We start from the raw sequence: 56,825 nt of genomic DNA, 5'->3' as shown, positions 1-56,825 counted from the left end.
ATTGGTCTGTTCCACCAAAGCCGCATTGTGCTGGGTCATCTCGTCCATGGTGCGCACGGCCGTGTTGACCTCTTCGATGGCCGAAGCCTGCTCCCGGCTGTCCCGCGCGATGGATTCGAGCAATGCATTATTGCCGCGCACGCCTTCCAGCATGGCCTTGAGCTTGCTGGAGGCGTCACTGACCAGCTTGCTGCCGCCGCGCACTTCGCCGGCGCTCTGCTCGATCAGTTTCTTGACGTCCGAGGAGGCCGAAGCCGCCGATTGTGCCAGGCGCCGCACTTCCACGGCGACCACGGCAAAACCCTTGCCGGCATCGCCAGCCCGTGCGGCTTCGACGGAAGCATTCAGCGCCAGAAGATTGGTCTGGAAGGCGATATCGTCGATCAATCCAATGATATTGGAAATCTTGGCCGAAGATTCGGTGATCCGCTCCATCGCCACATTGGCCGCATCCATCACCTGGCCGCCCTCCTCGGCGGTGCGGGTGACTTCGGATGCATTGGCGCTGGCATCCTTGGCCCGCTGCGCATTGGCCAATACAGTCGAGGCCAGCTGCTCCATCGCCGCCGAGGTTTCTTCGATCGTCGCTGCCTGCTTGGTGGTGCGCTCGGACAGATCATTGGCGCCGGAGAGGATTTCTCCCGTCGCCGTCTTGAGCGCGCCGGAAGTATGCCGCAACTGGCCGACCACTTCGGTCAGTTTATCCGCCACGGCATTGATGTCGGTCTTGATGGTCGCGAACGCGCCTTCATAATCGCCCTGCATCCGCTGGGTCAGGTCGGTATCGGCCATGGCGCCGAGCACTTCGCCCAGTTCCGACACGCCGCGATTGAAGGTCGAGACCAGGTTGTTGACGCCGCTGGCCAGGCTATTGAGTTCGGGATCGGGGAATTCGGCCGTCACCTGCCGGGTAAAGTCACCTGCCACGGCCGCATCGACCACTTCGCCGAAGGCCGATTGCAGTTCGGCCATCATCTGCTGGCGGTTTTCCTGGTCGGCAATGATCCGCGCGGCTTCCGCTTCGGTCATCTGGCTGACCCGTAGCCCACTCTCGCGGAACACTTCCACGGCGCGCGCCATGGCGCCCACTTCATTACCCCGGTCGGTAAACGGCACGATCGTATCGAACTTGCCCTCGGCAATCTCGTCCATCGCGCCGGCCAGGCGCGGGATGGATCTGGTGAGCCAGCGCGACACCAATAGCGCCACGCTGCCCAGCACTGCCAGCAGCACCGCGCCGATGATCACCATATTGAGTGCCGAGGCGCGGGCCGTTACTTCGGCCGCGCCGGCATCGCCGCCGACAAAGAAGGCGCCGAGCAATTCCCCGCTGAGATTGGTAATGGGCTGGAAGGCGCCGTTGAAGCGGGCGCCCTGCATGCTGACTTCGCCGGCATAGGGCTGGTTGGACGCCAACGCCACAGCCTCGGGCGAAGCCGCGTCGAGCGCAAAATCCTTGGCCCTTGTCCCATCCGGCAGGACGAAGCTGGCGGTCTTGGCGGTAAATATCCCGGTGGCCGGGTCAAAGGCGAAAATCGCCGAGGCATCGCCGGTCACCCGGGTCAGCGCATCGACGGCGGCGGTGTCGTAAAAGAACGGGATCGCATAGGTCTGGAAAGTGGCAATGCCGCCCGCATCGGCCCAGGTCACCACCGAGCCCGGCAGGCGTTTTTCATAGACCGTGGCCGCGACCTGCAGGTCCGACGCCTGCTTGGCGATGCTGGCCCGTGTCGCCTGCCCGCGCAGATCGACATAGACCGTAGCCGTATAGGCAATCACCGTCACCGCAATCGAGGTCAGGGCCAAAGCGGCAATCGCCGTCGTCAGCCGAATATTCTTCAGTCCTGCAAATAGTTTCACTGCCGCCAAAGCGCCCTTCTGGACGCCCCCTCCCAAACTGGCGTCATCCTAGGGCCGGGACCTTAAATTAAAGTTGCACTGGTATGGTAGTTTGGCAGCCGCAAAACAAAGGGCGCTCATTGGGCGCCCTTTGTTCATTGCAATAATGCTGGAAAACTATCAGCTCAGCGCGCCGATAACTGCTTCGATGCGCTTTTTCATCGTCGTCGCGTCGAACGGCTTGATGATGTAATTGTTGACGCCAAAGGAAATGGCCTCCTTGACCTGTTCCTTGTCGGAACGGCCGGTCGCCATGATGAAGGGCATGGCCTGGGTGCGCGGATGCTTGCGGATCACCTTGAGCAGGGTCAGCCCGTCAATATCTTCCATGTTCCAATCCGAAATGATCAGATCGACATTGCCTTTTTCGAGCTTGCCCAGGGCATCGCGGCCGCTCTTGGCCTCGATAATGTCCTTGAAGCCCAATTGGGTGAGAATATATTTGGCAATACCGCGCATGGACTGCTGGTCATCGACCACGAGAACGCTGACAGCGCTGGCTTTCGGCATGGTTTTGGTCACCTTCTGGTTTTCGGGGCCACTCCCGAACTGACTGAAAACACTTAGAGAAGAAGCGTTACAAATCCCTCAATCGCTTCCTGCGCTTTGTCCCTATGCGGCGGTCTTGAGCCTGACCAATGCATGGGCGAGACGCCCCGCCATCGTTTCGATCGGGGCCTGTTCGACCACCGCGCCTTCCTCGAACGCCACGCGCGGCATGCCATAGACCAGTGCCGAAGCCTGGTTCTGCCCCAATGTATAGGCGCCCGCGTCGCGCATCAGCTTGAGCCCGCGCGCCCCGTCGCGCCCCATGCCGGTCAGGATTGCGCCCACCGCCATGGGCCCGACGGCCTTGGCGACGGATTCGAACAGCACATCGACACTGGGCCGATGCCCGCTTTCCAGCCCATCCTCGCCCAACCGGCATTTGAGCTGGCCGGAGGACCGCTCGACCCGCAAATGCAATCCGCCCCGCGCCACATAGGCATGACCGGGCAGCAGCGGCATGCGATCCTGCGCTTCCACCACCTTGATGGCACAGAGTTCGTCGAGCCGCGCGGCAAAGCGGGTGGTAAAACCCGCCGGCATATGCTGGGCGATGACGATGGGCGGGCAATCGAGCGGCATATCCACCAGCACGGCCCGGATCGCCTCGACCCCGCCGGTCGATGCGCCGATGGCGATGAGTGCGCCGGCCGGCGCCGCCGCCGTCTTGATCGCCACTTTGGGCGCTTCGATCCGGCCGGCCCGGCCGCGCACATCCGAACGCGCAGCGGCGCGGATCTTGTCGCGCAGCCCGGCGCCAAAGGCTTCGATACCGCCCTCATATTCAGCGCTCGGCTTGGCGACAAAATCCACCGCGCCCAGTTCGAGCGCCAGTAGAGTTTCGCTGGCGCCCTTCTTGGTCAGCGTCGAAACCATCACCACCGGGGTGGGCCGCAGCCGCATCAGCCGGTCGAGAAAATCCAGCCCATTCATATTGGGCATTTCGATATCGAGCGTCACCACATCGGGATTGAGCGCCTTGATCTTTTCGCGCGCGTCGATCGGATCGGTGGCGGTGCCCACCACGTCGATATCGCCGTCACGCGACAGCATGCGGGTCAACACTTCGCGGATCAGCGCGGAATCGTCGACGACCAGAACCTTGATACTCATGCCGCCTCCCTTTTGCCCAATGCGAGCCGCGATTGATAAATCGTCTTGCCGACCAGCCGGAAATCGCCGCCGCCCGCGCCCAGATTTTCCGAATGCCCGATATAAAGGAACGCCTCGGGCGCCAGCATCTTGCCCAGCCGGCCGAACATTTCGCCCTGGGTCGGCTTGTCGAAATAGATCGCCACATTCCGGCAGAAAATCGCGTCGAACGGCCCCTTCATCGGCCAGGGACCGATCAGGTTCAGCGGCTTGAACGACACCAGTTCGCGCGCCGAAGCCGGAATTTGCAGGCCGCCACCCTCGCCCCGCTCGAACAGGCGCTGCCGCTCAGGCGTCAGCCCGCTCAATTCACTATCGGGATAAAGACCGCGCGCCGCCTTGGCGATCACCGCTGTATCGATATCGGTGGCCAGGATCTTGAAATCCCAGCGCTTGAGTTCGGGAAACGCCGCCAGCAGGTCCAGCCCGATCGTATAGGGCTCCTGCCCCGTCGAGCAGCCCGCCGACCAGATGCGCAGGCGTGTGCCGCGCGGCCTGTGGGCGATCAGCCCGCCGACATGGCTGCGCAAATGCTCGAAATGGTGGTCCTCGCGATAGAAGCGGGTGAGATTGGTGGTCAGCGCATTGACGAAATTCTGGCTGTCCTGTGCCGTGCCGCCCCGCTCAAGCAGGTCGACATAGGCGTCAAAACTGGCCAGGCCCAATCCGCGCACGATCTTGGAGAGGCGGGAAATGACCAATGTCCGCTTGGCATCGCTGAGGGAAATGCCGGCCACCGCATAGACGCGGCTTTTGATCCGCGAAAACTCCCGTTCGCTGAGGGATATTTCCCCGTGATCCATGAAGACGTTCCCCCAATAAGCCAGCCATTCTGGCCTGCCTGTTATGCGATCAGCCGCTGGCTGGGGATGGCATCCTGCTCCCGCACCGCGTCAAACGCCTCCATCCGCCCGGCCAGCCGCTTGATCGCGGTCTCCCCGTCATCCAGAGTTGCGGTGATCGTATCGGTTTCATTGCTTAGATTGCGTAAATGCCCGCCCAGCGCCGCAATGACTTTTTGCAGCGACTGGGCATGGGCCAGACCGGTCTCGGCCTGGCCCCGGCCGCGGCTGACCACGCTGCGGATTTCCATGGCCGACTTGTTGGTCAATTGCGCCAGCATGCGCACTTCATCGGCCACCACGGCAAAGCCCGCGCCCTTCTCCCCCGCCCGCGCCGCTTCGACCGCCGCATTGAGCGCCAGAAGATTGATGCGGAACGAAACATCCTCGATGGCACCGATCATTTTGGCGATTTCGGCAGTCATCTGGTCGATATCGCCGACCGCGGCATGGGTGCGCCCGGCCGCCAGCTCCGCCTCGCCCGCCAGCGCCCGCGCATCGCGCTCGGTCGCGCGAGCCCGCCGCACCAATTCTCCTCCGCGCTGCAGCGCCTGCCCGCCCGTGTCCAGATCATCGGCCGCGCCGCTGGCAAAGCCGGCAAAGCGGGCGGCGCGATTTTCGAAGGCGCCGATCAACCGGGCCACGGCGCCCAGCTTGCCCTCCAGCATCGCGCGCGCTTCCACCGCATCGGCCAGTTGGGCTTCCATCGCCGCAAGGAAATCGGCCAATTCGCGCGCCTGCCGGCCCAGCGCGCCCACGCCCATTGGACCGCTATCGCCCGCCAGCACGCGATCGATCTGCTCCAGGCCTTCATCCACCGCCTCAATGCCCCGATTGAGGCTGGCCAGCGCCCGATTGCGCGCTGCGGCATCGGCCTCGAAACGGAAACCGGTCTGCCCGGCCGCCATGGCGGCGGCATAGGCATCCAGATCATCGTCTTCGATATAGCAACCGGCCGGGATCAGCTCGAGCAGGAACCGCCCGGCCGCAACCGGCCGGCGCATCACCTCGAACCGTTTGGTGCCCAGCGCCACCATCCCCTGTTCGGGGGCCCCGCCGCCCGATTTGAGATAGCCGCTGCCGAATAGTCCATCCAGCGTGCCGCCCGGCACAGCCTCTGGCGCCAAAGCCCGCAGCCCCGCGCTGGCCACGACAATGCCTCCGGCATCGTCGGCCACCAGAGCGCATTGCTGCAGCGCCGCGATCCCGCTCTTGAAATGATGTGCCGCCTCCAGCCGCCGGTTCATCTTTTCCACAATGTCGGTAATGGCCAATGGCCCCCGTGGGCGCTCGGTGAGCCCTGCCGCCAGCGCGATGGCGCCCAGCATGGCCTGTTCGCGCTGCGCCGCCATGGCCACCGCCAGCACCGTGCCGGCAAAGGCCAGCCCGGCCGCCACCACGCTGGCACCGAACCAGGCAAGGCTCCACCCCAGAAATGGCAACAGGCCAAGCGCGGCAGCAAAGGCCGCCAGCCACAGCCCGCCAGCAATCAGCGCCAGGCGCAATGTGTGCATGAGGCGCGTGTTCCGCAAATCAGCCGAAGGGGTTTCAACATGAAAAACCCTAACGCCGAAATGGTTAATCAAATCTCTATGGCCGCCTACGTGTATAACACTTCGCTAAGCCAAGTTGAGCGGAGGTAAACTCCTAGAACAATTCGATATCGTCCGCCGGCGGCCGCACCACCACGCGCCGCTTGGCAATGGCGATTTCCTCGCGCGCCACATTGGCGCCCATGTCACTATCGAGCCGTTTGACGAAGGCCCGCCCCGAATGCGGCTTGAACAGCACGCGCCGCGCATAATTGCCGCCCACATCCTGGCCGGCCAGCACATAGCCTTCATCGTGGAGGAACTGGCGCACGAACTCGATATTCTTGGCGCCCACATCGTCCAGCGCCGAATTGATCTTGCCGCCACCGAACACCTTGATTTCGAGATTGGCCTTTTTGCCGCTGCCCAGGCCCAGCACCTTGTTGATCAACTGTTCCATGGCAAAGGCGCCATAGCGGGCCGAGGCGCCATAGCGGTCGCGCGCGGCGCCCGATTGCTCGGCCAGCAGGAAATGGTTCATGCCCCCCACCTGGGCGACACGGTCGCGCACACAGGCCGAGATGCAGGAGCCCAATACGGTGGAATAGGTCAGGTCGGCCGCGGCGGACACATGGCAATCGCCCTGATGCACGGTGGTGACCACGCCGCGGTCAAATTCAGGCGGCAGGGAACTGGTCATGGACATAATAGGTGGTCAAAATCCGCTGGGCGCCTCTTGCCGCCATACTGGCGCAGAACTCGTTAGCCAATCGCTAACCACGTGCCCCTGAGCCCCCGCTCTTCGCAATTTCAGCAAGAAGAGCTTTAGAAAGATTGGGCTAGGGTGCCGGCATCAGGGTAGGGTTCATTCGATAATGTCACTTCAAAAACTCGCGCGTGAGTTGGACGAGACTGCGCGCCAAACCGCATCCATGCTGGAGGGCATTACCGAAGCACTCGACCTGCTGGCCGCCAATGACCTCAAGAACCATCCCGCGATCAAGCAGGCGATGCAGATGATCGTCACGGCCTTGCAGGGCCAGGACCGCATCGAGCAACGCTGCCACAATATGGCGCTCGCCGTCCGCCAGTTCGCGCTGCTGCCGCCCACCGCGCCCGATAGTGTCTATGACGAAATCTGGGAAAGCCTGACGCTGGACGAACTGCGCGTCCCCGCCCTTTCCGGCATCGCTGCCCACCAGAGCCATGGCGACGCCGAACTGTTCTGAACCCATCAGAAAGACTGACAATCAGGCGCCGCAAGGCGCCTTTTCCGTTTGTGGCTGTCGCGACAGAACCGATCGATATTCGGCTCAGGCCTGCTGAATGGCGATTGGTTCTTAGCTGCGCAAGCCCGGCGCTTCCTGCCCGGCGCTCTGCACATATTCGGTATAGCCCCCGCCATAGACATGCACGCCCTCCGGCGTCAGCTCCAGCACGCGGTTGGATAGAGCCGCGAGGAAATGCCGGTCATGGCTGACGAACAGCATCGTGCCCTCATAGGCGCTGAGCGCGGTGATCAGCATTTCCTTGGTTGCGATATCGAGATGGTTTGTCGGCTCGTCCAGCACCAGGAAGTTCGGTGGATCGAACAGCATCATCGCCATCACCAGCCGCGCCTTCTCGCCGCCCGAGAGCACCCGGCACTTCTTCTCGATCTCGTCGCCCGAAAAGCCGAAGCATCCGGCCAGCGCCCGTAGCGGCGCCTGGCCCGCCTGCGGGAATGAGCTTTCCAGCTGCTGGAACACCGTCAGCTCGCCATCGAGCACATCCATGGCATGCTGGGCGAAATAGGCCATCTTGACCGATGGCCCGCGCGACACACTGCCCTGGTCGGGCTCGGCCGTGCCGGTCACCAGCTTGAGCAGCGTCGATTTGCCGGCACCATTGACACCCATAATGCACCAGCGCTCACGCCGCCGGACATGGAAATCGAGCCCGTCATAGATGGTGCGGCTGCCATAGCTTTTCGACACGCCCTTGAGCAGGGCCACGTCCTCGCCCGAGCGCGGCGCAGGGCGGAATTCGAAATCCACCACCTGGCGACGCTTGGGCGGCTCGACGCGGTCGATCTTGTCGAGCTTCTTGACCCGGCTCTGCACCTGCGCGGCATGGCTGGCCCGCGCCTTGAAGCGGGCGATGAAGTCGAGTTCCTTGGCCAGCATGGCCTGCTGGCGTTCGAACTGCGCCTGCTGGTTCTTTTCGGCAATCGCGCGCTGCTGCTGGTAGAATTCGTAATTGCCCGAATAGCTTGTCAGCGCGCCGGCATCGATCTCGATGATCTTGGTGCAGATGCGGTTCATGAATTCGCGGTCATGGCTGGTCATGAACAAGGCGCCGGGATAATTCTGCAGGAATTTTTCGAGCCAGATCAGGCTTTCCAGATCCAGATGGTTGCTCGGCTCGTCCAGCAGCAAGGCGTCGGGCCGCAGCAGCAGGATGCGGGCCAGGGCCACGCGCATCTTCCAGCCGCCGCTGAGCGCGCCCACGTCGCCATCCATCATCTCCTGGCTAAACCCCAGGCCATCGAGCACTTCGCGCGCCCGCCCATCAAGCGAATAGCCGTCCAGTTCCTCGAACTGGTGCTGCACCTCGCCATAGCGCTCGATAATGGCATCCATCGCATCGGCCTTGTCCGGATCGCCCATATCGGCTTCGAGCGCCCGCATTTCGCTGATAAGCGCACTGACCGGCCCGGCCCCATCCATCACCTCGGCCACCACCGGGCGGCCACTCATCTCCCCGACATCCTGGCTGAAATAGCCGATAGTGATGCCCCGATCGGCCGAGACCTGGCCTTCATCGGGCTGTTCCTCGCCGGTGATCATGCGGAACAGCGTCGTCTTGCCCGCGCCATTGGGCCCGACCAGCCCGACCTTTTCACCCCGCAGCAGCGTGGCGGAGGCGTCAATGAAGACGATCTGCTTGCCATTCTGCTTGCCGATGCTGTCGAGACGGATCATGGAAAAGTAACCTGCGCGCTGCGGCCCGCCCGAACGCGCGACCTGAAATCAAGGCCGACCGTTAAGCACCGACAGCGCGCTCGCGCAAGCCGGCGCGGCGCATTGGCGCAATGCGAAAGAGCGCCCGCGGGCGCTCTTTTTGTTTCAGGCGCCGAAACGCTCGATCACCTCGGCCAATGGCACCTGCCCCAGATTGGCGCCGGAGCCGGCCGGATGCTCGCCATTTTCAATGGCGGTCGCGTAGATCACGGCCGGCTCGGCTTCGATGCGCCGGCGCAGGGCGGCGAGCTTTGGCCAGCGTTCCGGCTCGGCAACACCGTGATAGTCCAGCCAGCGCACGACGCCAATCAACACGCCATCGGCCAGGCTCGGGCGATCTCCGACGAGGAAGGAGCTATCCCCGATCATCGCCTCGAGCCTGTCATGCCGGTTGATCACCAGCTCCCGGCCAAAGCGGCGCAGATTTTCCTGCAGCTCCGGATCGGGATTTTCCATTTCCAGCGCCGCCCAGAGCGGGGTGAAGGCGCCGGTAAAGCCGGTATTGATGAAGGCCATCAACTGATGCATGCGATCGGCCTCAGGCGAACGCGGCTCAAAGCTGATGCGCCGCGCGCTGTCGCGGGCTTCGAGCCAGGCGGCAATCGCCATGGTCTCGGTCAGGGGCCGCCCCGCATCGGTGATGAGAGCGGGGGTTTCATGCCGTGCATTGATACGGGCATAGGAGGGCTCGCGCATTTCGCCCAGCATGTCGACGCGGCTGAGGCGATAGGGTTGCCCCAGCCATTCCAGCGCCGCGACAAGCCCCATCGAGCTTCCCGCCGGGAAGCCATAAACAAGGATCGGTTCCAATTTTTTCTCCGTGATTTGGGGTCACGCTGGCCAGCGGAACTGGAACTTAGGCATTGCCGCGCTTAAGTAAATTACGCATGTTTTTGTAACCACGCCGGAGCCCGCCCGATGAAAGACCTCGTTTCCGCCTGCCCCATCGAGGATGTCATGCGCGTGCTCAGCGGGCGCTGGCCCACGCTGCTGCTCTATTATCTCAAGGACGGCACCAAGCGCTTCAGCGATCTGCAGCGCGACAATCCGAGCATTTCCCACCGCATGCTGACGCTGGAATTGCGCAAGCTGGAAAAGGCCGGCATTGCACGCCGCACAATGTTTGAAGGCTATCCGCTGCGCGTCGAATACGACCTCACCGAAACCGGCCTCAAGCTGATCCCCCTGATCGACGCCCTGGGCGATTGGTGGCAGACCGCTGCGCCAGCCAGCAAGAAAGTCGCCGCCAGGTCCCTCGAAGCCGTGTGAGTTGTTGGCGCCCTGGTGCTCAGCGCGCAGCAACAAAAAGGGCGCCATATGGCGCCCTTTTGCATATCGAGTTCGGTCCCCAGACCGATTGCTATTCTCTCAGGCCGGCATGAGGGCGATGGCTCCCTCAAGCGTCCATCTTGGCGCCACTGACCACCGCATGCAGGTCGATCAGCCCAACCATGCGGCTGTCATGGGTCACGATGCCGTTGAGCAATTCGGTGTCGATCGAATTGCCCTCGGGCACATTGTGGATGTCGTCGCGCGAGACGGTGAGGATGTCGCTGACCGCATCGACCAGGATGCCGACCCATTTGTCACCCACGCTCATCACCACCACGACATGGTTCTTGGTGGGCGAGGTCTGGCCATCGCCGAAGCGGGCGCGCAGGTCGAAGATCGGCACGATCGTGCCGCGCAGGTTGATCACGCCGCGCACGAATTCGCGGGTATTGGGCAGGGGCGTCGCCCCGTTCCAGGCGCGGATTTCGCGCACCGTGGTGATTTCCACCCCATAGGTCTGCTCACCGATCGAGAAGGCGATCAATTGCAGGCTATTGTGAGCGGCCAGGGTCTTGTCGCCGATATCGTCCCGAAGCCCGAGCGCTTCCATTCTTCTTTGCCTTTCTGCCGTCCTTCTGGGCGGCCACGCAGTACTGACAGTTTCCAGGCAGCCTAGGCCGCGGTCTTATGCATCAAAGTGGTCTTGAGCCCCTGCACGTCCACGATCAGAGCGACATTGCCGTCGCCCAGGATCGTGCCGCCGGCAATGCCGTCGACCCGTTCAAAATTTTCTTCCAGCGATTTGATCACCACCTGCTGCTGGCCGATAATGTCATCGACGATCAGCGCCACCTTGTGGCTGCCCTCGGCCTCGCACAGCACGACGAAGCGGTTCTCCGCCTCGGTCTCGGTATTGAGCGCAAAGCGTTCGGCCAGATCAATGACCTGCACATATTCGCCCCGCACCTGCAGCACCTTGCCCCCGCTCGGCACCCGCTCGAAGGCGGCACGCGAACACTGGATGGTTTCTACGATTGAGGAGAGCGGCACCACATAGGGCGAGTCCCCCACCTTGACCAGCATCACATCGAGCACGGCCAGCGTCAGCGGCAGGCGCAGCGTCATCCGTGTGCCCTTGCCCGTCCAGCTGCGGACATGCACCGAGCCGCCAATCTTCTTGATATTGCTCAGCACCACATCCATGCCCACGCCACGGCCGGAAATGTCGCTGACTTCGCTGGCTGTCGAAAAGCCGGGCGCAAAGATCAATTGATCGATCTGCTCGTCGCTCGGATTAACGTCGGGCGCGACAATCCCCTTGTCGCGCGCCACAGCCAGTACGCGCTCGCGATTGATGCCGCCGCCATCGTCCTCGACGATGATCAGGATATTGCCGCCGGCCTGTTCGGCGCTGAGCCGGATCGTACCGATTTCCCCCTTGCCGCGCGCCGCGCGCTTGTCGGGCGTCTCGATGCCATGATCGGCCGAATTGCGCACCATATGGGTCAGCGGATCGCTGAGCTGCTCGATCACCGTCTTGTCGATTTCGGTGTTCTCGCCAATGGTCTCGAGCTTGATCTTCTTGCCGGTCTTCTGCGCCAGCTCGCGCACCAGGCGCGGCATGCGGGAAAACACCGATTTGACCGGCTGAGCGCGGATCGCCATCACCGAATCCTGCAATCCCCGCGTGGTCTGGGCCAATACTTCGAGCCCGCGCACCAATTCGGTGTAGCGGGCGCGCAAGGTCTCATCCATCTGCTGGGTCAGCATGGATTGGGTGATAACCAGCTCGCCCACCATGTTGACCACGCGATCGACCTTGTCGAGATCGACGCGGATCGACTGCACGCCGACGCTGCGGGCGCCCGTATCGTCAGGGTCGGCGGCAGGGGCCACTGGCTTGAGCACTTCAGGCGCCCGCCGCGCAACGGCCGGCGCGCTCGGCTTGATCGTTTCGGCCAGCGCGGCAAAACTGAGCGCCGGCGCTTCCCCGGCTGGGTCCTCAGCCGCGACCGGCGGGGCGGCGGCCGGAGCCTCCAGCGCGAAATCGAGCAAAGCCTCGACCTCGTCATCGGCCAGTGCCAACAGGTCGGAAAGGCCCGGCTCGGCTACAGGTGCCGCTGCCGGTGCCGCTTCGGGAATGTCGAACGCCAGATCGGCGCCCAGCTGCAACACCGAAATATCGCAATCGCCATCGACGAATTCGAACACTTCGCGGATCATCGCCTCGGTCAGCGCGGGCGCGATCAAGGTAATCTCCCACGAGCAATAGACCGCGAACGGCTCGAAATCCGACAGCGGGGGAATGTCGCCGACAATGGCGCGCACGCTCATCTCACCCAAAGCCGCCAGTTCGCGGAACAGCAGCAGCGGGTCATTGGCCCGCGCGTAAAGCGCCTGATGCGGCCTGAAATTGATTTCCCAATGCCCGGGCTCGGCCGTCATCGGCGGCGCATCGAACGCGTCGTTCGCTGGGTCCTCGTCCACATCAGCAACAGCGTCGAAATTGACCATGACCGGGACGAACTCGATGTCGAATTCGTCGAGCGGTTCGCCGCCCTCGTCGTCCTCGGCTGCGTCGCCCCGTGCCAGCGTGTCGAAACGCACCTTTTCGTCCATGCCATAATCGGCCGGCAGCGCGTCCCCGGTCTGCACCGCCTTGACGTGATCGGCCACGATATCATTGGCGCGGATGCACAGCGTTACGACATCGTCGCTCATCTCGATGCGGCCGTCGCGCACATAATCGAGCAGCGTTTCATAGGCATGGGCAAAGCCCACCAGCGCCGAAAAGCCGAAGGCCCCGGCCCCGCCCTTGATCGAATGGATGGCGCGGAACACGGCATTGAGCCGGTCGGCATCGCGCTCGCCCGCTTCGATGGCGGCGAATTGCTCCTCGAGCTCGGTCAGAAGCTCGGAACATTCGTCAAAATAGGTGGCCTTGAAGTCGTCGAGATCGCTCATCTGCGCTTATTCAACCCTTCTGGGTTCTCGGCTTATAAAACTAGTGGACGACGCGATGGATGACGCTGATCAGCTTTTCGGGGTCGAATGGCTTGACGATCCAGCCCGTGCCGCCCGCGGCCTTGCCCTGGTCGCGCTTGTCCTGGCTGGTTTCGGTGGTCAGGATCAGGATGGGCAGGCTCTGGTGCTGGCCGGTGGCGCGCACATGGCGGATGAATTCGATGCCATCCATCACCGGCATATTGATATCGGTGATGATGACGTCGAAATCCTGGGTCTTGAGCAGGTCGAGCCCCTGCTTGCCATCCTCGGCCTGCAGCACCTCAAACCCCGCATTGCTGAGGGTGTGGTGCAGCATGGCCAGAATCGTGCGCGAATCGTCGACCGTCAGAACCCGCAAAGCCGTCATTATCTCATCATCCCCTTGAACTGGGCGCCAAGGCCCAGGCGCTCGATCGCTGCGGTCATGGCCGCGCTCGGCTGCAAAATGGTAAAATCGAAATTGTTGCGCTGGGCGGTCCCGGCGGCGCTGATCAGCATGAAGAGAGCATTGGTCGACACCCGCTGTACGCCGTCGGCGGCAACGGCCACGGAGCCATCCTCCACGGCATCAAGCAGCCCGTCCCGGATCGCATCGAGCGAATCCAGGTCCACGACCGCTGGCAAAGCGACGGTTTTCTTGGCCTTGCTGACCATGATGATTGACTGCCCCCGGAGCAATTCTCCGATGCGCAGTCTCCCTTGGAACGGTTTAAGAAGTGCTAAGCGGATCCGCGGTTCCCGCCCGTTTCTGGCGTAATGCGGCATTGGAGCCCTTGCGGGATGGGCAAGGAGGGGGATAACCCATCGGGTAAACCTGTTCTGGAACTGCCATGACCACCAATATCGCCCTCACCGGGCTGGCCCGAGACCTCGCCGCCCGCGCCCAAACCGGCAAGCCGATCCGCGTCGGCGTCATCGGCTCGGGCGAAATGGGCACCGATCTGGTGACCCAGATGAGCCTGATGACTGGCATCGAGATGGCGGCCATCGCCACTCGCCGCCCCCATACCGCGCTGCACGCCATGACCATCGCCTATGGCGAAGACAGCAAGGGCAAGCTCGCCGACAGCCCCGCCCAGGCCACCGCCGCCATCGAAGCGGGCAAGATCGCCATCACCTCGGCCGAAACCCTGGTCACCACCCCCAATATCGATGTGGTCATCGATGCCACCGGCAAGCCCGGCGTCGCCGCCGATTACGACCTGCTCGCCATGGAACATGGCAAGCATCTGGTGATGATGAATGTCGAGGCCGACGTCACCATCGGCCCCTATCTCAAGGCCCAGGCCGACCGGCTCGGCGTCGTCTATTCCGTCGGCGCCGGGGATGAGCCCAGCTCCTGCATGGAACTGATCGAATTCGTCTCCGCCCTCGGCCTGCCCATTGTCGCCGCCGGCAAGGGCAAGAATAATCCGCTCAAGCATGACGCCGTACCCGACGATTATCGGGAAGAAGCCGAGCGCCGCAACATGAACCCGCGCATGCTGGTCGAATTCGTCGATGGGTCCAAGACCATGGTCGAAATGTGCGCCATCGCCAATGCGACGGGCCTCGTCCCCGACGTTCCGGGCATGCATGGCCCCGCCGCCGACCGCGACGATATGGCCAAGGTACTCATCCCCAAGGCGGATGGCGGCATTCTCAACAGAAGCGGCGTGGTGGATTTCACCGTCGGCAAAGGCGTAGCCCCCGGCGTCTTCGTCATCGTCAAACCCGAGCATCCCCGCATCATCGAGCGCATGGATGACCTCCATATCGGCCATGGGCCCTATTACGCCTTCTTCCGCCCCTATCACCTGACCAGCCTTGAAGTCCCGCTCACCGCCGCACGCATCATGCTGCACGGTAAGCCCGACATGGTGCCCCTGCCCAATCCCGTCGCCGAAGTCTGCGCCGTCGCCAAGCGCGATCTGGCCGTGGGCGAGACCTATGACGCTATCGGTGAAACCTGCTACCGCTCCTTCACCATGACGGTGGGCGATGCCCGCGCCAAAAAGGCCGTCCCCGTCGGCCTGCTCGAAGGCGGCAAGGTCACGGCGCCTGTCAAAAAAGGCGAGTTGCTCACCACCGCCAACAGCCAGCCCGACACATCCACCCGCCTCTTCGCCCTGCGCCAATTGCAGGACAAGATGCTGGGCCTGATCTGATCCCGCCCGACTGGAGTTTTCCGATGCGTTTTGCCGCCCCGCTTCTGCTGCTGCCCTTGCTCGCCGCCCCCGCCTTTGCCCAGGATCTGCCGGGCGACAGCGAGCCCGTTCCCACCGATTGCACCAGCCTTTTCGACAATCTGGGCATCCTGAACCGCGACAAGCAAAGCCACATCGAAGACACGCCTACCGGCTGCGCCATCACCAATGTCTATTTCGGCAGCTCCTATTCGCGCTTCGCGATTGGCCGCATCACGCTCGAAGCCGACGATCTGTTCGGCGCCGTTGCCGGGCACAATCGTCCGGCCCAGCTCAAGCTGAATGTCAGTGGCGTCCGCACCTCGCCCGATATCGATAGCCCCCTCAATACCTATCTCATAGAGATGCAGCAGATCCCCTTCGAGCTGAACCTGGCCTATCGCTGGGACGCCACGAGCGGCGATTTCCACCTCGACGATCTCAGCATGCACATGCCCACAATTGGCAGCGCCGTGTTCAAGGCCGAGCTGAGCGATGTGCGCGACATGCCGGCGTCCATAGAGGAGCCCACCGATTACGCTCGCGGCAATGTCGAAAAGCTCACCGTGACGCTCGACAATCACGGCCTCTTTACCCACGTCATCGCGCCCATCTTCCTAGGCACCCTGCCCTATGACGAAGACCCCCGCCCCTTCATCGCCGACACCCAGAAGACCGTCATCGGCCTTATCGAGGCGCGGCCCGACAGCCAGATCGACCCCGAATCCAAGGCGGTCCTGGCGCGTTTCGTCAATGCTTTCCCCAAGCCTGACGGTATCTACCATTTCGAGATCGCTCCCGTTGACGCCCCGGTCTCGCTCGAAAGCCTGGTGGCGCCCAATGACAACATGGTGGGGCTGCTGGAACTGCTCGCCAGATTCAACCTCAGCGCCGAATACCAGCCGGTGGCGGCTGAGTAGGAGCAGGGCCAATTACGAAGCGGTTCTCCCTTTCAAACTCCCCACCCCACAATGTCATTCCCGCGAAAGCGGGAACCTCCGTTTTCTTCTGCTATAGCGAAACAGAGGTTCCCGCTTTCGCGGGAATGACCCGGTGGGGGAGACGCATAGAGCGTCTAGCCATTACCCCCGCAGCACCACCTTGCCCTTGCGCCCCGGCTCATCGCTGGCCTTCACCGCCTCGGCAACCTGCTCAAGATCGAACACGCCATCGACTGGTAGATCCAGCTCCCCCTTGGCCGCGAGTGTGACCAGCTCGCCCAGCATGCGCCCGATATCGGCCGCCGGCAGATTGGGCTTCATGCCCCAGAACCCGCGCACCTTCATCTGCCGGAACAGCAGCGAGCCCGGCGTGATCCGCAACGGCCGTCCCGTCATGGCACCGAAATTGACCAATTCGCTGCCATCTTCCATCACCTCGAATAGCTGCTCGGGCCCATCGCCACCCAGCGAGTCCAGCCCGCGCACAATATCAGCCCCGCCGGTCAAAGCCTTGACCTGCTCCTGCCAACCTTCGTTCGCGGTCGACACCACATTGTTCACGCCCAGAGCCGCCAGTTCCGCCACTGTCTCGTCGCGCCGCACCAGGCTCACCACATGAATGCCCTGCTCGGCGGCAAACCGCGCCACCAGCTTCCCCACCGCGCCATTGCCGGCATTTTGCACCATCCATTGCCCAGGCTCGATGCCCAGATAGGCGATGATCATCTTGGAGCTGAGCGGCATCGACACCAGCTGGCACGCCGTTTCGTCGCTCACCCCATCGGGCACCGGCACGACCCGCGCCGCCTCGACCAGATAATACTCCGCCCAGGTCTGGCTCGCCCCGCCGGCCACGCGCTGTCCGACCACCAGATTGCTGACGCCCTCACCCAGCGCCTCGACCACGCCGACGGCCTCCGTACCGCCCACCCAGGGCAGTGGCGGCTTGACGCCATAAAGCCCGGCCACGGTCATCAGATCGTGGTTATGGATCGGGGACAGCAACATCCGCACCAGCGCCTGTCCTTCGCCCGGCACGGGCTTGTCCCGTTCGCCCACCTTGAGCACCTGCTCGGGCACGCCATATTTCTCGAATACCACGCTACGCATCTGATCAACCTTGCCTTTGTGAAAGCCGCCAACATAGTCAGCCAAACTGGCGCGACAATGGCACAGGCCAACATGCCGCACCATTGCGGTCTCCAGCACGTGACTTGATCGCCGCCCGCACATGGAATAAATCCTGACTAGTTTATTCAGGAATATACGAGACCACCATGTCCAGCCTCACCGATGCTCGCGCCCCGCAACGCGTCCGGCACGAAACCCGCATGCGCCTGCTCGAGGTGATTGATGTCACCGACATCACCCCGCTGATGCGCCGCATCACGCTCAAGGGCGATATGGAAGGCTTTGCCTCACACGGTCACGCCGATCACATCAAGGCTTTCTTCTTTCCCGACGGCGTGGCCCCTATGCTGGCCCCGATCGGCCAGCGCGGCGCCGAATTCCCCGAGGGCATGCGGCCTGAAATGCGCGACTATACCCCGCGCTATTTCGACGTGGCTGCCGGCACGCTGGTGCTCGATTTCGTGCTGCATGGCGATGGCCCCGCCTCCAGCTGGGCCGCTAAAGTCGCCCTGGGCGACAAACTGGTCATCGGCGGCCCGCGCGGCTCCCTCGTTATTCCCGCTGCCTTTGACTGGTACCTCCTGGCGGGCGACGAAACCGCCCTTCCCGCCCTCGGCCGCCGCATCGAGGAACTCCCCGCCGGCGCCAAGATCGTCGCTGTCATCGAGGTGGATAGCCTGGCCGAAGAACAGCATTTCAAGACCGAGGCCGATCTCGTCCTGCATTATCTGCATCGAAATGGCCAGCCCGCCGGCACCACGAGCCTGATCCTCGACACCGTGAGCGAGATCGAATTTCCGCCCGGCGACGCCTATGCCTATATCGCGGGCGAGAGCTCGATGAGCAAAGCCGTGCGCGCTCACCTGACCGACGAACGCGGCTTCAACCCAGAATGGGTCAAAGCCGCAGGCTATTGGCTGCTCGGCGTGGCCGACGCTCACGAGGCGCATTGAGGGGCATTCCCCCTACCCCAAGATCACCCGCTCACACAGCACCATGATCGCCGCCCGCATGCTCGCCTCGTCGCGATAGCTCCGCCCAATCCCCGACGCCGCCGCGATCACCAGCCGCGCCAGATCCCGCGGCTGCTCGAGTCCCGCTTCGTCCAGCACAGCGGTAAACTTGTCTTCCACCGCCTGGTCCAGCGCCTGGTATTGCGCCGGTTGCCGGGCCTGTTCGGTATAAATTTCATCGGCATGGGGCGAACCATCGAGTAGCTCCAGCATCAGGCCATATTTGTCCGCCAGCGCCCGCCCGATCCGCGCCGATGCCGGGCCCCCGCTCGCCAGCCCGCGGTCGATGGCCCGATGGATATCCCCCGCCAAGGTCTCGACAATGGCATTGAACACCGCGTCCTTGTCGGCAAACTGGGCATAAAGCGTCGGCTTGGCCACATGCGCCGCCCGCGCAATGGCTTCCATCGTGGTGCCGCGCAAGCCATTGCGCAGGAACAAGTCCCGCGCCGCCACCAGCATGCGCTGGCGCTTTTCGGCCATCCGATCGGGCATAGGCAGATTCATTTCGCGGTCCACACTTGAACGAATTGAACGATTAACATATCTTTCGTTCAATTCTATTGGAGAAGATCAATGTCCGACCGCGTCCTTCTGACTGGCATATCCGGATTTCTGGGCGGGCATATCGCCCTGCAATTGCTCGCCGCCGGCTACATTGTACGCGGCAGCGTGCGCAGTCTAGACAAGGCCGGCAAGGTGCGCCAGACGCTGCTTAAGGCCGGCGCCGATATCACCAGGCTCGAATTCGTCGCGCTCGACCTGCTGAAGGACGACGGCTGGGACGCCGCCATGGCCGATTGCCGCTATCTGCAACACACCGCCTCCCCCTTCGTGCTGCGCACTCCCAAGGACCCCGATGATCTGATCCGCCCGGCCGTCGAAGGCACGCGCCGCGCCATTTCGGCGGCATTGGCCGCCAATGTCGAGCGCATCGTGCTCACCTCCTCCATCGCCGCCATGCAATATGGCCACGCCAATTACGAACGCCTCTTGACCGAAGCGGATTGGACCAATCTCGATAGCCCGCAGACCCCCGCCTATCCGCGTTCCAAGACCCTGGCCGAGCGCGAGGCCTGGTCGCTGGTCGACGCCGCCGGCCAGCACGATGACCTCGCCGTCATCAATCCCGCCGCCATCCTGGGCCCCTTGCTCGACGAGGATCCCGGCACTTCCGCCATGATGGTTCAGCTCCTGCTCGAGGGCAAATTACCCGCCGTGCCGGCCATTTCCCTCGCCATTGTCGATGTCCGCGACGTCGCCGCCCTCCATCTGGGCGCCATGACCGACCCGGCCGCCGGCGGCCAGCGCTGCGTCGCGGCGGCACAAACCGTTTCCATGGCCCAACTCGGCCAATTCCTCAAACCCGCCTTCCCAACCCGCCGCATTCCAACCCGCACCCTGCCCGATTGGCTGGTGCGCATCGTCGGCCTGTTCAACCGCGATATCGGCGACAATGTCGCCGAACTGGGCAGTCCCAAGCGCTTCAACGCCCACCGCGCGCCCACGCGCCTGGGCCGCCCCCTGATCGGCGTACAGCAAGCCGCCATCGCCACCGGCAAAAGCCTGGTGGAACATGGACTGGTTTAGGCGGAGGCGTTGCCACCAAGGACAAACCACCCCCTTGCCCAAACCCCGATTATTGTCCATATCAACGGGGTCGGAACGGGGCTGTAGCTCAGTTGGGAGAGCGCGTCGTTCGCAATGACGAGGTCAGCGGTTCGATCCCGCTCAGCTCCACCATTCCGGCTCCCCTACTTCCCCGCCGCAAATCCCGCCAGCACCCGCACCCAGGCGCGGATGCCGCGGTGGAAGCTCTCAAGGTCATATTTCTCGTTGGGCGAGTGGATCGCGTCGTCGACATGGGCGAAGCCGATCAGCAGGGTATCGAGGCCCAGGATCTTCTTGAAATCGCCGGCCACCGGGATCGAGCCGCCTGAGCCGGTGATGACGGCCGGCTTGTCCCATTCACCCGACAGGGCTGCCAGCGCCTGCTGCAAATATTTGCCATCAGCCGGCACGGTGATGGCGGGCGAAGCGCCATGGGGGGTGAATTTGACCGAGCAATCGGCGGGCACGCGCTCCTCGACATGCTTGCGGAAGGCGGCGCGGATCTTGGCCGGGTCCATGCCCGAAACCAGGCGGAACGAAATCTTGGCGCTGGCCTTGGCGGGGATCACGGTCTTGAAGCCGTCCCCGGTATAGCCCCCGATCATGCCGTTGATTTCGCAGGTCGGGCGCGACCACAGCATTTCGAGCACGCTGCGGCTTTGCTCGCCCGCCTTGAGCGACAGGCCGGCCTCGCCCAGAAACGCCTTTTCGTCAAAGCCCAGCCCGTCCCACTGCGCCCGCAATTCCGGGGAAATCTCGGCCACGTCGTCGTAAAAGCCCGGCAGGGTCACGCTGCCATCGGGGGCGCGCAGGCTGGCGATAATTTCGGCCAGCACCTGATTGGGATTGCGCGCCGCATTGCCGAACATGCCCGAATGCAGGTCCTTGTTGGCGCAGGTGATTTCCACCTCGTCGGCCACCAGCCCCCGCAGCATGGTGGTGACCGAAGGCGTCTGGCGGTCCCACATATCGGTGTCGCAGACCAGCGCGATATCGGCCGCCGCCAGCTCGGCTTTATTGGCTTCCATGAAGGGTGGCAGGTTCTTGCCGCCGCTTTCTTCCTCGCCCTCAAGCATGAGCGAAACCTGTACGGGCAGGCTGCCGGTAACCGCCTTCCACGCGCGGCAGGCTTCGATAAAGGTCATCATCTGGCCCTTGTCGTCCGAAGCGCCGCGCGCCACGATGATCTTGCGCCCCTGTGCATCGTCCTTGAGCACCGGCTCGAACGGATCAGTATGCCACAGGTTCAGCGGATCGACCGGCTGCACGTCATAATGGGCATAAAACAACACATGCGGGCCCTCGGTTGCCGGCCCATGCGCCACCACCACCGGATGCCCCGGCGTCGGCCGCGCGGCCGCGTCAAATCCCAGCCCGCTCAATTCCCCCACGATCCAGTCGGCCGCCCGCTGGCACTCGGCCGCAAAGGCCGGATCGGTGGAAATCGACTTGATACGCAGCAGCGCCTTGAGCCGTTCCAGGCTCTCATCGAGCCCGGCATCCACCTGGGAGAGAACGGCGTCGAGGCTGGCTTGGCTGGTCATGGCAATATTCCGATCGAAAAGATTCGGGCGCGACCATGGCGCAGCAGCCCCGCTTCTGTCCACCTTCATCGCCGCGCCTGCTATTGTACTACTAATGCGCCCCGACTAGTTTGACCTCTGGCCCGGAACGGGTCGCGGAGACCTTTGCGGTGAAAGACAGCAATGCAAGCGTGGCGCGGCATTCGGGCGAATTGATCGCGGCCCTGTCCGGCCGCCGGCCCTCGCGCAATCTGCATTCCGATGTGATGTGGCGGCTGGGCCTGGCCATTGTTTCGGGCCGCTATGCCGAAGGCTCCATCCTGCCCGCCGACAGCGAATTGCTGGCCGAATTCGGCGTCTCCCGCACCGTGCTGCGCGAAGCGCTCAAGAGTCTCGCCGCCAAGGGCATGATCGAGGCCCGGGCCCGCATCGGCACCCGTGTGCTGCCGCGCGGCCGCTGGAACCTGTTCGATAGCGACGTGCTGGCCTGGCATTTCGAACTGGGGCCTGATGTCACCTTCCTGCGCAGCCTCTCCGAAGTGCGTATCGGCATCGAAATCGAGGCGGCGGCCTTGGCGGCGGAACGGCGCAGCCCGGAACAGGCGCAGGACCTGCTCGAGCTGGCCGACCAGATGGGCACGGCCGAAACGCCCGAGGAATTTGCCCGCTACGATCTGCAATTCCACCGCGCTGTGGCTTTGGTTTCGGCCAATCCCTTCATGGCCTCGATCTCGGCTTTGGTGGAACTGGCGCTCACCGCCTCCTTCACCATCAGCTCGCCCATCATGGTGCCCGGCGCGCTCGAAGCCGCCGTCCGCTCGCATCGCCGCATTGCCCAAGCCATCGCCGCCGGCGCGCCGCAAGAGGCTCGCGACGCCATGAAAGCGGTGATCACCGAAGGCTTTACGCGGGCAGCCGAGCGGCTGCAGACGCGCTAGGCCTAGACCAGGTTGAACGCCACCCGGCCCAGTCCCGGCGCTTCGGCGCTGATCAGCTTGGCGGAAACATCGGCCGGCCCGATCCGCGCCCCGGTGATCACTACTGTCCCCGCCGTCAGCTTCAGTCCGCGCGCTGTCGCATGATCGGCCAGCCAGACCAGCGCGGCCAGCACATTGTCCGTATCGGCATTGCCCGCCGTGGTCTTGATTTCGGTCCCGTCATAGAAGAGCGCCATGGCCTGCTGGCCGAATTCGGGCAGGCTTGAAGCCGGAACCGGCGGGCCGACGATCACCGCCCCACTGCTCTGCAGATCGGCAATGCCCGCCAATTGCGGCGCCGCCTTGCGATCCTTGTAGCGGGTCGCCAGCACTTCGATGGCAATGTGAATGCTGGCCAGCGCTGCCTTGATGTCGTCTGGCCCATAGCCGCCCGGCTTGCCCGGCAGGTCCTGGCCGATGGTCACGGCCACCTCAACCTCGATGCCGATCCCCGGCAGATCGGCCGTCTTGAGCACCGCCCCCGATTGATAGACACCCGATTTGAGGATCGGCGCGGCAAAGCATGGCCCATCGGCCGGCTTGGGTGTCACTTTCCAGGCCCCGACCGGGCCAAGCGCCGCGACGATCTCGTTCTGCACCGCATAGGCCGCCTCGGCACTGGCCGGCACCAAGGCCGGGTCCAGCGGATCGACCGCCACACCGGAACGGCGGGCAGCCAGCAGCAGTTCAGTCAATTCGGAGGCCATCAGAAATCCAGTTCAACAATGTTTAGATCACGTGGAGCATTCAGGGCGTGACCCCACAATCACAGATTTCCCAGCCCCGGCCTCACAAAAAGACCAACGCCAGGATCGCCAGCACCGCCGGCACGGTCTGCACCAGTAGAATTTTCGGCCCCACGCTCGCCGCACCATACAGCCCCGCCACCGCCACGCAGGCCAAAAAGAACAGCTGGATCTGCCAGCCGAAGCCCGGCTCGGGCTGCAGCAGACCCCAGATCAGTCCCGCGGCCAGAAAACCGTTATACAGCCCCTGATTGGCCGCGAGCACTTTGGTCTGCCCCGCAAATTCCGCCGTGGTGCCAAAGGCCTTGCGACCCTGCGGCTTGGTCCACAAGAACATTTCGAGCACGAGAATGTAGATATGGACCAGCGCCACCAGCACGACGAGAAGGGGGGCGATGAAGCTCATTTGGTCTTGGACTTGCTGATGGGAGCGGCAGCTGGCGGCATGCCGGTCCCGCCCGCATCCCAATAATCCTGCAACGCGCGCCATTCGATATAGGCGGCGTCCTGATCCGGCAGCGCCTCGCGCGAGCCACCCAGTTCGACCAGCCGTTCCAGAATCGGCTCCACATTGGGTCCTTCTGTCTCGCAGGTACCCGCTTCATCCAGCGCATTGAAGGCCGGGGTTTCGTAGGTCTGCACATATTGGTCGGTGGTCAGCCCCATCTGATGGCTCAGAATATCGGCGGAATCGGTCAGCAGCGACCAATCCTCTTCGCTCACCTCATAGCCCACGCAATTGGACGACACGATATTGGCCAGCACCACCTGATGCAGAAATTCCTCTGCCTGCGTGCCGGTAATTCCCGATAGATCGGGCAGCTGCACATAGATCTTGCCATCGGCCAGCGCCGGCGTCGCCGCCAGCATTCCCGCAAGGCTCGCCCCGATCAGAAACCGCTTCATCAAATTCAAGCTCCTCAATTCCCTCAAGCCGCCGCTCCCGGCGCGCTCATGCACAGTTTTGCCATGCCGATTGCGACTCAAACAAGGCGGCTTCTCAGCTGGGCTGGCCCCCAATCGACTGCCCCGCTTTTGCCCCCGCCGCGATAGCCTTGCCCATCGCTTCGGCCATGTCATCTCCGGCCATTAGCGCCGCGACGAACCCGGCCGCAAAGGCATCCCCCGCCCCCGTCGAATCCACCATCTCGACCACCTGCGCCGGCAGCGTCAGCTCCACCCCATTGCGCCCGCCCAAAGCCGCCCCGTGCCGCCCGCGTTTGAGCACCACCCGCTGGTAATGCGCGCCCAGCGCTACTACACAGGCTTCGAACCCTCTCGACCCGCACAGCGCCGCGGCCTCATCCTCATTGGCAAATAGCCAATCAGCGCCAGAGGTCCATTCGATAAACCGCTCGACGCCCACCTCGGCCAGAAACCCCTCCGACGCCGGATCGATCGCCACTGCAATCCCCCGCGCCTTGGCCTCTGCCAACAGACCCTGCACCGCCAGCCGCGGCCGCTCGGCAAAAAAGCTGTAGCCCGACACCATGACCATGCCGACGCCATCGAGCAGCGTGGCCGGCAGATCGTCGGAGGAGAGATTGAGATTGGCCCCCCGGTCGGTAAGGAAACTGCGCTCCCCATCCGGATCGACCATGGTCACCAATACGCCCGAGGGCAGATCGGCATCCGCCGCCAGCATGGGCACAACGCCCCGACCGCGGAAATAATCCTCAAGCCGGGCAAGATCGTCGGCACCCACCCGCGCGGCGAACGCCACATCGGCACCCATGGCGCCCAGCCACACCGCCTGATTGGCGCCCGACCCGCCAGGTCGGTGACGCACCTGCGCCCGCCGGTCCGATCCTTTGACGATCGGGCCCTCGGGCACCACGATGATATCGGTCATCACATCCCCGACGACGAGGACTTTTGCACTCATGCGCGGCGTAGGCCCGGCTGCGGCACTTCACGCGCCGCCAGCGCCACCGCGATCTGCGCGGCGACCTTGGCATTGTTCTCGACCAGCGCGATATTGGCCACCAGCGACTTGCCCTCGGTCAATTCGAAAATCCGCTTGAGCAGGAATGGCGTCAATTCCTTGCGGCTCACGCCTTCGGCCTCCGCTGCCCGGATTGCCTCGGCGATCCGCGCCTCAATGGAGGCTGCATCCAGCTCGTCCGCTTCGGGGATCGGATTGGCGATCAATACGCCGCCCATGCCCAGATCGGCCTGCATACCCACCACCTTGGCAATATCCCCGGCATTGTCGAAACGGTGATCGACCTTGTGCCCGCTCTTGCGCGCCCAGAAGGCGGGGAATTCATCGGTGCCATAGCCGATCACCGGCACGCCATTGGTCTCGAGCACTTCGAGCGTCTTGGCGATATCCAGGATCGACTTGGCCCCAGCGCAGATCACCGCCACCGGCGTGCGGCTGAGTTCCTCAAGGTCGGCCGAAATATCGAACGTGTCCTCGGCCCCGCGATGCACCCCGCCAATGCCGCCCGTGGCAAACACATGTACCCCCGCCAGCGCCGCAATCTGCATCGTGGTGGCAACGGTCGTGCCGGCGATAGCGCCCTTGACCAATAGCGAAGACACATCGCGCCGGCTTGCTTTGGCAGCCTTGCCGCCTTCCAGCGCCAGCCGCTCCAGGTCTTCTCCCGAAACACCCACGCAGAACCGTCCATCCATGATGGCGATCGTGGCCGGCACCGCGCCATGCGCCCGCACCACCGCCTCCACATTCCGCGCCATTTCCAGGTTCTGCGGATAGGGCATGCCATGGGTGATAATGGTGGATTCCAGCGCCACCACGGCCTTGCCGGCCTTGAGCGCGGCCTTCACTTCGGGACTGATGGAAAGATAAGCCTTGGCGCTCATGAGCGGCCTCCGTAATGCATCGATCTGCGCCGCCTGCGGGCGCCTGTTGACCGGGGTTGTGCGCTGCCAGGCGCCAGGGCGTCAACCCCCGGCAAAACAACGCGGAAAGAGGGGGCAAAACCGCTTGTCGCCCTTTTAATTTGGCTCTAGGTTGCCCTCATAAATCCAGCGGGAAAGGGCACTTCGCTGCAGACGATCATTGTTGATTGCGCCGCCGGCGCCGATCGATACGCGCCCCGCTCCGGGCCCAGCAGAGCGAAGTCCGCCAGCGCTTCCGAGCGCTCTTTCCGCATACATCCGGTTCCACTTTCCGTTTGCGCATCGGGGTCTCCCAGATGAGCCCGCGCAGCTGATACCCCGCGGGACCATTCGCGGTCACGCGCAACGCCAAGAACAGATTGCCGCGCCTCGGCCAGGCAAGATCAAAACAGACCAAAAAACCAAAAACAGGAGCTCGCCGCAGATGAACAAGACGCTTGCACTTGCCTTGGGGGCACTCATGGTGGCGTCCCCCGCCCTGGCCCAGGAAGAAGCCGTTCTCAACGTCTACAACTGGTCCGACTATATCGCCGAAGACACGATCGCCAATTTCGAGGCCGAAGCCGGCATCAAGGTGAATTACGACGTCTACGACAATAACGAGATCGTCGATGCAAAGCTCCTGGCCGGCAATTCCGGCTATGACATCGTGGTGCCCTCGGGCAATTTCCTCGAGCGCCAGATCCAGGCCGGCCTGATCCTGCCGCTCGACAGGTCCAAGCTCACCAATCTTGGCAATCTCGACCCCGCGGTGATGGCGACCGCCGCCAGCCAGGACCCCGATAACGCCCATGGCGTGCCCTATATGATCAACACGATCGGCTATGGCTACAATGTCGCCAAGGTGAGCGAAATTCTCGGCGCCGACGCGCCGACCGATAGCTGGGACCTGATCTTCAAGCCCGAATATGCCGAAAAGCTCGCCGCCTGCGGCATCAGCCTGCTCGACAGCCCGTCGGAAGTCACCGGCATCGCGCTCAACTATCTGGGTCTCGACGCGAACTCGGAAAGCGAAGAGGACCTTGCCAAGGCCGAAGCGCTGCTGACCTCGATCAAGCCCTTTATCCGCTACTTCCACTCTTCCCAGTATATCGACGATCTGGGCAATGGCGAAACCTGTGTGGCCCTGGGCTATTCGGGCGATATCTTCATCGCCGCCGATGCCGGCGCCGCCGCCGCGACCCCGGTGGAAATCCAGTATGTCATCCCCAAGGAAGGCGCCGCGACGCTGTTCGATTTCCTGGCCATCCCGGTGGATGCGCCGCACCCGGAAAACGCCCACAAGTTCATCAACTATATCCTCGAACCCGAGGTCGTGGCGGCCATCACCAATTACGTCTTCTATGCCAACCCCAACCTGCCGGCGACCGAGTTCGTTGACGAAGAGGTCAAGTCCAATCCGGGCATCTACCCGCCCGCCGAAACCATCGCCAAGGCCTTCGTAATGAAGGCCCATAGCCCCGAATTCGAAGAGGTCTTGACCCGCACCTGGACCCGCATCAAAACCGGCCAGTAACACAACAGGGGCGGCACCAGCCGCCCCTTCCATCTTTGACCCACCAGCAGCCCTCATGGTGAGCCTGTCGAACCACGAGGGCGGGCAGTATCCAGTCACGACCTCGTCCTTCGACGGGCTCAGGATGAGGTCTGCTGACAGGATTGCTAGGGACCGACATGGCTAAAAAGCCCCAATTGGCTATCGATACGCGTCCGTGGCGCGACCCCGGCGCAAAACCCTTCGTGCGCATCAAGAACGTCACCAAGAAATTCGGTGACGTCGCCGCCGTCAACGACGTCTCGCTCGACATCTACAAATCCGAACTGTTCTGCCTGCTGGGCGGCTCGGGCTCAGGCAAATCCACCCTGCTGCGCATGCTGGCCGGCTTCGAGGAACCCACTTCGGGCAGCATCGAAATCGACGGCCAGGACATGACGGGCGTTGCCCCCTATAACCGCCCCATCAATATGATGTTCCAGTCCTATGCCTTGTTCCCGCATATGAATGTCGAGCAGAACATTGCCTATGGCCTCAAGCGCGATCACCTGCCGCCCACCGAAATCGCCGGCCGCGTCGCAGAACTGCTGAGCCTGGTCAAACTGCAGGATTACGGCAAGCGCAAGCCGCACCAGCTTTCGGGCGGCCAGCGCCAGCGCGTCGCCCTGGCCCGCGCCCTCGCCAAAAGACCAAAACTGCTGCTGCTCGACGAACCCCTCGGCGCGCTCGACAAGAAGCTGCGCGAGGAAACCCAGTTCGAACTGGTCAAGATCCAGGAAACGCTCGGCGTCACCTTCATCGTGGTCACCCACGATCAGGAAGAGGCGATGAGTCTGGCCACCCGCATCGGGGTGATGAACTCCGGGGAAATCGCCATGATTGGCGAACCCACCGACATCTATGAATTCCCCAATTCCAAATTCGTCGCCGGCTTTATCGGCTCGGTCAATATGGTCGAAGGCGTCGTCACCGAGGACGAGCCCGGCCATGTCCGCATCCGTTCGGCCGAACTGGGCTGCGACATCTATGTCGGGCACGGTGTCGATTGTGCCCCCGACCAGATCCTGTGGTGGGCCATCCGCCCCGAAAAGGTCCACCTGAGCCGCGACAGACCCGACGCGCCATTCGACGCCAATGTCACCAAGGGCATGGTCGAGGAAATCGGCTATCTGGGCGATATGAGCGTCTATCAAATCCTGCTCGAAAGCGGCAAACGCCTGCGCGTCACCCAGACCAATACCGTCCGCGGCAATCCCGATTCCATCACCTGGGACGAAAACGTCTACCTCACCTGGGGCGACAGCTCCGGCTCGGTGCTGACGGTATGAGCAGCGCAGCAAAGGCGGCTTCCTTCACCTCTTCCTTCGGGGGAGAGGTCGGCGTGCAGCGCCGGGTGAGGGGGCCTTCCCCCCGCACCGGGTCAGGAAAAGGCCCCCTCACCCGACCAAAGGCGGTCGACCTCTCCCTCTGGGGGAGAGGTGAAGAGGAGCACACCCATGTCTAGCTTCGACACCGATTCCCCCCCGCCACCGCACCGCCGGCCCTGGACGCTGTTTGAACGCGGCCTCAAAGCCATTGGCCTGTCCGGCCGGGCGCTGGTCATTGCCGCGCCCGCCATCTGGCTCACCGTGTTCTTCCTCGTGCCGCTGCTGGTCGTGTTCGGCATTTCCCTGTCGGTCAAGCAATTCGGCCGGCCGCCCTATACGCCCCTGCTCACCACCGACGAAGGCACGGTGCAGCTCACCCTGCACCTCTCCAATTACCTGCGCCTCTTCACCGACAATCTCTATGTCGCGGCCTATCTCAGCTCGATCAAGATCGCCTTCATCTCGACCGTGATCGCCCTCCTGATCGGCTACCCCATGGCCTATGCCATTGCCCGCGCGCCCGACCGGTGGCGCAATATCCTGCTCATGCTGGTCATCCTGCCGTTCTGGACCTCGTTCCTGCTGCGGGTCTATGCGCTGACCGGCTTCATGCGCGGCAATGGCGTGATCAACAATTTCCTGGGCCTGTTCGGCATTCCGCCTGTGGTGATGATGCAGACCGATTTCGCCGTCTATGTCGGCATCGTCTACACTTACCTGCCCTTCATGATCCTGCCACTCTATACCAATCTGGTGAAGCTCGACGGCGCCTTGCTTGAGGCTTCGGCCGATCTGGGCGCGCGGCCTGTCCGCACCTTCCTGTCCATCACCCTGCCCCTATCCATGCCCGGCATCATTGCCGGCTCCATGCTGGTCTTCATCCCCGCCATCGGCGAATTCGTCATCCCCTCGCTATTGGGCGGACCCAGCACGTTGATGATCGGCCGGGTGCTGTGGGACGAGTTCTTCGCCAATACCAATTGGCCCCGCGCGGCAGCCGTCGCCATCGCCATGCTGGTCGTGGTCGTTATCCCCATCATGCTGCTGCAAAAGGCGCAGGATGCGGTGCAAGACAATGAGAGGAACACGTAGATGCGCCGCGGCTGGTTCCTGCCCATCACGGCAACGCTCGGCTTTGCCTTCCTCTATGCGCCCATCATTTCGCTGGTCGTCTTCTCGTTCAACGAAAGCAAGCTCGTAACCGTCTGGGGCGGCTTCTCCACCAAATGGTATGGTGAGCTGCTTGCCGATCCGCAAATGCTCGGCGCCGCGTGGCTCAGCCTGCAGATCGCCTTTTTCAGCGCCTCGATCGCCCTGGTGCTGGGCACGCTGGCCGCTGTGGCCCTGGTCCGGTTCCGCCGCTTCAAGGGCCGCACCGTGCTGGCCGGCACCGTCTCGGCGCCCCTGGTCATGCCCGACGTGATCACGGGCCTGGCGCTCCTGCTGCTCTTCGTCGCCATGGAAGGCACTCTGGGCTGGCCGGCAGGACGCGGCCTCGTCACCATCATCATCGCCCATTCCACCTTCTGCATGGCCTATGTCTGCGTCGTGGTGCAGTCGCGTCTCGCCGATTTTGATCTCAGCCTTGAAGAAGCCGCCATGGATCTGGGCGCCACCCCGGTCCGGGTCTTCTTCGACATCACCCTGCCCATCATCGCCCCGGCTCTGGTTTCGGGCTGGCTGCTCGCCTTCACCCTCTCGCTGGACGATCTGGTCATTGCCAGCTTCGTCTCCGGTCCCGGCTCCTCCACCCTGCCCATGGTGATCTTCTCCAAGGTCCGCCTCGGCGTCTCGCCCGACGTCAATGCCTTGGCCACCATCATTATCGGCATCGTCGCCCTGGGCGTCTTCGCCGCCACCCTGCTGCAATTGCGCGCCCACCCCAAAAAGGCGCGGGCCTGAGACTTCCACTTGTTAAGGAGGAGGACATGTCCCAATCGCCGCAAGACTATGTAAGGCAACACAATCTCATTCGAAAATACGGATTTGGGCTATTTCTGGTTGTGCTGGCAGGCATTGGCAGTACGCTTCTCGGCGATCATCCATCGCTGGTTGTGCTCAAGGTTCTGGTCGTCATTCCCATCGTCATGGCCTTCATCTTTCTGCCGGCCATCTTTGATCCGACACGCTCGCGCACCCCATTCACGCCCAGCTTTATAGAGCGCACGGCTCTTGAAGGCGTGCTGCTGGCGATCGCCATCGCGGTGTTCTCATGGTCGCCCGACAGCAATGTCGTCCGCCTGCTCACCGTTACCATTTTTGTCGTCATGATCTATTTCGGCGCCAGCATGGCCCTTGCCCGCTTCCGCCGGTCTTAAACCAGCATCACGAAAATCGTGATCTTTGCTGGGTTGCGCCCCGGAAAAAATCTGTCATGCTGGCGTCATGTTCAACCAACGTGAAGGAGGTGATCCAGTGTCGATTGAGATTAAGGTTCTCGAAGCAGGTCTTGGATTTTCGGTGCAGGCCACGGAGGTAAGCCTCGGCTAGCACAATCCTTCAAGGCACTTGAGGCCTATAAACTCAGGAAGGGCCGTCCGTTTCGGGCGGCCCTTTTTATTGGCGGCTTGACGGAGCGGCCCAAGCCATTGATACCGCTGGCAAGATAATTTCGAGGCTCCCATGACCACGGCCAATTTCGTCCTGACCCTTTCCTGCGCCGATCGCCCCGGCATCGTCGCCGCCGTCACCACCGAGCTGGCCGCGCTCAGTGCCAATATCGCCGAATCCAACCAGTTCTGGGATCGCGAAACCGACCGCTTCTTCATGCGCCTGGCCTTCACCGCGCCCGAGGGCGTCAGCAGCCAGATCATCGAGCGCGCGCTCAAATCCCCCATCGAACGCTTCTCGATGAAGACCGCCCTGGTCGACGAAGCCCGCAAGAAGCGCATCGTCATCATGGTTTCCAAGTTCGATCATACCCTGCGTCACCTGCTCTACCAGATCCAGGTCGGCTGGCTCGACGCCGAAGTCGCGGCCATCGTTTCCAATCACGACACGACGCAGAAGCTGGCCGAGGCGGAAAATATCCCCTTCCACCTGCTGCCCGTCACCGCCGCGACCAAGGCGGAACAGGAAGAGCAAGTGCTCGGCGTGATCAAGCAATCGGGCGCCGATCTCGTGGTCCTCGCCCGCTATATGCAGGTGCTGTCGGACAATCTATCCACGCGCCTGTTCGGTCAGGTGATCAATATCCATCACTCGTTCCTGCCCAGCTTCAAGGGTGCCAAGCCCTATCACCAGGCCCATGAGCGCGGCGTCAAGATCATCGGCGCCACCGCCCATTACGTCACCCCCGACCTCGACGAAGGCCCGATCATCGAGCAGGAAACCGCCCGCGTCACCCACGCCATGAGCCCCGACGACCTGGTCGCCGCCGGCCGCGACATCGAAAGCCGCGTCCTCGCCCGCGCCGTCAAACTGCACCTGGAAAACCGCGTCATGCTGAATGGCAAGAAGACCGTGGTATTTGGTTAGAAACCCATCCTGCCTGACGCCCAAAAACCTCAGCCGGCACCCAAGACAGGTCCGTTGCATACCCGCCGATCCAGCGACTCCAGCGTCCCCTCGCCCCTCAGGGGAGAGGGCCAGGGTGAGGGGTGCGATGCTCGACCATCACGTATGCGGAAGCATCGCACCCCTCACCCGCCGGCTTCGCCGTCGACCTCTCCCCTGAGGGGCGAGGTGAGACTGTGCATAGGCAAAGAGAGGGGCCTCAAACCGGCAAATCTTCCAGCCGCAAGGAATCCGCCAGCGTCGTCTCATCCAGCACGGCCCGCGTCGCCAGCGTCACCCGCTCGAACACATGGCGGATTTCGCACGATGCCTCGTCCCGGCAATCCTCGCATTTGCGATAGGCGATCTTGGACAGGCACGGCAGCGGCGCAATCGGCCCGTCGATCAGTCGCAAAACCTCACCAAACCTGATCTCTTCCGGCGCCCGCAGCAGCTCATAGCCGCCCGTCCGCCCCCGCCGGCTGGCCACATAGCCAGCCCGCTTGAGTTCCAAAAGAATCTGCTCGAGAAACTTCTTGGGGATCGCCTGCGCCTTGGAGATTTCGCCGATCATCATGGTTTCGCCCCGCCCGGCCCGCGCCAGCGATACCAAAGCCCGCAGGGCATATTTGGCTTTCTGCGAAATCATCGTCTCAACCGCTCCCGGCCCATTTCTGCCGCACCCTGACCTATGCGCGCAATCAGACCCAAGGCAAGCATCTTAGCCCTTGGGTTCCGGCGTTACCGGCGGCACGATTCCCGTCTTGTCCGGCGCGTCCGGGTCTTCGGCTTCACTGGCCTCATCGGCTCCCGCGTCAATCGGCTCAGCCGCTTCCGCCGCTATCCCGGCGACGTCGGCTTCCTCTTCTTCTGGACCACTCCGCTCCGCGTCAGCGTCAGCGTCAGCGGCAGCAGCCTCGTCTGGCGCATCAAGATCGGCGACAGCCTCTTCCACTTCGGCCTGCTCGTGGGCTGCTTCGGCGTCTGGTTCGTCCTCAGCAAGAATATCCGCATCCGCCGGCACATCGGCGCCGGCGATTTCCGCCTCAGGCGCCACCACACTCACCCGCGGCACAATCTCGTCAATTGCCGCCGGCGCCTCGCCCACTGCGGGCGTGGCCGCCACGCTTTCCAGATTGGCGGCCGGAAGTTCGGCCTCTTCGCTGGCGTCCCGCGGCTCCGGCGGCGGCAGGATAATGACATCGGCGGGAGGCACCGTTTGCGCGCCGTCAACCGCCTCCGGCTCCAGCTCCTCCGCCACGACAGGCGCGTCGATCACCTCTACTGGCGCCGCTTCGGTCGCCACAATAACAGCGGCAGGCGTCGCAACGGCCTTGGCCAGAAGGTTTTCGACCGGCGGCAATTTGGGCTCCACCGGCTCCGGCACCACGCTTATGGGCACATCCTCGGACCGCTCGCCGCGCAGCCAGGCCAGCATGCCAAGACCGATCTCGCGCTCGCCGCGAATAACGATGTCGGCGCCCAGCCCGCGCAGATGCACATCTTCTTCTTCCGAATAGGCCCGCGTGATGATCCGAATACCCGGATTGAGCTTGCGTCCGGATTCGCAGACGGTCCCCGCCTCGAACCCGTTGGAAATGGCGATCAACAGCGTCTTGGCGGCTTCGAGATTGGCCAGCTTCAGCACGGTGGAACTGGCCGCATTGCCGAATACCACTTCCAGCCCCGCCGCCCGCGCCGCGGCCACGTCATGATCGGAATCCTCGATCACCACCAATGGCGATCCGGCCGCCTTGAGCCCCTCGGCCACCACGCGCCCGACCTGCCCATAGCCCACCAGCACGGTGTGATCGATCTGGTTGGAGGCATCGGGCACATCGTCATCGGCGCCCGGCGCGCCGCGGTCGACAGCCGCTTCGCCCGGTGCATCGCTGGTAATCGGTCCTTCAGCCGCATCCACCCGATCGGTCGGTTCGACCCGCACGCCATCGCGCTCGAACTGCTCGGCCCTGCGCTGCGCCATCCGGGCTTCCAGCCGCGGCCGCGCCAGATCGATCGCCCAGAACACCAGCGGATTGAGCACGATGGAAATCAGCGCCCCGGCCAGGATCAGGTCCTGTCCCTCCGGCGGCAGGATGGCCAGCGACACGCCCATGCTGGCCAGGATAAACGAGAATTCACCGATCTGCGCCAGTGACGCCGAAATGGTCAGCGCCGTGGCTATAGGCCGTCGGAACAGCAGCACGATGCCGAACGCCGCCAGCGACTTGCCGATAACGATGATGAACACCGTCACCAGCACCGGCAGCGGATTGGTGAGAATGATCGATGGGTCGAACAGCATGCCGACCGACACGAAGAACAGCACGGCAAAAGCGTCGCGCAGCGGCAGGGTTTCCTGCGCCGCCCGATGGCTGAGCTCGCTTTCACTCAGGATCATGCCGGCAAAGAACGCACCCAGCGCCAGCGACACGCCGAACAACACGGCCGAGCCCAAAGCCACGCCCAGGGCAATGGCCAGCACGGCCAGCCGGAACAGTTCGCGGCTGCCGGTATGGGCCGTGGCATGCAGCGCCCAGGGGATCAGCCGGCGCCCCACGATCAGCATGAAGCCCACGAAAGCGGCAACCTTGATCACGGTCAGCCCCAGCACCCCCCAGATGCCGACCGAGCCACCGACAATGCGCTCGACAAAGGACACGAAGGGGTCGTGCACCCCGCTGTCGGCGCCGCTCAGGCTCGCAATGGCCGGAATCAGCACCAGCGCCAGCACCATGGCCAGGTCTTCCACGATCAACCAGCCGACCGCGATCCGGCCGCGTTCGGTCTCGATCAGCCGCCGGTCCTGCAAGGCCTTGAGCAACACCACGGTGGAGGCGACTGACAGCGCCAGCCCAAACAGCAGGCCCGCCCCAATTCCCCAGCCCATCAGCGTCGCCAGCCCCAGCCCCAATAGGGTCGCCAGCGCGATTTGCGCCAGTGCCCCGGGGATGGCCAGCGCCCGCACGCTCATCAGATCCTTGAGCGAAAAATGCAGCCCCACCCCGAACATCAGCAGGACCACGCCCAGTTCGGCGAGTTCGGCGGCCAGCGCCTGATCGGCGACGAATCCGGGCGTGTTGGGGCCAACCAGAATGCCGGCAAACAAGTAGCCCACCAACGGCGGCAACCGGAACCTGTTGGCAATCATGCCGAAGATGAATGCAAGCACGAGACCCGCAACGATCGTGGTGATCAGGGGGGTGTCGTGATGCATTCAGCGCCTCCGCAGGTGTTGTGAGCTATCGCGAAATCTCTACGGCAAAGATGGGGTATCCCGTGGCCAAGCGCAAGCACGGCTCCAGCCAAAATTGCCCAACGATTGGGCCGGCTTGGACGAAAGACTTCACACCGGCCAATGCAGTGGGCTAAGTTTGGCTTTGTTATGGCGCAATGGCGCCACGCGAGGGACCATGCCCGACACTGCGCTACCGCCTGTGCTGCAAGCCTTCCGCACCGCCATCAATGCGGGCGATACCGAGGCCTTCATTGCGCTATTCCCCACCGATGGCGCGGTGGAAGATTGGGGACGGCGTTTTTCCGGCCATCAGGCAATCCTCAATTGGAGCGCCAAGGAGCTGATCGGCGCCAAGGGCATATTGAGTTATGGCGAGGTAATCGAGCGCGGCCCCAACCGCATCTCGCTCGACACCCATTGGGCCAGCGCCTTCTTCACCGGCGACAGCGTCTTCACCTTCGTGCTAGGGGACGACCAGATCCGCGAACTCAAGATCAGCGCCGGTTGACGGAACCAGCCTGCTATCACCGGGTTGTCGCAACAAGGCGGTAGATCGCCCGCAACGGGGTGAGTCATGAAATTTTCTGTCGGCTGCGACATCGGCTACGAGATCATCGAGCCAGCCACCTTGATTTTCAACATCGAGGCTATTGCCGGCGGACGCCAGCGCATCCTCGGCGAAACCCTGACCATCACGCCCAATCTTGCGGCCGACGAAAAAACCGCCACCGAAACCGGCAATCGCTATCTGCGCCTCACTGCCCAACCGGGCCAGCTGCGCCTGCGCTATACCGCCGACATCGAACTGGACGCCCTGCACAACCCGCCCGGCATGGTCGAGGAAGTGCCGGTCGCCCGCCTGCCGCTCGATACCCTGCCCTATCTCAATCCGTCCCGCTATTGCCCCTCCGACCAATTGGCCCGCTTTGCCAATCGCGAATTCGGCGGCATTGCGCCCGGCTTTGGTCGCGTCACCGAGATTTGCAACTGGATCAATGCCGAGGTCGACTACCTCAGCGGCACCAGCGACACCACAACCACTGCCGCCGATACCTTTGCCTTGCGCGCCGGCGTCTGCCGCGACTTCGCCCATCTGGGCATCACCTTCTGCCGCGCCCTGGGTATCCCGGCACGTTTCGTCTCCTGCTATGCCTGGCAATTGCAGCCGCAGGATTTCCACGCCGTGTTCGAAGCCTATCTGGGCGACCGCTGGTATCTGTTCGACGCCACCCGCATGGCGGCGCTCGATGGCATGGTCCGCATCGGCTGCGGGCGCGACGCTGCCGACACCGCCTTCGCCACCATTTACGGCGCCGTCAATCCGCTCCCCATCGAAGTGTGGAGCAACGCCGACGGCGACACTGCCGAGGAATGGACCACTGACGCAGTCAGCGTAGCCCGCAGCTAGGCACCAGGCCTAACCCATCGAGTCCTGTGGGGACGTCACCCGCTCGACCGTGACCTCGACATCCATGCCCAGATAATCATCCTTGCGGCCAATGAATGTGCCGGCAATTGGAATAGCCTGCTGCGGCTCGCGCGCCACCCCGACCCGGATCAGGTCGCGCGTGCCGATAATGCCATTGGTGGGGTCGAACTCCACCCATCCCGCGCCCGGCAGATAAATCTGGCACCAGGCATGCGTCGCCCCACCGCCACGATGATCGCCATCGCGCGCCGGGGAATAGAGATATCCCGTGACAAACCGCGCCGCAAAGCCCAGCGAGCGCGCCGCTTCGATCATCAGCAGCGCAAAATCCCGGCACGTGCCCTGGCGTTTCGACAGTGTCACAGCCGGGTGCTGTGTGCCCGGATCGGGCCGGCGGAGATATTTGAAACTCTCCTTGATCGCATAGGTCATGGTCATCAATAGATGCCCGGTATCGGTCTTGCCCAGCACGCTGACAAAGCGCCGCGCCCAGGCATCGACCTCTCCCTCATCGGGAAATTGCCGCCGCATATTGGGCGCCAGATCGATGCCATCCACAGCGCCATAATCGAACGGATAGGTCTTGGCCCGCACCTCGATCTCGAAATTGGGCGTCAGCTCCGGCGTGTGATCGAGCACCATGCCGGCCACGATCCGCAATTGCTCGGCGGGTTCGGCGAACTCGGCAATCGCAATGCCATTGCCGAACACGTCGTGGATCCAGCGGATCGCCGATGGCTCCGGGAATATCTTGAGGCTGAACGAATCCAGTCTCTGTTCCATGCTGTCGCGCGGCCGCACCAGCATGCGATGCTCGCCGAACCGCACCGGCCGGACATAGCGATAGACCGTCTCGTGCCGCACCGTGAGCAGCGTCACGAGACGACCGTGATCTTTTCGGCGGCGCGGGTAATCCCGGTATAGAGCCAGCGCGCCCGCTCTTCGCGGAACACGAAGCTCTCGTCGAACAGATAGACATTGTCCCATTGGCTGCCCTGCGCCTTGTGCACGGTCAGGCAATAGCCAAAGGTGAACTCGTCATATTGCCGCCGCTCGGGCCAGCTCATGGCGTCTTCCTCGCCCGAGAAAAACGCCTTGTGGGTCAAAACCTTGGCCTCGCCCTTGCCCTCATCGGCCCCCAGCAGCAGCGAATATTTGCCATTGGCCTTGCGGCTGACATCGGTGACGATCCAGATTTGCCCATTGAGCAGGCGCTTGCGCGCATTATTGCGCAGGCACACCATGCGGTCGCCCACTACCGGCTCGTGAAACGGCAGGCCGCGCAATTCGCGCAACCGGTCATTATATTGCAGGCGCGTCTTGTTGCGCCCCACCAGCACCTGGTCGGCCTCCAGCACCGCATCGCGATCGACATCCTCGCGTGCAACCACCAGAGATTCCCCATAGCGCCCGCGCTCGATATAGCCGCCCTCGCGCACCTGCATGGAGAGCGCGATGATCGGGTTGTCCGCCGCCTGGCGATGGATTTCGGTCAGCATGATATCGGGCTCGTCGGCAATGAAAAACCCCGCGCCCTGCACCGGCGGCAATTGGAACGGATCGCCCAGCACCAGCACCTTGGTGCCGAACGAGAGCAGATCGCGCCCCAATTGTTCGTCCACCATGGAGACTTCGTCGATGACGATCAGATCGGCATCGGCCGCGGGGGATTCGTCGTCCAGCACGAAACGCGGCTCGCCTTCCTTTTCGCTGACCAGCGTATAGATCAGGCTATGGATGGTCTGGGCGCCCTTGCAGCCGCGCTTGCGCATGACCAAAGCGGCCTTGCCGGTAAAGGCGGCATATTTGACGGACTTGACGTCCTGCGCCAGATGCACGGCCAGCGTCGATTTGCCCGTGCCGGCCCAGCCGAACAGGCGGAACACCTGCGGGCCGTCCCGGTCCTTGAGCCAATTGGACACCGCGACCAGCGCCGCGTCCTGCTGGGGCGACCAGACCGGCATCAGACGATACTGGTCCGCACATGACCCACGCCTTCGATAGTGCCTTCCAGCACATCGCCCTTGACCACGGCGCCAACACCCGAAGGCGTGCCGGTCATGATGATATCGCCCGGCTTGAGCGTCACGAAGCCGCTGAGATAGGCGATAGCCTCACTGACGCTCCAGATCTGCTCGGCAAGGTCGCCCTTCTGGCGCACCACCCCATTGACCGACAGCGTGATGGCGCCCTTGTCGGGATGGCCGATTTCGCTGGCCGGCTCGATCGTGCCGATGGGCGCGGAATGATCGAAGGCCTTGGCCATTTCCCACGGCCGCCCGCTCTTTTTCGCCAAAGCCTGGATATCGCGCCGCGTCATGTCGAGCCCGGCGGCATAGCCATAGACATGGGCCAGCGCCTGCTCCGCCGGAATATCGGCGCCTTCCTTGCCGATAGCCACGACCAGCTCGATCTCATGATGGAAATCACCGGTCTGCGGCGGATAGGGGATGGCCGCGCCACCCACTACGACCGCGTCGGCGGGCTTGGCGAAAAAGAACGGCGGCTCGCGCTCGTCATTGCCCATCTCGCGGATATGTTCGGCATAATTGCGGCCCACGCAATAGATGCGCCGCACTGCAAATAGCCCACCCCGCGCAATCGGGATGGTGACGGGGGCATGAGGCTCGAACAGAAAATCAGCCACGCTTGAACTCCTCGGCATAGGGCCCGATCAGGTCCAGATCGATCCTGCTTAGCCGGTCCTGGGCGGTGAACGACTGGTGCCAATAGGGATAGAGCAGCGGCGGCTGGCTGACCGCATCGAGTTTTTGCCGTTCTTCGGGCGTGAGCTTGAGATCGGCAGCTGCCAGATTATCCTTGAACTGGGCTTCGCTGCGCCCGCCAATGATCACCGAAGTCACCCCCGGCCGTCCCAGGGCCCAGGCCAATGCCACCTGCGCGCCGGACACCCCGCGCGCCTCGGCAATGGCCACGATCACCTCGACAATATCGTATAGCTTGCCCCAATCGGGCACGGGCGGCTCACGCGAGCCTCCGACATGGCGGCCGCTTTCCGGCCCGCCATCGCGGCGATATTTGCCTGACAGCAGGCCTCCGGCCAGTGGCGACCAGATCAGAATCCCCAGGCCCTGGTCTTGGCTGATCGGCACCAGCTCATATTCGGCTTCGCGCGAGTGCAGCGTGTAGTGGATTTGCTGGGAGATGAAGCGCTGGCCGTGGTTTTTATCAGCGGCGGCCAGCGCCTTCATGATGTGCCAGCCCGAATAGTTCGAGCAGCCGATATAGCGCACCTTGCCCTGACGCACGAGCGTATCGAGCGCTTCCATCGTCTCTTCGATGGGCGTCATCCCGTCCCATTCATGCACCTGATAGAGATCGATCACATCGGTCTTGAGGCGTTTCAGACTCGCCTCGGCCTGTGCCACGATATGGTGGCGGCTCAGCCCCACCTCATTGGGTCCATCGCCCATGCGGAAGCGCACTTTGGTGGCGACCAAAGCCTTTTGCCTGCGGCCGTTTTCGGCCAGCGCTACCCCGATCATCTCCTCGGAGACCCCGGCATTATAGACATTGGCGGTGTCGAGCAGGTTGATCCCGTGATCAAGGCACAGATCGATCTGCCGCGTGGCTTCGGCCTGCGGCGTATGCCCCACCTTTTCCGAGCCGCCAAAGGTCATCGTGCCCATGGTGAGGCTCGAAACCTTGAGGCCCGAGCGGCCGAGATAGCGATAATCCATGGTCACCCTCCTGCGGAAACGTCCGTAAGGGCTAGAGTGCAATCAGAGTCGGGTCAATGATCCCGCGCTGCTGGAAGGCCAGCAAAAAGAACTGGAGCATGCCTCGATTTTGGGCATAGTCGCACACCGTGCTGTCGAGGAGGGCCAAACCGATGCTCTATGCCGTGCTGTGTTACAATGATGAAAACGCCATCGCCACCTGGAGCAAGGAGGAGGACGATGCCTGCATGGTCCGCCTGGCCCAGGTCGAGGACGCCATGAAAGCCAGGGGCAAGCTGGGGCCTGTTGCCCGGCTCAAGCCCACCAGCGCCGCAATCACCCTGCGCAAGACCTCGGGCGAGCCGCTCGTCATCGACGGTCCTTTTGCCGAAACCAAGGAACAGTTTCTCGGCTTCTTCGTTGCCGATTGCGACACGCTCGACGAGGCTATCGATTTCGCCAAGGACCTGGCTGAGGCCAATCCCGGCATGGGCGCCTATGAAATCCGCCCGCTCGCCATCTTCAAACCCAGCCATATCGGCGGCTGATCGATATTTCCAACCAGGCCGTCTGATTGGCCATCGCCCGCTCGTCGTGCTTGCATCAACTGATCTTTGCGAGGAGCTCCAGCATGACCGACACACCAGCCACCAGCGGCCTGACCCCCTATATCAATGTCGATGGCGTCGCCGATGCCATCGAATTCTACAAGAAGGCTTTCGGCGCCATCGAGCATAGCCGCAATCCGGCCAGCAGCGACGATGCCCGCATCATGCATGCCCATATCGAAATCAACGGCGCGCCGCTATTCCTGTCCGATTTCTTCCCCGAACACGGTTTCCCCATCGTCGCGCCCCAGGGCTTCAATCTGCATCTGCAGGTCGACGACGCCCAGCAATGGTTCGACCGCGCAATCGCCGCCGGCGCCACAATCGCCATGCCGCTGCAAGAGCAATTCTGGGGCGACACCTACGGCCAGCTCAAGGACCCCTATGGCGTCACCTGGGCCGTGGGCCAGTCCAAGCCGTAAACCCGCTCTTTAGTAGACCTCATGGTGAGCCTGTCGAACCACGAGGTCGTGGCTGGATGCTGCCACGGCCTCGCCCTTCGACAAGCTCAGGGTGAGGTCTAATCAGGCCTCAAGCGTTCACCCCCAGCGCCTCGGTCGCAGCAATCGCGGCCATATTGACCACGCCACGGCTGGTCACCGACGGCGCCAGAATATGCGCCGGCTGCTTGGTGCCCATCAGGATCGGCCCCACCGGCAGCGCATTGTTGAGCTCCTTGAGCAGCGTCATGGAGAGGTTTGCCGATTCAAGATTAGGGAAGATCAACAGGTTCGCTTCCCCCTTCAGCACCGAATTGGGCACGTAGCGGTCGCGCAATTCGGCATTGATCGCCAGATCCCCCTGCATTTCGCCATCGACCACCAGGTCCGGCGCCACCTCTTGCAGCCGCTCGAACACCTCGCGCATCTTTTCCGAGGTCGCCCCATCGCGCGAACCGAAATTGGAATAGCTGAGCAAGGCCGCCCGCGCGTCGATATTGAAGCGCTTGAGATGGTCGCGCGCCTGCAGCGTGATCGCCACGATCTCCTCGGCGCTGGGGTCGATATTCACATAGGTATCGGCGAGAAAGAACACGCCCCGATTCATGATCAGCATGGACAGCGCCGAGAGCTGCGAGCTGTATGGCGCCAGCCCGATCACTGATTGAATATCGCGCGCATGCTTGATGAACCGGCCCTGCAACCCGCAGATCAGGGCATCCGCCTCGCCCCGCCGCACCGCCAGCGCCCCGATCACCGTCGTATTGGTGCGCACGATGGTTTTTGCCGTGTCCGGCGTCACGCCTTTGCGCCCGGTAATGTCGTGGAACAGTGCCACATAATCGCGATAGCGCGGATCGTCCTCAGGGTTGATCACATCGAAATCGCGCCCTGCCTTCAGCGTCAGCCCGAAGCGCTCGATGCGCTGCTCGATCACCGAGGGTCGCCCGATCAGGATGGAGCGGCCAATGCCGTCTTCCAGCATCACCTGGGTCGCCCGCAGCACGCGCTCATCCTCACCATCGGCAAAGGCAATCCGCTTGCCCTCGCCCTGCGCCCGCTCGAGCATGGGCTTCATCACCATGCCGGAGCGGAACACGAAACGGTTGAGGCTATCGCGATAGGCCGCAAAATCCTCGATCGGCCGCTGCGCCACCCCAGACTCCATCGCCGCCTTCGCCACCGCCGGCGCGATGCGCAGGATCAGCCGCTGATCGAACGGATTGGGAATGAGATATTCCGGCCCAAAAATCGCCGGCACGCCATGGGCTGACGCTTCCAGCCCCGGCTCATGCGCTAATCTGGCAATGGCATGCGCCGCCGCCGCCTTCATCTCCTCATTGATCACGGTCGCTCCGCAATCCAGCGCCCCCCGGAACAGGAAGGGGAAGCACAGCACATTATTGACCTGATTGGGATAGTCGCTTCGACCGGTGCAGATCATCGCATCGGGCCGGGCTTCCCGCGCCAGTTCGGGCATGATTTCGGGAATGGGATTGGATAGCGCCAGGATCAGCGGATTTGGCGCCATATCCTTCATCATCCCGGGCTTGAGCGCCCCGGCCTTGGACAGCCCGACATAAATATCGGCCCCTTCCATGACTTCGCTCAACTCGGTCTTGTCGCTGTCTTGGGCGAAAGCACCCCGCCAACGGTCAACACTATTGTCCCGTTTCTTGGTCACCAATCCCTTGGAATCGGCTATCCATATGTTAGCCTTCGTCGCGCCCACGGCCACCAGCATGTTCATGCAGGCAATCGCCGCCGCACCCGCGCCCGAAGTGCAGATCTTGACCTTGGCAATGTCCTTGCCAACCAGCTTCATCGCATTGATGACCGCCGCGGCAACGATGATCGCCGTGCCATGCTGGTCGTCATGAAACACCGGGATATTCATCCGCTCGCGCAGGGCTTCCTCGATTTCGAAACATTCGGGGGCCTTGATGTCTTCAAGGTTAACCCCGCCGAAGCTGGGCTCCAGCGGCGCCACGATTTCGATGAAACGCTTGGGGTCCTGCTCGTTGACTTCGATATCGATGGAATCGATGCCGGCGAACTTCTTGAACAGTACCGCCTTGCCTTCCATCACCGGCTTGCTCGCCAGCGCCCCGATATTGCCCAGCCCCAGCACTGCCGTGCCATTGGAGATCACCGCAACGAGATTCCCCTTGGCGGTATACTTGTAGGCCGCCTGCGGATCGGCCGCGATTTCCTCGCAGGGGATAGCGACGCCCGGCGAATAGGCCAGCGACAAATCGCGCGTATTGGCCAGGGGCTTGGTCGCCACGATTTCGAGTTTTCCGGGGCGCGGAAACTCGTGAAAATGCAGTGCGGCCTCGCGCAAGCTATTGGTATCGTTGGACATCGCGATTGGTTCCTCCCCGGAGCGTCTGTCTGAACTGGCGCACGGGTATGGAACAGCTCCACCCCCGCAGCAAACCCGACCTTAGACTAAGCAATACCCCGCCCACGACGCCGGCAAGAATTTTCATCGACTTCCCCAGCCTGCCCGCTAGTGTCGTGAGCAATCGAACCTCGAAGAAATCCCGAATATGAAAATCCTCGTCCTCGGCTCCGGCGTCATCGGCACCACCACCGCCTATTATCTGGCCCGTGACGGTCACGAGGTCACCGTCATCGATCGCCAACCGGGGCCAGCGCTCGAAACCAGCTTCGCCAATGCCGGGGAAATCTCGCCCGGCTATGCCTCGCCCTGGGCCGGGCCGGGCATTCCGCAAAAGGCCATTAAATGGCTGATGATGACCCATCCCCCCCTGATCCTGCGCGCTTCGCTCGATCCCGCCATGATCGAATGGATGCTGCGCGTCCTCGCCAATTGCACCAGCAAAGCCTACGCTATCAACAAGGCGCGCATGGTGCGCGTCGCCGAATATAGCCGCGACCTGATGGTCACACTGCGCGCCGAAACCGCCATCACCTATGACGAGCGCATGCAGGGTACACTGCAGCTGTTCCGCGAGCAGAAACAGGTCGATGCCGCCCACAAGGATATCGAGGTACTCGAGCAATATGGCGTGCCCTACCAGGTACTCGACCGCGCCGGCTGCATCGCCGCCGAACCGGGCCTCGCCAATTCCCCCGCTCCGATAGCCGGCGGATTGCGCCTGCCGCATGACGAAACCGGCGACTGCTTTATCTTCACCAATAAGCTGGCCGACATGGCCAAGGCTTTGGGCGTAGAGTTCCGTTTCAACACGACGATCGAAGCCATCGAACAGCAGGGCGACCGCATCACCGCGGTCAAGACCAGCGCCGGCACGCTGACCGCCGATCACTACGTGCTGGCCATGGGCAGTTTTACCCCGCTCCTCGCCAAAACAATCGGCCTCAAGCTGCCCATCTATCCGGTCAGGGGCTATTCCATCACCGCCCCGATCAGCGAGGCGGACAAGGCCCCGGTCTCCACCGTGCTCGATGAAAGCTACAAGATCGCCATAACCCGCCTGGGCGATCGCATCCGCGTCGGCGGCATGGCTGAACTGTCCGGCTACAATAACCGGCTCGATCCGAGGCGCCGCGACACGCTGGCCCATTGCGTCAATGACCTGTTCCCGGGCGCGGGCGACACGGCTTCGGCCAGTTTCTGGACCGGCATGCGGCCGATGACGCCAGATGGCACTCCGGTATTGGGGCGCGCCAAACAGGCCAATCTCTTCGTCAATGCCGGTCACGGCACGCTTGGCTGGACCATGGCCTGCGGCTCGGGCCGCGCCATTGCCGATCTCATCTCGGGCAAAAAACCCGAAATCGACATGACCGATCTCGGCCCCGAACGCTATTCCTAGCTATTTTCCGGCGGCGGCTCGACTGCACCCCGCCGCTGCAGCCAGAAGGCAATCAAACTACAGCCCAGCGCCCAGGCGGCGCCAAGGCACCAGCCCGCCAGCACGTCACTGGGGAAATGCACCCCCATATAGAGCCGGCTGATACCCACGATCAGCGTCAGGAAGATCGCCGCGCCAATCGCGAAGATGCGCAGGGCCCGCGTCGGCGCCACCTGCGCCAGGATCGCCCCCAGGGTGAGAAACGTCACCGCCGACAGCATGGCATGGCCGCTGGGAAAACTGGCCGTGAACTGGTGCGAGGAGGTGGCGAGGTCTGGCCGCGGCCGGTCATAGCCCATCTTTAGCAATGTGCTGAGCAAGGTCCCGCCCAATACCGAAACCAGCACCAGCAGCGCCATGCCCCGCATCCGCGCCATGACCAGATAGATCACGACACCGGCTACCAGCAGCCCCAGAAACGCAAAACTTCCCAGCGCTGTCACATCCCGCACCATTTCCTGCACCCAGGGCGGCCCGATGACCTGGTCGATATCGGCCGGGTCGCGGAACAGCATCAATATGGCGTGGTCAAACGCCTCCGTTTCCCCTTCCAGCATTTCGTCGGCCAGCCGCAAAAATCCCAGGATCAGCCCGCTGACCAGGGCAATGCCGCTCAGCAACAACGCTTCGGCTTTGACGAAATCGCGCAGGGCCCGATAGGGACGGGAGCGGATAAAGTTTTGCAGCATGGCGTGAAATCGCCTCCGAGAGAGCCGGCAAGCCAATGCCGGACAGCGTTCCATGTTCCGCAACTTTAGCGCAAGGGCTGAACCAACAGGCATGCGCGCCCGTTAGGTTCGCGACTATAACCCTGTTTTGTGAGCCACATGCCCAAGCGAACCTATCACGTTATCTTCAATGCCAATGCCGGCACGGCCCTGGCCACCGGCATCACCGAGGCCGCGCTCGCCGGGATGTTCGCCAGCAACGGGCTGACCGCCACGATCGATGCCGAGGTCGATCGCCCGATGCCCGAACGCATCGAGCAGGCTTTGGCCGGCAATGCCGATACGATCGTAGCGGCGGGCGGGGACGGCACCATTACCGCGCTGTGCGGATCCATTCTGGGCAGTGGCAAATCGCTGGCCATCCTGCCCCTGGGCACGGTCAATGCGCTCGCCAAGGATCTGCGCATTCCCCTCGATACGGCGGCCGCCGTGGCCGCTCTGGCCGATGGCGTCGAGCAGCAGATCGACGTGGGCGAAGTCAATGGCCGCTTCTTCCTGCACAAGGTGGTTATTGGCACGATTCCGGGTCTCGCCGCTGGCCGCGAACATATCCGCACCATGCCCGGCGTTTCCGCCAAACTCGGCTTTATGCGCTATGTCTTCCGCCGGCTGGCGCGCACCCGCCGCATTGCCATTGCCATCGATGCCGACGACAAGGGCAAGCCCAGGGTGGAGCGCGTCCAGGCCGTAGCCGTGGCCAGCAATTCCTATGATGAAGGCTTCGGACGCATTCTCGCCCGCGAGCGGCTCGATGGCGGCACCCTCACCCTTTACCTGCTCAAGCGCCTGACCTTTGTCGATTTCTTCCGGCTGGCCGGCGGCATGCTGCTTGGCCGCTGGCACCAGGATGAGGCGCTGGAGGTGCAAAGCGTTGGCGCCGTGACCATTACCAGCCATAAAGGCTTGCTCAAGGTCATGTTCGACGGAGAGGTGGAGACCCTGACCACGCCGCTGCATTTCACCATTCACCCCAAGGCGCTGACCGTGCTGGCGCCGGCGGCCCTGCCCGACACTGAAGCCCCGCCGGATGAGGCCGTGCGCGCATGAAACTCGTCCACCTGTCCGACCTGCATTTCGGCCATCACGACACGGAAGCAGCCGCCGGCCTTGCCGCCGACATTACCGGCCTCCAACCCGATCTCATCGTCATCAGCGGCGATTTCACCCAGATCGGCAGCAAGGACGAATTCATCGCCGCCCGCGCCTTTCTCGATACGCTCAAGGCGCCGATCTTTGCGGTGCCGGGCAATCACGACGTGCCGGCGGTCAATATCCTGCGCCGTTTCCTCAATCCCTATGGCTTCTACCGCCGCTATATCGCCCGCGACCTCGAACCCTTTCTCGAAATGGGCGGGGTGGCCCTATTGGGCATGCGCACCTCGCGCCGCGCGCGGCTGGAATGGAATTGGGGCCATGGCAGCATTTCCCGAGGCCAGCTCGAAGACCTCGAAACCCGTTTCGCCCAGGCCTCGCCGGACGCCATCCGGGTCATCGTGGCCCACCATCCCCTGCTGTTCCCCACCGAGCCCATGCTGCAAAAGACCAAGCGGGTGAAGCGGGCCGACGAAGCGCTCGAAACCTTTGCCCGGCTCGGCGTCCGTCTCGTGCTGTCAGGGCATTTTCACCTGTCCTATGTGCGCAAGCACCATGCCCAGGGCACGACCAAACAAGGCGCGCCCACCGGCCTCAGGAAATCGGCCGTGGCGCCCATCCTGGTCGCCCAGGCTTCCTCGACCATCTCGACCCGCCTGCGCGGCGAACCGAACGCCTACAACATCATCACCATCACGCCCGAACGCATCGCCATCATTGTGCGCGAATGGCAGGGCCACCAATGGGTGACCCGTGAAAAGGAAACCGAGCCGGTCTGAACGGCTGCACTCAAGCGGGCTGCGGCTCGCCTTGCCGGTCCCCCTCGTCCCGCTTGGGCGGCGGAAAGGCCAGCGCCATGGCGGCGGCGGCAACACCCACGGCGGCCGAGGCGACATAGAGCCAGTGATAGCTGCCGAAATTATCGTAAAGCCAGCCGCCGCCCACCGGCCCGAACGCCATGCCGATGCTTGAGGTCATGGTGGCGGCGCCCAGCACCGTGCCCATCACATGGGGGCCGAAATAATCGCGCGCCAGCACCGCGTAAAGCGGCATTACCCCGCCATAGGCCATGCCCAGCACCACGGCCAGCATATAGAAATCGGTCAGCTGCGTGACATAGATATAGGTGTAGATGCCCACCGCCTGCAGCACGAGCCCGGCCACCAGCACCCGGCGCACCCCCAGCCGATCGGCCAGCACGCCAAAGATCAGTCTTCCGAAAAGGCCCGCAACACCCTCGACGCTATAAATGCTCGCCGCCGCCAGCGACGACGCCCCGCAGATCATGGCGTAGCTCACGGTGTGGAAGATCGGGCCGGAATGGGCGGCGCAGCACAAAAAGAAGGTCCCGGCCAGCACGAAAAATTGCGGGGTCCGCAATGCGCTGGTGGCCGGTAAAGGCAGGGACCTGGCGGGTGCGCTCTCACCGGCCGGAACCGGAGCCTCGGCCAAAGCCGGCGCCCGGCGAATGAGCAGGCTTGCCGGCACCACGATGGTCACTGCGCCAATGGCAATCGCGAGCATGGCGCTGCGCCAGCCATAATTGGCGATCAACACGCTGGCAAAAGGCGTGATGACCATCGGCGCCACCCCGCCGCCCCCCGAGACCAGCGAGACGGCGAGACTCCGATGCTTGTCGAACCAGCCGACCGCCGCCGCCATGATCGGCGCGAAGAAGGCGCCCCCGGAGGCCCCGACCAATCCGCCATAGGCGAATTGGAACACCAGCAAATCGGTGGCGCGGCTGGCCAGCACCAGCCCGGCCCCCAGCAATAGCGCGGCCATCAATACGACCGGCCTCGCCCCGATCCGGTCGCTGAGCGCCCCCCAGCCGAACCCCGCGACGCCCATGACGATGAACCCCACCGTCATGGCGCCCGAAATGCCGGCCCGTGTCCAGCCGGTCTCCTCGGCAATCGGCTGCAGATAGACCGGCAGGGCGAACATCGCCCCCATTGCTACACAGGTGATAACAGCGCCCGCTGCCACCACAACCCAACCATATCGCTCGTTCATTTTCCCGCTCCTCTCCCAACACCTGCCATCCCGACGAGCGGGCAAACAGCGTTTCGACTGGAAAAGAGAGAAATGCGTCGGCGATAGTTGGGCTAGGCCCGCAGGCCGCTCATCCCCGCGTGGAGGACGACCTTGACTCCGTAGAGCGGTCTTTGCCGCAGCTTGGGTCGGCACAGATCTTGCGAATGGCCGTGTCCAGCCCCTCGCGCATCGCCTGCGTCATCGCCAGTGCATATTCGAGCATCCAGCGGCCCTGCGGACTGCTGGAGCTTTGCGACAGCATGGCCTCGAGCCGCCCCACTTCGTCATCGAGGTGCTGCTGGCGCGCCGCGACATTGGCCACCACCACCTCGCGCGGCGCCAGATGGGCAAAGCGCAGGAAATGCAGGAACGAGCTCTGGAACTTGTCCTTGGCCAGCGGCGCCCGCAACCCGGCCATGAACGCCTGCCGCCCCGCTTCGGTAATGCGATAGACCTTGCGGCTGGGCTTGCCGGCCTGCTCCTCGATCACAAAGCCCACCAGCCCCTTGGCTTCGAGCTTGGCCAGAGCCGGATAGATCGCCCCGATACTGGCATCGGCAAACAAAGCCGCCTCGCCTTCGCTGAAATGCCGGCGAATGTCATAGCCGGTCGCTTCACCCTCATAGAGGATCGACAGGCACAATTGTTCAACAGTCAAAGTACTCGCCTTTCCTATTCCGGAATAGGGTGAAGGCAGGGACGGTTTGCACCGCCCCTGCCCTTGCTGGCCGAGGATCACTCCGCCGGTGCGGCGACCGCAGTGGAATCGTCCGTCTTGGGCTTTTCCTGCTTTTTGCGATCGCCGAAAATCCGCATCACGAAGACGAAGAAGATCGGGACGAACAACACGCTGAGCACGGTTGCCGAGATCATCCCGCCCATCACCGCAGTGCCGATGGCGTTCTGGCTGGCGGCGCTGGCGCCGGTGGCAATGGCCAGCGGCACCACGCCCAGGGTAAAGGCCAGCGAGGTCATCAGGATCGGCCGGAACCGCAGCTTGGAGGCTTCGATGGTCGCCTGCAGCAATGGCATGCCCTGGGCTCGCAGATCCTTGGCGAACTCGATGATCAGGATGGCGTTTTTCGCCGATAGCCCGATGATCGTGATCAGCCCGACCTTGAAGTAGACGTCATTGGGCATGTCGCGCAGCGACACGGCAATGACCGACCCCAACACCCCCAGCGGCACGACGAGCATTACCGAAAGCGGAATCGACCAGCTTTCGTAGAGCGCTGCCAAGAGCAGGAACACGAAGATGATGATCAAGCCGACCAGGATGGGCGCTTGCGAGCCGGACTGGATTTCCTCCAGCGATTGGCCGGTCCATTCATAGCCGAACCCGTTCGGCAATTCGCCCACCAGCCGTTCCATCTCGGCAATGGCGTCGCCCGATGAATAGCCCGGCGCTGCCGCCCCGCCGATGCGGACCGACGGATAGCCGTTATAGCCCACCACCTGCGACGAACCGCGCTGCCATTCCGCCGTCGCAAAGGACGACAGCGGCACCATGCTGCCCGAACTATTGGCGACATTGAGCTTGAGCAAATCCTCCACCTGCATGCGCTGGTCCTGATCGGCCTGCACGGTCACCCGCTGCATCCGGCCCGCATTGGGGAAGTCATTGGCATAGGACGAGCCCAGATTGGACGAGATCGTGGCATTGATCGCCGCAAAGCTCACGCCCAGCGTATTCGCCTTTTCACGGTCGATCACGAGACTAACCTGGGCCGCCGCCGGCATGCCTTCGACACGCAGTCCCACCAATACCGGGCTTTGCGAAGCCGCCGCCATCAATTGGTCACTGCCCGCGAGCAGCGCCGCCTGCCCCAGCCCGCCACGATCCTGCAGGCGGAAGGCGAAGCCGTTGGACGTGCCCAGGCCCTGGATGGCCGGAGGCGAGAGCGCAAAGGAAATGGCATCCTTGAGCCCGAACAGGGCGCCATTGGCCCGGCCCGCAATCGCCTGGGCGGAATTGCTGGCGTCGCGTTCGCTCCAATCCTTGAAGGTGATGAAGGCCAGGCCCGCATTGTCGCCGGCCCCCGAAAAGCTGAAGCCGTTGACGACGATCATGCTCTCGACGGCCGTTTCCTGGCGGAAAATATCTTCCACCTGGTTGGAGATTTCGCGAGCGCGATTGCTGCTGGCATCCGTGGGCGCCTGCATATCGACGATGACAAAGCCCTGATCTTCATTGGGCAGGAAATCGGAGGGAAGCTGCAGATAGCCCCAGCCCAGCCCGACCAGCAAAGCCAGATAAACCACCATGAAGCGGCCCGCCCGGTTCACCAGCCAGCCAACGCCTCTCGAATAGCCATTGGTCGTGCTTTTCAGTCCGCGATTGAACCAGCCGAACGGCCCCTTCTTCTCGTGATGTCCCGGTTTGATGGGCTTGAGGAAAGTGGCGCACAAAGCCGGCGTCAGCGACAGGGCCAGGAAGCCCGAGATCAGGATCGACACCACCATGGTGATGCTGAACTGCTGGTAGATCACCCCGACCGCGCCGGGGAAGAAAGCCATGGGCACGAACACCGCCGCCAATACCAGCGTAATGCCGATGATTGCGCCGGTAATCTGCTTCATCGCCTTGCGCGTCGCATCCTTGGGCGACAGGCCTTCTTCGGCCATGATGCGTTCGACATTCTCCACCACCACAATGGCGTCATCGACCAGAATGCCGATCGCCAGCACCATGGCAAACATGGTCAGAACGTTGATGGAAAATCCGGTGATCAGCATCACGCCGACCGTACCGAGCAGCGCGACCGGCACCACCAGGGTGGGGATCAGCGTGTAGCGGAAATTCTGCAGGAAGACGAACATCACGATGAAAACAAGGCCGATGGCCTCGATCAAGGTGTGGAGCACCTTTTCGATCGAGACCTCGACAAATGGCGATGTGTCATAGGGGATCACATATTCGACCCCGGGCGGGAAGAACTCCGCCAGTTCCTCCATGCGATGGCGAACGCCTTCGGAGGTTGCCAGCGCATTACCCGAAGGCGACAATTGCACGGCCAGGGCTGCCGCGGGCTTGCCATCGATCCGGGTGGCGAAATTATAGCTTTCCGCCCCCACTTCGATCCGCGCCACATCGCGCAGGCGAACCGAGGAACCATCGGGATTGGCCCGCAGCACGATCGAGCCGAATTCCTCGGGCGTGCTCAATTGGCCGCTGACCAGAACGGTGGCAGACACCTGCTGGGCAACCGGGTTTGGCTGCGCGCCGATCCGGCCGGCCGTAACCTGGGCATTCTGCGACTGGATGGCGGCCGTCACGTCCTGAGTGCTCAGGTTCAGACTGCTCATCTTGTCCGGATCGACCCAGACGCGCATGGCACGCTGGGAGGCGAACAACTGGGCCCGGCCGACGCCTTCGACGCGCCGGATTTCCCCCAGCACGTTGCGGCTGAGATAATCGCCCAGCCCCACCACGTCGAGTGCGCCATCGGTAGAGACCAGGCCCACCATCATCAGAAAGCCGCTGCCGGCCTCCTGCACCTGGATGCCCTGCTGCGTCACGATCTGGGGCAGCCGTGCTTCCACCCGGCGAACCGCGTTCTGCACGTCATTGGCGGCCTGGCTCGACTCCGTACCCGGCTCGAACGTCACCGTCACGGTCACCGAGCCGGAGGAATCGGACGTCGATTCGAAATACATGGCGCCTTCAACGCCATTCATTTCCTCTTCGATCGGCCGGGTCACGCTCTGATACATGTCCTCGGGCGAAGCGCCGGGATAGACCGCGTTGATCGTGACCTGTGGCGGGGCCACATTGGGATATTGGGCGATGGGCAATTGCGGCAGGGCGATAATGCCCGCCAGCATGATGAAGATGGCCACGACCCATGCAAAGATGGGCCGGCCGATAAAGAATTGTGCCATAAAAAACGACCTTAGCTTGCGGGAGTTTCAGCAGCCGCAGCCGCTACCACCGCTGCCGGTGGCGTCCATGGTTCAGGCGTGACCGGGGAGCCCGGCCGGATCTTCTGCACGCCCTCGACAACCACCCGGTCGCCGGCATTGAGGCCGTTCTCGATCACCGAGCGGGAGCCGATCGAGCGCCCGACAGTGACCGTGCGCAATTCCACGACATTGTCGGCGCCCACGATATAGAGCTGGGACTGCCCGCCGGCATCGCGCTGCACCGCCTGCTGGGGCACCGCGAAGGCGCCGCTTTGCACGCCCTGGTCCAGCAACACCCGCACATACATGCCGGGCAGCAGATTATCATCCGGATTGGGGATTTCGGCGCGCAAGGTCACTTGACCGGTGCTGGCATCGACCGCCGCGCCCGAGAACAGCAGGCGCCCGGCATGGGCATAGGTGCTGTCATCGTCCATCAGCAGCTTGACGCTGGCTTCGCCCGGCGCAAGGCTGGCTAGAGTGCCGTCTTCGAGCGCCCTGCGCAGGCGCAGCATCTCGTTGGAGGGCTGGGTGAAATCGGCATAGACCGGGTCGAGCTGCTGGATGATGGCCAGGTTCTCCCCGCTGCCGGCATTGACCAGCGCCCCTTCGGTGACCAGGGCGCCCCCGATACGGCCCGAAATCGGTGCCTTGACCTCGGCATATTCAAGATTGAGCTTGGCCTGAGCCAGAGCCACTTCCGCCAGCGCGACATCCGCATTGGCTGACGCGAGGGCCGCTTCGGCGGTGTCGGCACTCTGCTCGGTGCCGATATTGCGTTCGCGTGAAGCGATGGCGCGGGCGGCCTGCTGGCGGGCCTGCGTCTGCTGCGCCAAAGCGCGGTCGCGGCTGGCCTGGGCGCTGTCGACCTGGAGCTGGAACGGCGCCGGATCGATGCGATAGAGCACATCGCCTTCCTCAACCACGCTGCCCTGCTCGAACACGCGTTCGACGATAATGCCCGAAACGCGCGGGCGAACCTCGGCGATACGGGTTGGGGCGATCCGGCCCGGCAATTGATTGGTGATCGCCAATTGCTCGGGTTTTGCCTCGACGAAGCTGACGGGCATCGGGGGTGGAGCACCGGGCGCGGCCTGTGGGGCGCTGTTGGACTCGGTGCAGGCTGCAACAAACGCCAGCAGCGCGAGCATGCTTGCAGCCTTGGCCAGGGAGCTAATCGCCTTCATGATAAATATCCAAATTTGGCAGAACGGACAAAAGGGGGCCTACCCAGGCGCGCCATATGGCGGTGGGACAGCGGGAACTACGGAGATTGAGCAAAAGAACTAGGCTGGTGCGGGGCTATCACCCTGCGTGATTGCGATGCGTTCGATTTCGGCCAGCAGTCCGGTAAACTCGGCCGCAGACCACTTGTGGAAACCCATCAGATGCATGGACCGCAGCCCCTCCAGCGCCAGCAGGGCGACCAGGGCGGCACGCGGGTTTTCCGAGGTATCGGCCACTTTAGCCAGAGCCTGGTTTACGCTCGCCCGTACCAGGCATTGCAGATCTTCATCCTGGGCAAGCGCCGAACAGAGTTGCAGGGCAACCGGCTCGGCATCTTCACCCAGCCACTGTGCGGCGACCGCAATGCGCCCGCGAATCTCGGCATTTTTTTGCCCGCTCAGCTTGGCGACGGCGTCGTTGATTTTCTTGTCTTCGGTAACGATCTTGCGCTCGATGATCGCCTGGATCAGCGCATGCTTGCTCTTGCAATCGTAGAGTACGCTGCCTTTGCTGATGCCGGCCTCGGCGGCCACGGCATCGAGGGTAAGATTGGAGGCGCCATCGCGGATGACCACCCGTTCCCCGGCATCGAGAACTCGGTCGAGATCGATTGTCCTGGGGCGTGCCATTATACTGCGCTGGGTTATTGACTGACTGGTCGGAAATTAATTCCGGCAAGTCCCTTTGTCAAATGCGCTGCCGTTGATGCAGGCATGCAGCGGCGGGCCTTCAATAATCCCGCGCGATGCTTACAGCCGCCATTTCGGCGCCCTGGCCGGCGCCACGGCTGCGCCTCAGCCAAGCGCCGATTGCGCCTGGCAGATCCGATCGACCAAAGCGTCAAAATCACCCTTTGGCGGACGATGAGTGGCCAGGCGCTGCTTGAGATGCATGATCGGCTCGGCCAGGATGTCGTCGAGGCTTTGGGCGCAGGTGAAATCCCCGGCCACGCTCTTGACCTTGGAATTGTCAAAGATCGCCGTCCAGGCCTTGTCCCCCACCAGCGGCCCCACCCATTCCGGATTGTAGCGGATCAGCGTATCGGTCGGCACATGCACGATTTTGGCCTCAACACCGAGCAATCGGGCAATGGCCTTCTGGATATCGTCCCAGATATGGGCGCGGTCATTGGTGATGTGGAAAATCTCGTTCAAGGCCGCCGGCTTGCCGAACAGCCCGACAAACGGCACCGCGAAATCCACCGAACGGGTCAGCGTCCAGGGCGTGTGACCATCCCCCGCCACGATCGTGGGCTCGCCATCCAGCATGCGCCGCGCCATGATGTCGGCGTCGCCCATCATGATGGGCAAGCCGGTGCGCACCGTGTGGCTGGGACGGACAATGGTCCAGTCCAGGTTTTGCGTCCCCTTGAGCAAGTCCTCGCAGGCAATCTTGGCCTGGCTGTAGGGCCAGTAGGGATTGATCGCCGGCGTCTGCTCGGTGATCACATAATGGCTTGCCGGTTTCTCATAGACCGATGCCGATGAGATGAAGACATATTGGCCGCAATGGCCCGAAAACACCTCGATATCCCGCGCCACCTGATCGGGCGTGAACGCGATGAACTGGCAGACGACGTCATACCTGGCCTTGGCCAGATCGGCATAATCCGGCCCGCCAAGCTCGCCGATGATCGAGGTCACCCCCGCCGGCAATGCCCCGCCCCTTTTGCCCCGATTATAGACACTGACCTCGTGACCCTGGGCCACCGCCCGCTCGACACAAGGGTAAGAAATCTGGCCCGTTCCGCCGACAAAAAGAATGCTCATAGCCATTGAAAAGATCCCAATCTTGGAAAAGCGCTGGACGTAATTATCAATAATGATAGCGCGAAAGATCCCGGCCCGTCTCCCCTCCAGGCATTAATGTTACCAGAGTCGGGAGCGTTCGGCCCGGCTGAGGATCAGGCCGGGCGAGCGGGGCCCATGGCGAGCAATGCCAGTGGTTCCTCGACTGGGAACGCCAACGCCACTGCATCGACCAGGTCCGCAGCCGACCACATGACCTGCCTTGCC

At 63.0% G+C, this 56,825-nt stretch carries 54 protein-coding genes, 1 tRNA gene and 1 pseudogene (2 of these 56 cut by a window edge); 21 read left to right on the top strand and 35 right to left on the bottom strand.

What is annotated here, in order from left to right; translation table 11 throughout:
• From FF80_RS02190 to FF80_RS02165, 6 genes are all read right to left on the bottom strand, one after another.
• Nucleotides 1-1,860: the 5' portion of a methyl-accepting chemotaxis protein gene (locus FF80_RS02190; protein WP_052153078.1), read on the bottom strand. The gene continues 198 nt to the left of window position 1, outside the view; 1,860 of the gene's 2,058 nt are visible here — the first part of the coding sequence; its start codon is at nt 1,858-1,860; its stop codon lies off the left edge, out of view.
• A 159-nt stretch (nt 1,861-2,019) separates the two neighbouring features.
• Nucleotides 2,020-2,409, bottom strand: a complete 390-nt coding sequence (locus FF80_RS02185; protein WP_035097253.1) for a response regulator — start codon at nt 2,407-2,409, stop codon at nt 2,020-2,022.
• 102 nt (nt 2,410-2,511) lie between these two features.
• Nucleotides 2,512-3,558: a chemotaxis response regulator protein-glutamate methylesterase gene (locus tag FF80_RS02180; RefSeq protein WP_035097200.1), complete on the bottom strand. Its 1,047-nt coding sequence runs from the start codon at nt 3,556-3,558 to the stop codon at nt 2,512-2,514.
• The gene (locus FF80_RS02175; protein ID WP_035097199.1) at nt 3,555-4,400 is read right to left on the bottom strand and encodes a protein-glutamate O-methyltransferase CheR; all 846 of its coding nucleotides are present in this window, start codon (nt 4,398-4,400) and stop codon (nt 3,555-3,557) included. Before FF80_RS02175 ends, FF80_RS02180 begins: the two co-directional genes overlap by 4 nt.
• A 41-nt stretch (nt 4,401-4,441) precedes the next feature.
• Nucleotides 4,442-5,953 carry a methyl-accepting chemotaxis protein gene (locus FF80_RS02170; protein ID WP_035097198.1) on the bottom strand — a complete coding sequence of 504 codons (1,512 nt, stop codon included), beginning with the start codon at nt 5,951-5,953 and terminating at the stop codon, nt 4,442-4,444.
• Nucleotides 5,954-6,086: 133 nt separating this feature from the next.
• Nucleotides 6,087-6,677: a hypothetical protein gene (locus tag FF80_RS02165; RefSeq protein WP_052153077.1), complete on the bottom strand. Its 591-nt coding sequence runs from the start codon at nt 6,675-6,677 to the stop codon at nt 6,087-6,089.
• Nucleotides 6,678-6,846: 169 nt separating this feature from the next.
• On the opposite strand from FF80_RS02165, the gene FF80_RS02160 reads away from it, so the two are divergent.
• Nucleotides 6,847-7,200: a hypothetical protein gene (locus FF80_RS02160; protein ID WP_152558229.1), complete on the top strand. Its 354-nt coding sequence runs from the start codon at nt 6,847-6,849 to the stop codon at nt 7,198-7,200.
• 111 nt (nt 7,201-7,311) lie between these two features.
• On the opposite strand, the gene FF80_RS02155 is transcribed toward FF80_RS02160, so the two are convergent.
• On the bottom strand, nt 7,312-8,934 hold the full coding sequence (locus FF80_RS02155) for an ABC-F family ATP-binding cassette domain-containing protein (RefSeq protein WP_035097196.1): 1,623 nt from the start codon (nt 8,932-8,934) through the stop codon (nt 7,312-7,314).
• Nucleotides 8,935-9,078: 144 nt separating this feature from the next.
• The gene (locus FF80_RS02150) at nt 9,079-9,783 is read right to left on the bottom strand and encodes a glutathione S-transferase family protein (protein ID WP_035097195.1); all 705 of its coding nucleotides are present in this window, start codon (nt 9,781-9,783) and stop codon (nt 9,079-9,081) included.
• 108 nt (nt 9,784-9,891) lie between these two features.
• Here FF80_RS02150 and FF80_RS02145 point away from each other — a divergent pair, with 108 nt between their 5' ends.
• Nucleotides 9,892-10,242 (top strand): helix-turn-helix domain-containing protein, encoded by a 351-nt coding sequence (locus tag FF80_RS02145; protein WP_035097193.1) that lies wholly within the window; start codon nt 9,892-9,894, stop codon nt 10,240-10,242.
• Nucleotides 10,243-10,369: 127 nt separating this feature from the next.
• Here the strand turns inward: FF80_RS02145 and FF80_RS02140 are convergent, their stop codons facing one another.
• The 4 genes from FF80_RS02140 to FF80_RS02125 all read right to left on the bottom strand — a co-directional run bounded on the left by FF80_RS02140 (nt 10,370) and on the right by FF80_RS02125 (nt 13,905).
• Nucleotides 10,370-10,855, bottom strand: a complete 486-nt coding sequence (locus FF80_RS02140; protein ID WP_052153076.1) for a chemotaxis protein CheW — start codon at nt 10,853-10,855, stop codon at nt 10,370-10,372.
• Nucleotides 10,856-10,917: 62 nt separating this feature from the next.
• A complete protein-coding gene (locus FF80_RS02135) occupies nt 10,918-13,209 on the bottom strand; it encodes a chemotaxis protein CheA (protein WP_035097192.1) in 2,292 nt (763 codons plus the stop codon).
• Nucleotides 13,210-13,249: 40 nt separating this feature from the next.
• A complete protein-coding gene (locus FF80_RS02130) occupies nt 13,250-13,618 on the bottom strand; it encodes a response regulator (RefSeq protein WP_035097191.1) in 369 nt (122 codons plus the stop codon).
• Nucleotides 13,618-13,905 carry an STAS domain-containing protein gene (locus FF80_RS02125; protein WP_035097189.1) on the bottom strand — a complete coding sequence of 96 codons (288 nt, stop codon included), beginning with the start codon at nt 13,903-13,905 and terminating at the stop codon, nt 13,618-13,620. Before FF80_RS02125 ends, FF80_RS02130 begins: the two co-directional genes overlap by 1 nt.
• Before the next feature lie 176 nt (nt 13,906-14,081).
• Here FF80_RS02125 and FF80_RS02120 point away from each other — a divergent pair, with 176 nt between their 5' ends.
• Together FF80_RS02120 and FF80_RS02115 are read left to right on the top strand one after the other, a co-directional pair.
• Nucleotides 14,082-15,398: an NAD(P)H-dependent oxidoreductase gene (locus tag FF80_RS02120; protein WP_035097187.1), complete on the top strand. Its 1,317-nt coding sequence runs from the start codon at nt 14,082-14,084 to the stop codon at nt 15,396-15,398.
• A gap of 23 nt (nt 15,399-15,421) precedes the next feature.
• Nucleotides 15,422-16,336: a hypothetical protein gene (locus FF80_RS02115; RefSeq protein ID WP_035097186.1), complete on the top strand. Its 915-nt coding sequence runs from the start codon at nt 15,422-15,424 to the stop codon at nt 16,334-16,336.
• Between the two features lie 162 nt (nt 16,337-16,498).
• On the opposite strand, the gene FF80_RS02110 is transcribed toward FF80_RS02115, so the two are convergent.
• A complete protein-coding gene (locus tag FF80_RS02110) occupies nt 16,499-17,467 on the bottom strand; it encodes a zinc-binding dehydrogenase (RefSeq protein WP_035097250.1) in 969 nt (322 codons plus the stop codon).
• Between the two features lie 167 nt (nt 17,468-17,634).
• On the opposite strand from FF80_RS02110, the gene FF80_RS02105 reads away from it, so the two are divergent.
• On the top strand, nt 17,635-18,441 hold the full coding sequence (locus FF80_RS02105; protein WP_035097185.1) for a siderophore-interacting protein: 807 nt from the start codon (nt 17,635-17,637) through the stop codon (nt 18,439-18,441).
• 12 nt (nt 18,442-18,453) lie between these two features.
• On the opposite strand, the gene FF80_RS20790 is transcribed toward FF80_RS02105, so the two are convergent.
• Nucleotides 18,454-19,008 carry a TetR/AcrR family transcriptional regulator gene (locus tag FF80_RS20790; protein ID WP_052153075.1) on the bottom strand — a complete coding sequence of 185 codons (555 nt, stop codon included), beginning with the start codon at nt 19,006-19,008 and terminating at the stop codon, nt 18,454-18,456.
• A gap of 69 nt (nt 19,009-19,077) precedes the next feature.
• Between FF80_RS20790 and FF80_RS02095 the strand changes: the two genes are divergently transcribed.
• Nucleotides 19,078-20,091 carry an aldehyde reductase gene (locus tag FF80_RS02095; RefSeq protein ID WP_035097183.1) on the top strand — a complete coding sequence of 338 codons (1,014 nt, stop codon included), beginning with the start codon at nt 19,078-19,080 and terminating at the stop codon, nt 20,089-20,091.
• 77 nt (nt 20,092-20,168) lie between these two features.
• Nucleotides 20,169-20,244, top strand: a tRNA-Ala gene (locus tag FF80_RS02090).
• An 11-nt stretch (nt 20,245-20,255) separates the two neighbouring features.
• Here the strand turns inward: FF80_RS02090 and FF80_RS02085 are convergent.
• On the bottom strand, nt 20,256-21,656 hold the full coding sequence (locus FF80_RS02085; protein WP_035097248.1) for a M20/M25/M40 family metallo-hydrolase: 1,401 nt from the start codon (nt 21,654-21,656) through the stop codon (nt 20,256-20,258).
• A gap of 149 nt (nt 21,657-21,805) precedes the next feature.
• Here FF80_RS02085 and FF80_RS02080 point away from each other — a divergent pair, with 149 nt between their 5' ends.
• Entirely contained in the window at nt 21,806-22,573 is a 768-nt protein-coding gene (locus FF80_RS02080; protein ID WP_244445681.1) for a FadR/GntR family transcriptional regulator, read from the top strand.
• 2 nt (nt 22,574-22,575) lie between these two features.
• On the opposite strand, the gene FF80_RS02075 is transcribed toward FF80_RS02080, so the two are convergent.
• The 5 genes from FF80_RS02075 to FF80_RS02055 form a co-directional block, all read right to left on the bottom strand.
• Nucleotides 22,576-23,319 carry a fumarylacetoacetate hydrolase family protein gene (locus FF80_RS02075; protein WP_035097182.1) on the bottom strand — a complete coding sequence of 248 codons (744 nt, stop codon included), beginning with the start codon at nt 23,317-23,319 and terminating at the stop codon, nt 22,576-22,578.
• Nucleotides 23,320-23,401: 82 nt separating this feature from the next.
• Nucleotides 23,402-23,764: a DUF1304 domain-containing protein gene (locus tag FF80_RS02070; protein WP_035097181.1), complete on the bottom strand. Its 363-nt coding sequence runs from the start codon at nt 23,762-23,764 to the stop codon at nt 23,402-23,404.
• A complete protein-coding gene (locus FF80_RS02065) occupies nt 23,761-24,264 on the bottom strand; it encodes a hypothetical protein (RefSeq protein ID WP_052153074.1) in 504 nt (167 codons plus the stop codon). Before FF80_RS02065 ends, FF80_RS02070 begins: the two co-directional genes overlap by 4 nt.
• Before the next feature lie 94 nt (nt 24,265-24,358).
• Complete coding sequence (locus tag FF80_RS02060; RefSeq protein ID WP_035097179.1) at nt 24,359-25,243, bottom strand: sugar kinase; 885 nt, start codon at nt 25,241-25,243, stop codon at nt 24,359-24,361.
• Entirely contained in the window at nt 25,240-26,187 is a 948-nt protein-coding gene (locus FF80_RS02055) for a pseudouridine-5'-phosphate glycosidase (protein WP_035097177.1), read from the bottom strand. The genes FF80_RS02060 and FF80_RS02055 overlap by 4 nt, the downstream gene beginning before the upstream one ends.
• Before the next feature lie 463 nt (nt 26,188-26,650).
• Between FF80_RS02055 and FF80_RS02050 the strand changes: the two genes are divergently transcribed.
• The 6 genes from FF80_RS02050 to purU all read left to right on the top strand — a co-directional run bounded on the left by FF80_RS02050 (nt 26,651) and on the right by purU (nt 32,565).
• The gene (locus FF80_RS02050) at nt 26,651-27,742 is read left to right on the top strand and encodes a polyamine ABC transporter substrate-binding protein (protein WP_035097175.1); all 1,092 of its coding nucleotides are present in this window, start codon (nt 26,651-26,653) and stop codon (nt 27,740-27,742) included.
• A 158-nt stretch (nt 27,743-27,900) separates the two neighbouring features.
• A complete protein-coding gene (potA, locus tag FF80_RS02045; RefSeq protein ID WP_035097173.1) occupies nt 27,901-29,049 on the top strand; it encodes a polyamine ABC transporter ATP-binding protein in 1,149 nt (382 codons plus the stop codon).
• 168 nt (nt 29,050-29,217) lie between these two features.
• The gene (locus tag FF80_RS02040) at nt 29,218-30,180 is read left to right on the top strand and encodes an ABC transporter permease subunit (RefSeq protein WP_052153073.1); all 963 of its coding nucleotides are present in this window, start codon (nt 29,218-29,220) and stop codon (nt 30,178-30,180) included.
• Nucleotides 30,181-30,990 (top strand): ABC transporter permease subunit, encoded by an 810-nt coding sequence (locus tag FF80_RS02035; RefSeq protein WP_035097172.1) that lies wholly within the window; start codon nt 30,181-30,183, stop codon nt 30,988-30,990. It begins immediately after the preceding gene.
• Between the two features lie 26 nt (nt 30,991-31,016).
• Nucleotides 31,017-31,406 carry a hypothetical protein gene (locus tag FF80_RS21555; RefSeq protein WP_035097171.1) on the top strand — a complete coding sequence of 130 codons (390 nt, stop codon included), beginning with the start codon at nt 31,017-31,019 and terminating at the stop codon, nt 31,404-31,406.
• Between the two features lie 304 nt (nt 31,407-31,710).
• A complete protein-coding gene (gene purU, locus FF80_RS02025; protein ID WP_035097169.1) occupies nt 31,711-32,565 on the top strand; it encodes a formyltetrahydrofolate deformylase in 855 nt (284 codons plus the stop codon).
• A gap of 238 nt (nt 32,566-32,803) precedes the next feature.
• On the opposite strand, the gene FF80_RS02020 is transcribed toward purU, so the two are convergent.
• Nucleotides 32,804-33,232: an Rrf2 family transcriptional regulator gene (locus FF80_RS02020; protein ID WP_035097167.1), complete on the bottom strand. Its 429-nt coding sequence runs from the start codon at nt 33,230-33,232 to the stop codon at nt 32,804-32,806.
• 798 nt (nt 33,233-34,030) lie between these two features.
• A pseudogene (locus FF80_RS02015) lies at nt 34,031-35,800 on the bottom strand (cation:proton antiporter); the annotation flags it as partial.
• Between the two features lie 196 nt (nt 35,801-35,996).
• Between FF80_RS02015 and FF80_RS02010 the strand changes: the two are divergent.
• Nucleotides 35,997-36,329: a hypothetical protein gene (locus tag FF80_RS02010; RefSeq protein WP_035097166.1), complete on the top strand. Its 333-nt coding sequence runs from the start codon at nt 35,997-35,999 to the stop codon at nt 36,327-36,329.
• 66 nt (nt 36,330-36,395) lie between these two features.
• Complete coding sequence (locus tag FF80_RS02005; RefSeq protein ID WP_035097165.1) at nt 36,396-37,229, top strand: transglutaminase family protein; 834 nt, start codon at nt 36,396-36,398, stop codon at nt 37,227-37,229.
• Between the two features lie 9 nt (nt 37,230-37,238).
• On the opposite strand, the gene FF80_RS02000 is transcribed toward FF80_RS02005, so the two are convergent.
• The 4 genes from FF80_RS02000 to FF80_RS01985 are packed head-to-tail and all read right to left on the bottom strand — an operon-like array spanning nt 37,239 to nt 40,951.
• Nucleotides 37,239-38,129 carry a transglutaminase family protein gene (locus tag FF80_RS02000; protein WP_035097164.1) on the bottom strand — a complete coding sequence of 297 codons (891 nt, stop codon included), beginning with the start codon at nt 38,127-38,129 and terminating at the stop codon, nt 37,239-37,241.
• Entirely contained in the window at nt 38,126-39,214 is a 1,089-nt protein-coding gene (locus tag FF80_RS01995) for an AAA family ATPase (RefSeq protein ID WP_035097163.1), read from the bottom strand. The genes FF80_RS02000 and FF80_RS01995 overlap by 4 nt, the downstream gene beginning before the upstream one ends.
• Nucleotides 39,214-39,897: a fumarylacetoacetate hydrolase family protein gene (locus FF80_RS01990; RefSeq protein ID WP_244445680.1), complete on the bottom strand. Its 684-nt coding sequence runs from the start codon at nt 39,895-39,897 to the stop codon at nt 39,214-39,216. The genes FF80_RS01995 and FF80_RS01990 overlap by 1 nt, the downstream gene beginning before the upstream one ends.
• Nucleotides 39,890-40,951: an aldo/keto reductase gene (locus tag FF80_RS01985; protein WP_035097162.1), complete on the bottom strand. Its 1,062-nt coding sequence runs from the start codon at nt 40,949-40,951 to the stop codon at nt 39,890-39,892. Before FF80_RS01985 ends, FF80_RS01990 begins: the two co-directional genes overlap by 8 nt.
• Nucleotides 40,952-41,103: 152 nt before the next feature.
• Here FF80_RS01985 and FF80_RS01980 point away from each other — a divergent pair, with 152 nt between their 5' ends.
• Nucleotides 41,104-41,478, top strand: a complete 375-nt coding sequence (locus FF80_RS01980) for a YciI family protein (protein WP_035097160.1) — start codon at nt 41,104-41,106, stop codon at nt 41,476-41,478.
• A gap of 83 nt (nt 41,479-41,561) precedes the next feature.
• A complete protein-coding gene (locus FF80_RS01975; RefSeq protein ID WP_035097159.1) occupies nt 41,562-41,960 on the top strand; it encodes a glyoxalase/bleomycin resistance/extradiol dioxygenase family protein in 399 nt (132 codons plus the stop codon).
• Nucleotides 41,961-42,069: 109 nt separating this feature from the next.
• On the opposite strand, the gene FF80_RS01970 is transcribed toward FF80_RS01975, so the two are convergent.
• A complete protein-coding gene (locus tag FF80_RS01970; protein WP_035097156.1) occupies nt 42,070-44,343 on the bottom strand; it encodes an NADP-dependent malic enzyme in 2,274 nt (757 codons plus the stop codon).
• Nucleotides 44,344-44,530: 187 nt separating this feature from the next.
• Here FF80_RS01970 and FF80_RS01965 point away from each other — a divergent pair, with 187 nt between their 5' ends.
• Nucleotides 44,531-45,784 (top strand): D-amino acid dehydrogenase, encoded by a 1,254-nt coding sequence (locus tag FF80_RS01965; protein WP_035097155.1) that lies wholly within the window; start codon nt 44,531-44,533, stop codon nt 45,782-45,784.
• Here the strand turns inward: FF80_RS01965 and FF80_RS01960 are convergent.
• Nucleotides 45,781-46,512 carry a phosphatase PAP2 family protein gene (locus FF80_RS01960; RefSeq protein ID WP_035097154.1) on the bottom strand — a complete coding sequence of 244 codons (732 nt, stop codon included), beginning with the start codon at nt 46,510-46,512 and terminating at the stop codon, nt 45,781-45,783. The two genes, FF80_RS01965 and FF80_RS01960, sit on opposite strands and share 4 nt — an antisense overlap.
• A 138-nt stretch (nt 46,513-46,650) precedes the next feature.
• On the opposite strand from FF80_RS01960, the gene FF80_RS01955 reads away from it, so the two are divergent.
• On the top strand, nt 46,651-47,598 hold the full coding sequence (locus FF80_RS01955; protein ID WP_052153071.1) for a diacylglycerol kinase family protein: 948 nt from the start codon (nt 46,651-46,653) through the stop codon (nt 47,596-47,598).
• On the top strand, nt 47,595-48,422 hold the full coding sequence (locus tag FF80_RS01950) for a metallophosphoesterase (RefSeq protein WP_035097153.1): 828 nt from the start codon (nt 47,595-47,597) through the stop codon (nt 48,420-48,422). Before FF80_RS01955 ends, FF80_RS01950 begins: the two co-directional genes overlap by 4 nt.
• 10 nt (nt 48,423-48,432) lie before the next feature.
• Here the strand turns inward: FF80_RS01950 and FF80_RS01945 are convergent, their stop codons facing one another.
• From FF80_RS01945 to FF80_RS01915, 7 genes are all read right to left on the bottom strand, one after another.
• Nucleotides 48,433-49,659 carry an MFS transporter gene (locus FF80_RS01945; RefSeq protein ID WP_035097151.1) on the bottom strand — a complete coding sequence of 409 codons (1,227 nt, stop codon included), beginning with the start codon at nt 49,657-49,659 and terminating at the stop codon, nt 48,433-48,435.
• 109 nt (nt 49,660-49,768) lie between these two features.
• Nucleotides 49,769-50,338 carry a PadR family transcriptional regulator gene (locus FF80_RS01940; protein WP_160172777.1) on the bottom strand — a complete coding sequence of 190 codons (570 nt, stop codon included), beginning with the start codon at nt 50,336-50,338 and terminating at the stop codon, nt 49,769-49,771.
• A gap of 77 nt (nt 50,339-50,415) precedes the next feature.
• Entirely contained in the window at nt 50,416-53,562 is a 3,147-nt protein-coding gene (locus FF80_RS01935; RefSeq protein ID WP_035097149.1) for an efflux RND transporter permease subunit, read from the bottom strand.
• A gap of 11 nt (nt 53,563-53,573) precedes the next feature.
• Nucleotides 53,574-54,734 (bottom strand): efflux RND transporter periplasmic adaptor subunit, encoded by a 1,161-nt coding sequence (locus tag FF80_RS01930; RefSeq protein ID WP_052153091.1) that lies wholly within the window; start codon nt 54,732-54,734, stop codon nt 53,574-53,576.
• 135 nt (nt 54,735-54,869) lie between these two features.
• Entirely contained in the window at nt 54,870-55,439 is a 570-nt protein-coding gene (locus FF80_RS01925; RefSeq protein ID WP_035097147.1) for a TetR/AcrR family transcriptional regulator, read from the bottom strand.
• A 165-nt stretch (nt 55,440-55,604) separates the two neighbouring features.
• Complete coding sequence (locus tag FF80_RS01920) at nt 55,605-56,585, bottom strand: SDR family oxidoreductase (protein ID WP_035097144.1); 981 nt, start codon at nt 56,583-56,585, stop codon at nt 55,605-55,607.
• A 128-nt stretch (nt 56,586-56,713) separates the two neighbouring features.
• Nucleotides 56,714-56,825, bottom strand: partial view of an HAD hydrolase-like protein gene (locus FF80_RS01915; protein WP_052153068.1) — the end only. 647 nt of this gene lie beyond the right edge of the window; the window shows 112 of its 759 coding nt (coding positions 648-759); the start codon falls outside the window, past its right edge; it ends in the stop codon at nt 56,714-56,716.

Origin of the sequence: Devosia sp. LC5, assembly GCF_000735585.1 — a bacterium.
Taxonomy (GTDB): domain Bacteria; phylum Pseudomonadota; class Alphaproteobacteria; order Rhizobiales; family Devosiaceae; genus Devosia.
This window is presented reverse-complemented; position numbering and strand designations above follow the sequence as displayed.

Coding starts and splice junctions, on each gene's coding strand:
- FF80_RS01970 (WP_035097156.1), bottom strand. CDS start 44,343: ATGTCCAACGATACCAATAGCTTGCGCGAGGCCGCACTGCATTTTCAC.
- FF80_RS01925 (WP_035097147.1), bottom strand. CDS start 55,439: ATGGCACGCCCCAGGACAATCGATCTCGACCGAGTTCTCGATGCCGGG.
- FF80_RS02110 (WP_035097250.1), bottom strand. CDS start 17,467: ATGCGTAGCGTGGTATTCGAGAAATATGGCGTGCCCGAGCAGGTGCTC.
- FF80_RS01945 (WP_035097151.1), bottom strand. CDS start 49,659: ATGAACGAGCGATATGGTTGGGTTGTGGTGGCAGCGGGCGCTGTTATC.
- FF80_RS02065 (WP_052153074.1), bottom strand. CDS start 24,264: ATGAAGCGGTTTCTGATCGGGGCGAGCCTTGCGGGAATGCTGGCGGCG.
- FF80_RS02050 (WP_035097175.1), top strand. CDS start 26,651: ATGAACAAGACGCTTGCACTTGCCTTGGGGGCACTCATGGTGGCGTCC.
- FF80_RS02035 (WP_035097172.1), top strand. CDS start 30,181: ATGCGCCGCGGCTGGTTCCTGCCCATCACGGCAACGCTCGGCTTTGCC.
- FF80_RS02180 (WP_035097200.1), bottom strand. CDS start 3,558: ATGAGTATCAAGGTTCTGGTCGTCGACGATTCCGCGCTGATCCGCGAA.
- FF80_RS01980 (WP_035097160.1), top strand. CDS start 41,104: ATGCTCTATGCCGTGCTGTGTTACAATGATGAAAACGCCATCGCCACC.
- FF80_RS02040 (WP_052153073.1), top strand. CDS start 29,218: ATGTCTAGCTTCGACACCGATTCCCCCCCGCCACCGCACCGCCGGCCC.
- FF80_RS01985 (WP_035097162.1), bottom strand. CDS start 40,951: ATGGATTATCGCTATCTCGGCCGCTCGGGCCTCAAGGTTTCGAGCCTC.
- FF80_RS20790 (WP_052153075.1), bottom strand. CDS start 19,008: ATGAATCTGCCTATGCCCGATCGGATGGCCGAAAAGCGCCAGCGCATG.
- FF80_RS02170 (WP_035097198.1), bottom strand. CDS start 5,953: ATGCACACATTGCGCCTGGCGCTGATTGCTGGCGGGCTGTGGCTGGCG.
- potA (WP_035097173.1), top strand. CDS start 27,901: ATGGCTAAAAAGCCCCAATTGGCTATCGATACGCGTCCGTGGCGCGAC.
- FF80_RS02175 (WP_035097199.1), bottom strand. CDS start 4,400: ATGGATCACGGGGAAATATCCCTCAGCGAACGGGAGTTTTCGCGGATC.
- FF80_RS02060 (WP_035097179.1), bottom strand. CDS start 25,243: ATGAGTGCAAAAGTCCTCGTCGTCGGGGATGTGATGACCGATATCATC.
- FF80_RS02130 (WP_035097191.1), bottom strand. CDS start 13,618: ATGACGGCTTTGCGGGTTCTGACGGTCGACGATTCGCGCACGATTCTG.
- FF80_RS02125 (WP_035097189.1), bottom strand. CDS start 13,905: ATGGTCAGCAAGGCCAAGAAAACCGTCGCTTTGCCAGCGGTCGTGGAC.
- FF80_RS01950 (WP_035097153.1), top strand. CDS start 47,595: ATGAAACTCGTCCACCTGTCCGACCTGCATTTCGGCCATCACGACACG.
- FF80_RS02075 (WP_035097182.1), bottom strand. CDS start 23,319: ATGGCCTCCGAATTGACTGAACTGCTGCTGGCTGCCCGCCGTTCCGGT.
- FF80_RS01955 (WP_052153071.1), top strand. CDS start 46,651: ATGCCCAAGCGAACCTATCACGTTATCTTCAATGCCAATGCCGGCACG.
- purU (WP_035097169.1), top strand. CDS start 31,711: ATGACCACGGCCAATTTCGTCCTGACCCTTTCCTGCGCCGATCGCCCC.
- FF80_RS01965 (WP_035097155.1), top strand. CDS start 44,531: ATGAAAATCCTCGTCCTCGGCTCCGGCGTCATCGGCACCACCACCGCC.
- FF80_RS02115 (WP_035097186.1), top strand. CDS start 15,422: ATGCGTTTTGCCGCCCCGCTTCTGCTGCTGCCCTTGCTCGCCGCCCCC.
- FF80_RS01960 (WP_035097154.1), bottom strand. CDS start 46,512: ATGCTGCAAAACTTTATCCGCTCCCGTCCCTATCGGGCCCTGCGCGAT.
- FF80_RS01930 (WP_052153091.1), bottom strand. CDS start 54,734: ATGCTCGCGCTGCTGGCGTTTGTTGCAGCCTGCACCGAGTCCAACAGC.
- FF80_RS02160 (WP_152558229.1), top strand. CDS start 6,847: ATGTCACTTCAAAAACTCGCGCGTGAGTTGGACGAGACTGCGCGCCAA.
- FF80_RS02095 (WP_035097183.1), top strand. CDS start 19,078: ATGTCCGACCGCGTCCTTCTGACTGGCATATCCGGATTTCTGGGCGGG.
- FF80_RS02020 (WP_035097167.1), bottom strand. CDS start 33,232: ATGATTTCGCAGAAAGCCAAATATGCCCTGCGGGCTTTGGTATCGCTG.
- FF80_RS01935 (WP_035097149.1), bottom strand. CDS start 53,562: ATGGCACAATTCTTTATCGGCCGGCCCATCTTTGCATGGGTCGTGGCC.
- FF80_RS02120 (WP_035097187.1), top strand. CDS start 14,082: ATGACCACCAATATCGCCCTCACCGGGCTGGCCCGAGACCTCGCCGCC.
- FF80_RS02070 (WP_035097181.1), bottom strand. CDS start 23,764: ATGAGCTTCATCGCCCCCCTTCTCGTCGTGCTGGTGGCGCTGGTCCAT.
- FF80_RS02105 (WP_035097185.1), top strand. CDS start 17,635: ATGTCCAGCCTCACCGATGCTCGCGCCCCGCAACGCGTCCGGCACGAA.
- FF80_RS02140 (WP_052153076.1), bottom strand. CDS start 10,855: ATGGAAGCGCTCGGGCTTCGGGACGATATCGGCGACAAGACCCTGGCC.
- FF80_RS02135 (WP_035097192.1), bottom strand. CDS start 13,209: ATGAGCGATCTCGACGACTTCAAGGCCACCTATTTTGACGAATGTTCC.
- FF80_RS02010 (WP_035097166.1), top strand. CDS start 35,997: ATGCCCGACACTGCGCTACCGCCTGTGCTGCAAGCCTTCCGCACCGCC.
- FF80_RS02085 (WP_035097248.1), bottom strand. CDS start 21,656: ATGACCAGCCAAGCCAGCCTCGACGCCGTTCTCTCCCAGGTGGATGCC.
- FF80_RS01975 (WP_035097159.1), top strand. CDS start 41,562: ATGACCGACACACCAGCCACCAGCGGCCTGACCCCCTATATCAATGTC.
- FF80_RS02055 (WP_035097177.1), bottom strand. CDS start 26,187: ATGAGCGCCAAGGCTTATCTTTCCATCAGTCCCGAAGTGAAGGCCGCG.
- FF80_RS01920 (WP_035097144.1), bottom strand. CDS start 56,585: ATGGCTATGAGCATTCTTTTTGTCGGCGGAACGGGCCAGATTTCTTAC.
- FF80_RS01995 (WP_035097163.1), bottom strand. CDS start 39,214: ATGCCGGTCTGGTCGCCCCAGCAGGACGCGGCGCTGGTCGCGGTGTCC.
- FF80_RS02155 (WP_035097196.1), bottom strand. CDS start 8,934: ATGATCCGTCTCGACAGCATCGGCAAGCAGAATGGCAAGCAGATCGTC.
- FF80_RS02005 (WP_035097165.1), top strand. CDS start 36,396: ATGAAATTTTCTGTCGGCTGCGACATCGGCTACGAGATCATCGAGCCA.
- FF80_RS02145 (WP_035097193.1), top strand. CDS start 9,892: ATGAAAGACCTCGTTTCCGCCTGCCCCATCGAGGATGTCATGCGCGTG.
- FF80_RS02185 (WP_035097253.1), bottom strand. CDS start 2,409: ATGCCGAAAGCCAGCGCTGTCAGCGTTCTCGTGGTCGATGACCAGCAG.
- FF80_RS21555 (WP_035097171.1), top strand. CDS start 31,017: ATGTCCCAATCGCCGCAAGACTATGTAAGGCAACACAATCTCATTCGA.
- FF80_RS02165 (WP_052153077.1), bottom strand. CDS start 6,677: ATGTCCATGACCAGTTCCCTGCCGCCTGAATTTGACCGCGGCGTGGTC.